The 41,427-nt window shown below is 64.8% G+C and carries 32 protein-coding genes and 6 tRNA genes; 13 read left to right on the top strand and 25 right to left on the bottom strand.

Features of this window, described 5'->3' with window-relative positions; genetic code table 11:
• The 6 genes from tuf to rlmB all read right to left on the bottom strand — a co-directional run.
• The coding region (gene tuf / locus VN634_03380; protein HXC49899.1) for an elongation factor Tu at positions 1-1,151 on the bottom strand (1,151 nt) is incomplete at its 3' end.
• A gap of 164 nt (positions 1,152-1,315) precedes the next feature.
• Positions 1,316-1,391 (bottom strand) — tRNA-Thr (locus tag VN634_03375).
• Between the two features lie 51 nt (positions 1,392-1,442).
• Positions 1,443-1,516: transfer RNA gene (locus tag VN634_03370), tRNA-Gly, on the bottom strand.
• A gap of 78 nt (positions 1,517-1,594) precedes the next feature.
• Positions 1,595-1,681 (bottom strand) — tRNA-Tyr (locus VN634_03365).
• Between the two features lie 39 nt (positions 1,682-1,720).
• Positions 1,721-1,796: transfer RNA gene (locus VN634_03360), tRNA-Thr, on the bottom strand.
• Positions 1,797-2,070: 274 nt separating this feature from the next.
• Positions 2,071-2,961, bottom strand: a complete 891-nt coding sequence (gene rlmB / locus VN634_03355; GenBank protein HXC49898.1) for a 23S rRNA (guanosine(2251)-2'-O)-methyltransferase RlmB — start codon at positions 2,959-2,961, stop codon at positions 2,071-2,073.
• 26 nt (positions 2,962-2,987) lie between these two features.
• Here rlmB and lptF point away from each other — a divergent pair, with 26 nt between their 5' ends.
• Both lptF and lptG read left to right on the top strand, forming a co-directional pair.
• Positions 2,988-4,217 carry an LPS export ABC transporter permease LptF gene (gene lptF / locus VN634_03350; protein HXC49897.1) on the top strand — a complete coding sequence of 410 codons (1,230 nt, stop codon included), beginning with the start codon at positions 2,988-2,990 and terminating at the stop codon, positions 4,215-4,217.
• The gene (gene lptG / locus VN634_03345) at positions 4,214-5,293 is read left to right on the top strand and encodes an LPS export ABC transporter permease LptG (protein HXC49896.1); all 1,080 of its coding nucleotides are present in this window, start codon (positions 4,214-4,216) and stop codon (positions 5,291-5,293) included. Before lptF ends, lptG begins: the two co-directional genes overlap by 4 nt.
• Positions 5,294-5,350: 57 nt before the next feature.
• Here the strand turns inward: lptG and VN634_03340 are convergent, their stop codons facing one another.
• Positions 5,351-6,520, bottom strand: a complete 1,170-nt coding sequence (locus VN634_03340; protein HXC49895.1) for a cytochrome P450 — start codon at positions 6,518-6,520, stop codon at positions 5,351-5,353.
• Entirely contained in the window at positions 6,517-7,254 is a 738-nt protein-coding gene (locus VN634_03335) for a TetR/AcrR family transcriptional regulator (protein HXC49894.1), read from the bottom strand. Before VN634_03335 ends, VN634_03340 begins: the two co-directional genes overlap by 4 nt.
• A 56-nt stretch (positions 7,255-7,310) precedes the next feature.
• Here VN634_03335 and VN634_03330 point away from each other — a divergent pair, with 56 nt between their 5' ends.
• Positions 7,311-7,907, top strand: coding sequence for a pyridoxamine 5'-phosphate oxidase family protein (locus VN634_03330; protein HXC49893.1), 597 nt, complete (start codon positions 7,311-7,313; stop codon positions 7,905-7,907).
• On the opposite strand, the gene VN634_03325 is transcribed toward VN634_03330, so the two are convergent.
• The 5 genes from VN634_03325 to VN634_03305 form a co-directional block, all read right to left on the bottom strand.
• A complete protein-coding gene (locus VN634_03325) occupies positions 7,879-9,252 on the bottom strand; it encodes a CmpA/NrtA family ABC transporter substrate-binding protein (GenBank protein ID HXC49892.1) in 1,374 nt (457 codons plus the stop codon). The genes VN634_03330 and VN634_03325 overlap by 29 nt on opposite strands.
• Before the next feature lie 319 nt (positions 9,253-9,571).
• On the bottom strand, positions 9,572-10,600 hold the full coding sequence (gene argC / locus VN634_03320; GenBank protein ID HXC49891.1) for an N-acetyl-gamma-glutamyl-phosphate reductase: 1,029 nt from the start codon (positions 10,598-10,600) through the stop codon (positions 9,572-9,574).
• Positions 10,601-10,621: 21 nt separating this feature from the next.
• The gene (rpsI, locus tag VN634_03315) at positions 10,622-11,020 is read right to left on the bottom strand and encodes a 30S ribosomal protein S9 (GenBank protein ID HXC49890.1); all 399 of its coding nucleotides are present in this window, start codon (positions 11,018-11,020) and stop codon (positions 10,622-10,624) included.
• Between the two features lie 40 nt (positions 11,021-11,060).
• A complete protein-coding gene (gene rplM, locus VN634_03310) occupies positions 11,061-11,504 on the bottom strand; it encodes a 50S ribosomal protein L13 (GenBank protein HXC49889.1) in 444 nt (147 codons plus the stop codon).
• A 91-nt stretch (positions 11,505-11,595) separates the two neighbouring features.
• Positions 11,596-11,672, bottom strand: a tRNA-Asp gene (locus tag VN634_03305).
• 156 nt (positions 11,673-11,828) lie between these two features.
• Here VN634_03305 and VN634_03300 point away from each other — a divergent pair.
• Positions 11,829-13,451 carry an AMP-binding protein gene (locus VN634_03300; protein ID HXC49888.1) on the top strand — a complete coding sequence of 541 codons (1,623 nt, stop codon included), beginning with the start codon at positions 11,829-11,831 and terminating at the stop codon, positions 13,449-13,451.
• A 3-nt stretch (positions 13,452-13,454) separates the two neighbouring features.
• On the opposite strand, the gene VN634_03295 is transcribed toward VN634_03300, so the two are convergent.
• Positions 13,455-14,981, bottom strand: a complete 1,527-nt coding sequence (locus VN634_03295; protein ID HXC49887.1) for an AcvB/VirJ family lysyl-phosphatidylglycerol hydrolase — start codon at positions 14,979-14,981, stop codon at positions 13,455-13,457.
• Here VN634_03295 and mprF point away from each other — a divergent pair.
• Positions 14,914-17,736, top strand: coding sequence for a bifunctional lysylphosphatidylglycerol flippase/synthetase MprF (gene mprF, locus VN634_03290; GenBank protein ID HXC49886.1), 2,823 nt, complete (start codon positions 14,914-14,916; stop codon positions 17,734-17,736). The two genes, VN634_03295 and mprF, sit on opposite strands and share 68 nt — an antisense overlap.
• A gap of 75 nt (positions 17,737-17,811) precedes the next feature.
• Here mprF and VN634_03285 read toward each other — a convergent pair whose 3' ends face one another.
• From VN634_03285 to VN634_03255, 7 genes are all read right to left on the bottom strand, one after another.
• Positions 17,812-18,027 carry a (2Fe-2S)-binding protein gene (locus VN634_03285; GenBank protein HXC49885.1) on the bottom strand — a complete coding sequence of 72 codons (216 nt, stop codon included), beginning with the start codon at positions 18,025-18,027 and terminating at the stop codon, positions 17,812-17,814.
• A 117-nt stretch (positions 18,028-18,144) separates the two neighbouring features.
• Positions 18,145-19,134 (bottom strand): FAD:protein FMN transferase, encoded by a 990-nt coding sequence (locus VN634_03280; GenBank protein ID HXC49884.1) that lies wholly within the window; start codon positions 19,132-19,134, stop codon positions 18,145-18,147.
• Positions 19,131-19,655 carry a hypothetical protein gene (locus tag VN634_03275; GenBank protein HXC49883.1) on the bottom strand — a complete coding sequence of 175 codons (525 nt, stop codon included), beginning with the start codon at positions 19,653-19,655 and terminating at the stop codon, positions 19,131-19,133. Before VN634_03275 ends, VN634_03280 begins: the two co-directional genes overlap by 4 nt.
• 1 nt (position 19,656) lies before the next feature.
• Positions 19,657-20,220: an FMN-binding protein gene (locus VN634_03270; protein ID HXC49882.1), complete on the bottom strand. Its 564-nt coding sequence runs from the start codon at positions 20,218-20,220 to the stop codon at positions 19,657-19,659.
• Entirely contained in the window at positions 20,210-21,634 is a 1,425-nt protein-coding gene (locus VN634_03265; protein ID HXC49881.1) for a hypothetical protein, read from the bottom strand. Before VN634_03265 ends, VN634_03270 begins: the two co-directional genes overlap by 11 nt.
• Positions 21,635-21,796: 162 nt before the next feature.
• Positions 21,797-23,554 carry an ABC transporter ATP-binding protein/permease gene (locus VN634_03260; protein ID HXC49880.1) on the bottom strand — a complete coding sequence of 586 codons (1,758 nt, stop codon included), beginning with the start codon at positions 23,552-23,554 and terminating at the stop codon, positions 21,797-21,799.
• Between the two features lie 194 nt (positions 23,555-23,748).
• Positions 23,749-27,072, bottom strand: coding sequence for a penicillin acylase family protein (locus tag VN634_03255; GenBank protein HXC49879.1), 3,324 nt, complete (start codon positions 27,070-27,072; stop codon positions 23,749-23,751).
• A 366-nt stretch (positions 27,073-27,438) separates the two neighbouring features.
• Here VN634_03255 and VN634_03250 point away from each other — a divergent pair, with 366 nt between their 5' ends.
• Both VN634_03250 and VN634_03245 read left to right on the top strand, forming a co-directional pair.
• Positions 27,439-28,326 (top strand): glycine betaine ABC transporter substrate-binding protein, encoded by an 888-nt coding sequence (locus tag VN634_03250; GenBank protein ID HXC49878.1) that lies wholly within the window; start codon positions 27,439-27,441, stop codon positions 28,324-28,326.
• A gap of 16 nt (positions 28,327-28,342) precedes the next feature.
• Entirely contained in the window at positions 28,343-29,827 is a 1,485-nt protein-coding gene (locus VN634_03245; protein HXC49877.1) for a helicase HerA-like domain-containing protein, read from the top strand.
• 15 nt (positions 29,828-29,842) lie between these two features.
• Here VN634_03245 and VN634_03240 read toward each other — a convergent pair whose 3' ends face one another.
• Positions 29,843-30,820, bottom strand: a complete 978-nt coding sequence (locus tag VN634_03240) for an alkaline phosphatase family protein (protein HXC49876.1) — start codon at positions 30,818-30,820, stop codon at positions 29,843-29,845.
• A gap of 74 nt (positions 30,821-30,894) precedes the next feature.
• Positions 30,895-32,121, bottom strand: a complete 1,227-nt coding sequence (locus VN634_03235; GenBank protein ID HXC49875.1) for a hypothetical protein — start codon at positions 32,119-32,121, stop codon at positions 30,895-30,897.
• A gap of 575 nt (positions 32,122-32,696) precedes the next feature.
• Here VN634_03235 and VN634_03230 point away from each other — a divergent pair.
• The 6 genes from VN634_03230 (at position 32,697) to VN634_03205 (ending at position 38,729) form a co-directional block, all read left to right on the top strand.
• Entirely contained in the window at positions 32,697-33,893 is a 1,197-nt protein-coding gene (locus VN634_03230) for a sensor histidine kinase (GenBank protein ID HXC49874.1), read from the top strand.
• Between the two features lie 9 nt (positions 33,894-33,902).
• Positions 33,903-34,550 carry a response regulator transcription factor gene (locus VN634_03225; protein HXC49873.1) on the top strand — a complete coding sequence of 216 codons (648 nt, stop codon included), beginning with the start codon at positions 33,903-33,905 and terminating at the stop codon, positions 34,548-34,550.
• Between the two features lie 123 nt (positions 34,551-34,673).
• Entirely contained in the window at positions 34,674-36,077 is a 1,404-nt protein-coding gene (locus tag VN634_03220; GenBank protein ID HXC49872.1) for an FAD-dependent oxidoreductase, read from the top strand.
• Complete coding sequence (locus tag VN634_03215; protein HXC49871.1) at positions 36,058-37,551, top strand: amidohydrolase family protein; 1,494 nt, start codon at positions 36,058-36,060, stop codon at positions 37,549-37,551. Before VN634_03220 ends, VN634_03215 begins: the two co-directional genes overlap by 20 nt.
• Positions 37,552-37,561: 10 nt before the next feature.
• Positions 37,562-38,323, top strand: coding sequence for a glucose 1-dehydrogenase (locus VN634_03210; protein HXC49870.1), 762 nt, complete (start codon positions 37,562-37,564; stop codon positions 38,321-38,323).
• A gap of 28 nt (positions 38,324-38,351) precedes the next feature.
• The gene (locus tag VN634_03205; GenBank protein HXC49869.1) at positions 38,352-38,729 is read left to right on the top strand and encodes a limonene-1,2-epoxide hydrolase family protein; all 378 of its coding nucleotides are present in this window, start codon (positions 38,352-38,354) and stop codon (positions 38,727-38,729) included.
• A 6-nt stretch (positions 38,730-38,735) separates the two neighbouring features.
• On the opposite strand, the gene VN634_03200 is transcribed toward VN634_03205, so the two are convergent.
• Both VN634_03200 and lon read right to left on the bottom strand, forming a co-directional pair.
• Positions 38,736-38,811, bottom strand: a tRNA-Val gene (locus VN634_03200).
• Between the two features lie 68 nt (positions 38,812-38,879).
• Positions 38,880-41,402, bottom strand: a complete 2,523-nt coding sequence (gene lon, locus VN634_03195; protein ID HXC49868.1) for an endopeptidase La — start codon at positions 41,400-41,402, stop codon at positions 38,880-38,882.
• Positions 41,403-41,427 lie beyond the last annotated feature (25 nt).

Here is a 41,427-nt window from a genome sequence, read left to right as displayed (position 1 = left end):
CGGCCGCCTTCGCGGATGGCGAAGCGCAGGCCTTCGTCCATGGCGATCGGCATGATCAGCGTAACCTGGAGCTGAACCGTGTCGCCCGGCATCACCATCTCGGTTCCTTCCGGCAGCGTGCAGACGCCCGTGACGTCGGTCGTGCGGAAGTAGAACTGCGGGCGGTAGCCGTTGAAGAACGGCGTGTGACGGCCGCCTTCTTCCTTGGTCAGCACGTAGGCTTCGGCCTGGAACTTGGTGTGCGGCGTGATCGAACCGGGCTTGGACAGAACCTGCCCGCGCTCGATCTCTTCGCGCTTGGTGCCGCGCAGCAGGCAGCCGACGTTGTCGCCGGCCTCGCCCTCGTCGAGCAGCTTGCGGAACATCTCGACGCCGGTGATCGTCGTCTTGACGGTCGGCTTCATGCCGACGATCTCGATTTCCTCGCCGACTTTGATGCGTCCGCGCTCGATACGACCCGTGGCAACCGTGCCGCGGCCCGAGATCGAGAACACGTCTTCGACCGGCATCAGGAACGGCTTGTCCACTTCGCGAACCGGCTGCGGCACGTACGTGTCGATGGCCGTCATCAGCTCTTCGATGCACTTGATGTGCGCGGCGTCGGTCGGATTGTTCAGTGCCTGCAGCGCCGAGCCCTTGATGATCGGGATCTCGTCACCCGGGAAATCGTACTTGGAAAGGAGCTCGCGAACTTCGAGCTCGACGAGCTCGAGAAGCTCGGCGTCGTCGACCATGTCGGCCTTGTTCAGGAACACCACCATGCGCGGTACGCCGACCTGGCGGGCGAGAAGAATGTGCTCGCGGGTCTGGGGCATCGGGCCGTCGGCGGCGGAAACCACCAGGATCGCGCCGTCCATCTGCGCGGCGCCGGTGATCATGTTTTTCACGTAGTCGGCGTGGCCCGGGCAGTCGACGTGCGCGTAGTGGCGGTTCGGAGTCTCGTACTCGACGTGCGCGGTCGCGATCGTGATGCCGCGCTCGCGCTCTTCAGGGGCCTTGTCGATGTCTTCGAAGTTGACCTGCGAGGCAAGTCCCTTCTTGCTCTGAACCAGCGTGATCGCCGCCGTAAGCGTCGTCTTGCCGTGATCGACGTGACCAATCGTACCCACGTTGACGTGCGGCTTGGTACGTTTGAATGTTTCCTTGGCCATGGCCTGACTCCTTCTGCTACCGCTGCTTTGCCTGAACTCGCTTACTGAACGTTCGGGCTCGCGCCCTCTCTAATTAACGTTCGGGCTCGCGCCCTCTCCATTTAGCGTTCGGGCTCGCGCCCTCTTCATCTGCCGGGCGTTCGCCGTGAACCGGATTCTGTTGCTGGAGCCCACGACCGGACTCGAACCGGTGACCTCGTCCTTACCAAGGACGTGCTCTACCTACTGAGCTACGTGGGCAACCTCCGAACACGTAGCGGCCCTTCGCCGCACGACCTTGTGGAAAAACGAAGCGGGAGACGAGAATCGAACTCGCGACCCTCAGCTTGGAAGGCTGATGCTCTAACCATCTGAGCTACTCCCGCACGAACTCTTTCACCGTGGGTCGCAGCGGCTTGCCAGGCAGAATCCGATCTGTTCGCGGCGCGCGCGCCGAAGGAAAATGGTGGAGAGGGAAGGATTCGAACCTTCGTAGGCAAATTGCCGGCAGATTTACAGTCTGCTCCCTTTGGCCACTCGGGTACCTCTCCGCTTAGCCGTCTCTCCGGTTCCTTCGGACATGCGTGACATGGAGCCGATGGCCAGACTCGAACTGGCAACCTACTGATTACAAATCAGGTGCTCTACCAGTTGAGCTACATCGGCACCGCAAAACATTGATCGGATCCAGCCGGCTTCCTTCCTATTGATGTTCGGGCTCTCGCCCTCGCATTTAACGCTCGGGCTCCCGCCCTCACATTCATATTCCGGAAACCGCTCAACCCTCCCTGGCAACACCCCGCCCACGGCGCTTGACGCCAGAACGAGTGCCCCAGGTTCTGAAATCGAAACCCGGGCTACTATCGACCGACTGCTGAGGTGTCAAATCGGGCCGGAAAAAATCCGTGATTCCGGCATTTCGGCGTGGGTCGCTTCGAGGCTACCGATCCGACCGGCGGGGTGCCGGCGTGTCCTTTCCGAACAGATCGCCGTCGAGAAGGCGATAAATCGCCAGACCGGCGGCGACGGATGCGTTGAGCGACTCGACACGCCCCCGCATGGGCAAGCGGGCGAGCTCATCGCAATGTTCGGCGACCAGGCGATGCATCCCCTCGCCCTCCGCGCCGATCACGAGCCCGATGCGATCGCCGGTACGCGGATCGTCACCGGCCCGCGGCACCACGGCGGTACCCTCGGCGTCCAGGCCGAGGATCCAGAATCCGGCCTCCTTCGCCCGCTGCAGCGAGCGGCCGAGGTTGGTGACCCGCGCGACCGGCAGAAAGACCGCTGCGCCGGCGGAAACCCGCATGACCGTGGCATTGACCTGCGCGGCTCTGCGCTCCGGGATCACGGCGGCGGACGCACCGGCCGCCTCGGCAGTTCGAAGCACCGCGCCGAGGTTGTGGGGATCGGCGATCGAATCGAGGAAGACGACCAGGCCTGGCCGCGCAAGGATGTCGTCGAGATCCGCGTAGGCGTACGCGATTTCCGCTGCGACACCCTGGCAGCGCGCGCCGGCCATCTTGTCGCACTCACCCTTGCCGGTCATCGAGACCGGCACTTTGACCTCGTGAGCACGCGCGGCCAGCCGCTGGCTGCGACCGCCGGCCGTCTCCTCGAGATACACGCGATAAACCGACGCGACGTTCGGGAGGCGATCCGCGTCGGCGAGGCTCGTTGCACCGGCACCGCCCTGATTCCGGCCGCGGCGGGAGATCGCATCGAGCACCGCTTCGACAGCGTTGGGGCCGGCGACCAGAACCCGCTCGGTATCACGGTTGTGCGTCGGCGACTCGGCGCGCGCTTTGGCGACGTAGGATTTGCGGGACACGGCCCGTTCATTACACTCCCGCATTCATGGGTAAAACCCTGCGAAGGTATCTCCTTCGCGAGATCGGCGGTGCCTTCCTCGCAGGGATCGCAATTTTCACGTCGATTCTCTTCCTCGTGAAAGTCGTCGCGCTGATCGAGCTGATCTTCGCGCGGGGCGTGCCGGCGGCCCTCGTGCTGCGACTTCTGGCTGCGATTCTTCCGTCGTTCCTCGAAGCGACGCTTCCGATGGCATTTTTGCTGGGCGTCGTCGTCGCGCTCGGCCGCATGGCGACCGACCACGAAACGGTGGCAATTCGCGCGGCCGGAATCAGCGTCTGGCAGGTGCTGCCTCCGGTTCTCGTGCTCGCGCTCGTCGTCGGCGTCTCGACGCTGGCGCTGTCGATGACGGCGCGACCATGGGGACATCGCGAGATCGAGCGCACCGCATTCGAGATCGCCAAAACGCGCGCGTCGGCCGCGCTTCGGCCGCACTTTTTCAACACCGAGTTCGAACACATGGTCGTCTACGTCGATCGCATCGATGACGACACGGGCGATCTCGTCGGCGTGCTGCTGTCGGACGAGCGCGGACAAGCTGGCAGCCAGACCGTGTTCGCGCGCAGCGGACACGTCGGCGCGCACGAGGATTCCGGCCGGCTTTTCCTGCAGCTGCTCGACGGAACCAGCGTCACGTCGCGCGGCAATCAGGCCGAGTACGACGTGACCAGCTTCCGCTCTCTCGAGGTCAGCCTCGAGCTGCGCACGGCAACCGGTGCGAAGACCGAAAGCGACGAGCCGGCGACGCTGCGCTGGGACGACATGCGTGCCGAGCTGTCGAGCGGTGACGCGGGCCGCGCACGCGAAGCCGCGATCGAGCTGCACCGGCGCTTCAGCCTGTCGGCGGTTGCAATCGCGCTTGCGATGCTCGGCTGCGCGCTCGGACTTTCGTCGACGCCCGCATCGCGCGGACGGGCGGTCGCAATTTCGATCGGCACGATCCTCGCGTTCTACGGGCTCCTGACGATCGCGGTCGCGCTTGCGCGGTCACAGGCGCTCGCACCTGCCGTCGCGCTGTGGCTGCCCGATCTCGTGCTTGCGTCGTTCTCGCTGTGGACGCTCTCGCGGATCGCACGCGACCGGTCGCCACTTCCGCTGCTGCTGCCCGCAAGCGCAAGCGCCGGCGGCACGCGCAGGAACGCCGTTCGTGCGTTTCTCGGATGGCCTGCACGCGCTGCGCAGCCGGAGCCCGCCGGCCGCGTGCGAGGCGGCCCGTGAGCATCATCTGGCGGTATCTTGCGCGCACGTGGACGCTGACGTTCGTTGCGGCGATCCTCGCGGGCGCGTCGCTGTACGTCGTCATCGACGTGTTCGACCGTATCGGTGAGGTCCTGCCGTTCTCGCCGTCGTCGACATCGCTGGTGAGCTACTTCCTCTTCAAGCTGCCGAAGATCCTGTTCGACGTCTTTCCCGCCGCGAGCCTGCTCGCGACCCTCGTGTCGATCGGCGTGCTGTCGCGCAGCCGGGAAATCCTCGCGCTGCGCGCGTGCGGGATCAGCACGCGGCGGATCGCCGCACCGATCATCACGTGTGCGCTGCTGCTCAGCATCGGGGCGCTGTACTGGAGCGAAAACGTCGTGCCGGTGGCGGCGACGCGCTCGCGGTGGCTGTGGGATGTCGAGCTCAAGCAGAAAGTCTATCGCGGCGTCTTCGACGCGGCGTCGATCTGGTACCAGAGCGACCGCGGCTTCGTGCACATCCGCCGCTACGACGCCGGCACGCGCAGGATCAGCGGCCTGACCCTCTACGAAGCCGACCGGCAGTTTCAGCTGCATCGCGTCGACGAAGTCGATTCGGTCACGTGGCAGGACGGCCGCTGGATCGCGTCCGGCGGATTGGTGAAGGAGCTCGACGGCAACGACCTGCGCGTGCGTCCGCTCGCTCCCGGAGAGTTCGTGCTCGACGAGGATCCGGAGAACCTCGCAGCCCGAAAGCGACGGCCCGAAGAATTCAGCTTCGCCCAGCTCCGCGACCAGATCCGTCAGCTCGAGGCGCGCGGTCTTGCCGCCGACGAGCTGCTCGTCGACCTGCATCACAAGCTCGCGTGGCCGTTTGCGGGTTTTGTCGTGGCGTTGCTCGGCGTGCCAGTCGCGCTTCGAGCCGGACGCGGCTCGGGTCTGGCAAGGGGAACGGCCGTCGGGCTCGTGATCGGCTTTGGATACTGGATCCTGACCGGCCTTGCGCTGTCGGCCGGAAGGACCGGCACGCTCTCGCCGATGGTTGCAGCGTGGAGCGCCAACGCGATCGTCGTCCTGCTATCGGCCGGAGCATTTGCGAATCGCGCCGCGCGCTGAAAACCCGGCGGCCCGCGGCGAGCTCGTTCGCCGCCATGTTCGGCGCGATCTTCGGCGCTACGTCCGAAAAGATGCAGGGAAGCTTTCGTACCCGTGCAGCACGTTGTTGTGCAGCACCTTCGGCTCTCCGACTTCGATGGCCTTTACGCGAGGAATCATCGCAAGCAGCAGCGACTCCATTTCCAGCTCGGCGAGAAACGCGCCCGCACAACGATGGGAACCGTACCCGAATCCGACATGGTCCTTCGCGTCGCGCGTGATGTCGAAACGATCAGGATCGGCATAACGCCGTTCATCGCGGTTGGCCGAGCCGAAGATCACGAGCACGCGCTGTCCGGCCGCCAGCGTCGCGTCGCCGAACGCAACGTCCTCTGACGCAAAACGCGTGAAGGCTCGCACCGGCGCATGCATGCGCAAGGTTTCGTCCACGGCTCCCGCGACGAGCCCGGGCGTGCTCCGCAGCAGCTCCCACTGTTCCGGATGAGATCCGAGCTCGAAGAGCAGATGGCCGCTCGCCAGGATGGTCGTGTCCAGACTCGGTGCAATGTAGTCGATGAGCATTCCCGGAACGTCGCCATGTTCGACGAGACCCGCGTCGGCGGCACCGAACAGCCTCGCGGCCCAGCCGTCGGGATTCAGGCGCGCGCGATCCATGCCGGCAGCAAAGGCGGCCATCTCCATCGCCAGCGGAAACGCAGCCATGCCGCGATCGTTCGCAGGGCCCAGGGCATCGAAGATAGCTGCCGCCCAGTCGAGCATTCGCTCGCGGCCGTCGTCGGGAAGCCCGACCAGCCGGGAGACGATGCTGACCGGCAGCAGCCGGGCGAAATCGACGACACCGTCGAAGTGCTCGCGCGAAGTAAGCTCGTCGATCAGCGTTTCGGCGAGGCGTCGCACCTCGTCGTGCACATCGCGCAAGCCGCTGCGGGTCATCGGCTTCATCACGACGCTGCGCAACCGGCGATGAAGATCGCCATCCGTAGTCAGCGTGACACGCGCAGGCTCGGCATTGACGAACGAATTGGCGGCAACGCCGTGGCCGGACAGGAGCACCGAATCGGCAAGCAGGGCCTGCCGCACGTCGACATGGCGGCCGACGGCCCACATGTCGTGCGCACTCAACCACACGAGCGGGCCGAGATCACGGATCGCCCTGTAAACAGGAAACGGATCCCGGATCGCGGAGTCGCTGTAGAGATCGGTGTCGATGCCCGGCTGTGCCGTCATCCGGATTTCCTCGCGGACTTCTTCGCGGCGCGGCCAGGCGCGCGCCGGCCCGTCGGGCGAATGGCGCGTTCGGCGCCCGGCAGGAGAATCGCGACGAGGCCGTCGGCATGTGCCTTTACCCAGCGTGGCAAGGTCGGCTCGACGCCCAGGAGAAGACGCGCCTCGGGCGCGTTCACGAACAGGATCGAAGCAGCACCGACCAGCACGTAATGGAAAAGCCGGTCGTTGATCGGGGCGGCGACACCGTCGCGTTGCAATCGTTTCCACATCGAGCGGCCGGCTTCGTAGAGCGGCCGCACGTGATGTTCGACCATCCAGTCGAGACGCTCACTCGAAACCGTGGCCTCGTGCACCATGATGCGGTTGAGCTCGGGATGCGCAGCCGCGAAGCGCACGAAGTGCCGGATCATTTCTGCGAAGGTCGCGGCACGTACGGCGCGTAAGGAAGGATCGACCGAATCCGTCGCGAACGAAGTGAGGTCGAGTTGCCCCATCTCCTGACCGAGCTTCGCGAACAGGTGGTCGACGGCAGCGCACCACAACGCCTCTTTTGATTCGAAGTGGTAATGGATCTGCGGCTGGTGCGCACCGATGCGTCGCGCGATGGCGCGCGTCGACGCGCCGTCGAACCCCTTCTCGGCGAACTCCGCCAGCGCGGCGTCGAGCAGCTCCTCACGGATCTCGTCGCGGACCACCCGGGTCCGCGGCTGCGCTCTGCTCCTTGCAGTCGGCATCGCATCCGTAGTATGGACTATTATCACTCGATAACAAGGATCGGAGGAACCCTGTCATGAAGCTTCTCCCGCTTGCCGCGAACCCGTTCACCGCCCCGACGGACCGGGACATGCTGCCGTCCGAACGACGCGAGTTCGTCCGCACGCACCGAACCTGCGTCTTCGGATACCCGCGACGCTCGGACGGACCGTCGATGTCTATCGTCTATTACATCCCGACGGACGGCGATGACCTTCTCGTCTCCACGATGCGCGGGCGCGCGAAGACGACGGCCGTTGCGCGCTCCGGCAAAGTCAGCCTCTGCATCCTCGACGAGCGCTGGCCGTTTGCCTACCTGCAGGTGTACTGCAACGCCGGCGTCGAAACGGATCCCGACGTGGTCGTGGACGTGATGATGGCGGTCGCCGGCCGGATGTCAGGCCAGCCGCTTCCGGCCGAGGCGCGTCCCGTGGTGGAAACCATGGCCGCGCAGGAAGACAGAGTCGTGCTGCGCTGCACTCCGTATTCCACGTTCGCGCAGCCTCCGCGTCATCTGCACCGCAACGATCAGGCCGAAAAGGTCACGCACTGGATCGCGGCGAGCATGCCGTGGGACGCGTCCGACAGCGACGCTTCGATCGCGGTCACTTCCGCCCGATCGCAAACTTCCTGAGATATTCGTTCGGATGACGGCCGTCGTAGGCGATGCCGTCGATGAAGTTGCCTGCCGGAAGATCCTTGAAGCCGTCGGTCTGTGGAATTTCCGCTTCGGTCATCTCGCCCTTCGCGACCAGTTCTTTGGCTGCGTCGTTCCAGATGTCCGGACGATAGACCTTCTTTGCGAGGTCGATGTACCACTCGTCGGGTTTGGCCTCGAGCTGCCCCCAGCGCCGCACCTGCGTCAGCCACCAGATCGCGCCCGAGTAGTAAGGGTACGTCGCATGGTCGCGATAGAACACATCCCAGTCCGGTTCGTCGCGCAGATCGTCTTCGCCGTAGCCGAATTTGCCGTCGAGCATTCGCGAGATGATCGCGTAGTCGGCGCCCACATATTCGGGCCGCGAGAGGATCTTTGCGGCTTCGTCGCGATGCTCGGTGCTCGCATCCAGCCATTTGCCGGCCTGAAGGAGCGCGCGAACGATAGCTTTCAACGAATTGGGGTTTTTCTCTCCCCACTCTTTGGTCACGCCGAAGACTTTGTCGGGCAGGCCTCGGTGCGTGAAGTAGCTCGACGTGACCGGCACGCCGAGGCCGCGCACCGAGATCTGCGTGTGCCACGGCTCGTTCACGCACACGCCCTGGACGGTTCCGGCCTGAAGCACCGCCGGCATCTGCGGCGGCGGAGTAACCGAGAGCTGCACATCGGCGTCGGTGACGCCGTCGGAGTCCGTCGGCGTGTAGAAGCCGGGATTGATGCCGCCGGCACCGAGCCAGTACCGCAGCGAATAGTTGTGGACACCCACCGGGTACGTCATCGCCATCTTGAACGGCTTGCCCTGGTTCTTGAAGTCTTCGAGCGCAGCCTTGAGATACTCGGCGCTGATCGGATGTCTGGGTTTGCCGTTCTCGTCGCGCGGCAGCTTCGGTTTCATGAGCTGCCAGACCTCGTTCGAGACCGAAATGCCGGCACCGTTCTGCGACATGACGAACGGAACGATGATGTCCGCTTTGGTCAGCAGACCTTCCGTGTGGCCGAGTGGCGCGGGAGCGAGCATGTGCGAGCCGTCGAGCTCGCCGTCGATCACGCGATCCATCAGCGACTTCCAGTTCGCCTGTGCTTCGAGCGTGACGAACAGGCCTTCCTTCTCGAAAAACCCCTTCTCCTTGGCGATGACGAGCGGAGCGCAATCGGTCAGTTTGATGAAACCGAGCTTGATCTCGTCTTTTTCGAGCGCGGCCGCATGACCGACGGTCGCGGCAACTGCCACGACGAGCGCAGCGGCGAGCATCCGGGCCGCAGTCGCCGCCATTCCTTTCCGTCGCGTGTCGTTCGGATTGCCGTGGTTGCTGTTCGTCATCCTCGTCTTCCTCCATGCGTGCAAAAAAAAAACGCTGCGCGGTTTCGCGATCTTCCGTCTGTACAGGAAGAACGCGGCCGGCAGCGTTGCCACGAGACTCGGCGTCGAGTCGAAACAGACGATACACCGGCGCGTGCCGGCGTCGTCGCGTTGCCCGGATTGAGCACGACTCGTGCCAGAGAGTGAAACGCGGAAAACGCCGCAGGAAGGATGACGGCGCGCAGCAAGTCGGCATCGACCCGCGTCCCGTGCCGCCTGTTTGTGCGTCGTTGCACAACGGTTGCGCACGCCGGCGGCGGCAGAACCTGCGCCGCAGGGCTCAGGGAAGCGCGGGCAGAAGCTCGAGCGCCGTCGTCTCCGGTACGCCGATCATGCAGTTCAAATTCTGCACCGCCTGCCCGGCTGCACCCTTTCCGAGATTGTCGATTGCCGAGATCAGCACGACGCGGCCGGTGGCCGCATCGCGCACCCATGCGATCTCGATCAGGTTCGTGCCGCGCACCGAGCGCGGCTCGGGCAGCGCGCCGCCTTCGAGCAGGCGCACGAACGGCTCGTCGGCATACGCCTCGCGAAGCAGTGCGCCGACATCGACGTCCTCGGCGATGTCCGCATAGATCGTGGTCAGGATCCCGCGCGCGATCGGAAGCAGCTGCGGAGTGAACAGAACCGCTCGCGACTCGCCCGCCGCGCCAGTCAGCTGCTCGGCGATCTCCGGCTGGTGACGGTGCTTTCCGACCGAGTACGGACGGATGTTTTCCGTGACCTCGGCAAACAGCTGATCGACCTTGGCGGCCCTTCCCGCCCCGCTCGTACCCGACTTCGAATCGACGAACACCGGCCCGCGCAGCTGTCCGGCAAGCGGCAGCAGCGGCATCAGCGCACTGGTCGGATAGCAGCCGGGATTGGCAACCAGCCGCGCACCGGCGACCTTGTCGCGCGCGTGCTCGGTCAGGCCATAGACGGCTTCGCTCGCAAGGGCCGGAGCCTGGTGCGCGCCGTACCACTTCTCGTACACGCCGAGGTCGTGGAACCGGAAGTCGGCTCCGATGTCGATCACGCGCACGCCCTGCTCGACGAGCGTGCGCACGACCGGAGTCGACGCGCCGTGCGGCAGCGCCGTCAGCGCGAAATCGACGCGGCCGGCGATCGCATTCGCATCGACAGCTTCGAGCGTGAGGCCGAGGAAATCGAGCGTGCGATGCACGTCGCCGAGCGCACGGCCCGAGGCCTGCTCCGACGTGACGACTTCCAGTTTTACGTTGGGGTGACGCGCGAGAAGGCGAACGGCCTCGGCTCCCGAGTAGCCAGTCGCTCCGACGACGGCCACCCGAACCAGCGAGGTTCCCATCATCTTCTCCAGGCTAATGAATCAGCGCTTCGAGTACTGCGGACGCTTGCGCGCCTTGTGGCGGCCGTACTTCTTGCGTTCGACGACGCGCGAATCGCGAGTCAGGAACCCGGCACGCTTGAGCGCGGGCCGAAGCTCCGGCTCGGCATCGACGAGTGCGCGGCAGATCCCATGACGGATCGCGCCGGCCTGCGCGGCAATGCCGCCGCCGACGACGGTCACTCGCACGTCGTATCCGGTCGGTCTTCCGATCAGCTCGAACGGCTGCGCGATGATCATGCGAAGCGTGGGCCTCGGCAGATACTCTTCGATCTGGCGACCGTTGATCGAGATCGCGCCGCTGCCGGGCCGTACCCACACGCGCGCGATTGCGCACTTGCGCTTGCCGGTTGCCAAAGTCTGATCGGTCAAAGCTGCCATGAGATTTCCGTTTGTCTGGTATTGCCGGCGCCCGCGGTCTTCAGACTGCGAGGTCGTGCGGCTGCTGGGCCGTGTGAGGATGCTCGGCACCGGCGTAAATCTTGAGCTTGGTCGCAAGCTGGCGGCCAAGGCGATTGCGCGGGAGCATGCCCACGACGGCCTGGCGGATCAGCTTTTCCGGATCCTTGGCGAGGATGTCGCCGGCGCTTCGCGCCTTGGTCCCGCCCGGATAACCGGAATGCGTGTAGTGGATCTTGCCCTTGGCCTTGTTGCCGGTCAGGCGGATGCGGTCGGCGTTGACGACCACGACGAAATCGCCGCAGTCGACGTGCGGCGTAAATGCCGGATTGTGCTTGCCGCGCAGGACGCCCGCGACGCGCGTTGCGAGCCTGCCGAGAACCTGGTCGGCCGCGTCCACGACGTACCACTGGCGCGCGGCGAGCGCCTCTTCGACCGAAAGGCTTCTTGTGACCTTCTGCTGCATGATGCCTCTGACTAACGCGATCCGTACCGAACTTTTGCGTCTTCGCGCTCTCGCGCTCAGTTTTCTGGATGTCCGACGACCCGGAAAGAACTGGCGGGGCCGACGAGACTCGAACTCGCGACCTCCGGCGTGACAGGCCGGCGTTCTAACCGACTGAACTACGACCCCGCATCCAATTATGGACCCGGTCGCGAACAACCGAGCCCGCGCTTCTAACAGATACCTTCATGGGAGCAAATCGCCACGCCGTCCCAACTCACGGTCAGACCTCGAACGCGCCCTGCTGTTCCCTTGGGTGGCAGGCTCGCGTAAGGAACGCCCTCCATGAGCCTTCGCGGTACAGGTCAAGGGGGCCCCGTCTCCCGTTTTCTCGAAGTTTTTGACGTCCTCGGCAGCACAGGAATGCTGCGGCCGAGCTTTCTCGGCGCGCTGGTCAAGCAGGGCGTCGGCAAGTACGGCTCGACCGTCGCCGGCGGCTTTGCGGCCTCTGCGGCCCGACGGCCGAAAGACATCGGTCTGATCGACGAGGTCGGCCCGCCGCTGACGTTCGAGGAGATCGAAACTCGAACCAACTCGATGGCACGCGGGCTGGCCGCGGCCGGCGTTCGCTGCGGCGACGGCGTCGGCCTGTACGCGCGCAACCACCGCGGATTCGTCGAAGCGTCGATCGCGCTCAACAAGCTCGGTGCCAACGCGCTGCTGCTCAACACCGGTTTCGCGGCACCGCAGCTCGCCGAAGTGCTCGAGCGCGAAGACTGCGGCGTGGTGCTGTTCGACGAAGAGTTCGCGCCGGTCGTGGAGCGAGGCGGCGGAAACCGCACGCGCATCCTGACGCTGTCGTCGAGCGACGGCATGGGCACGACGCTCGAGGATCTGGTTCGGGCGCACAGCGGATCGCCTGTCGACCCGCCGGCAAAACATGGTCGCATGACCATCCTGACGTCGGGCACGACCGGAGCTCCCAAAGGCGCAAAGCGCGCACCGCGCCGCACCAGCCTCGATACGTTCGTCGGAATGCTCGGACGCATGCCGCTGCGGGTCGGCGAGAAAAGCTTCGTTGCGGCACCGGCCTTTCACTCGTGGGGCGGCGCCCATCTCCTGCTCGGCGCGCTGCTGTCGAATACGATCGTCATGCGCAATCGCTTCGATCCGGAAGACACGCTGCGGACGATCGACGAGCACAAGCCGCAGGTGCTCGCCGTCGTGCCGGTGATGATGCAGCGGATCTGCGCGCTCGACCCGGAAGTGATCGGGCGTTACGACTGCCTCTCGCTGCGCGTGGTCGCGGCGAGCGGATCGGCGCTTCCCGGCGAGCTCGCGCTGCGCTGGATGGATACGTTCGGGGACAACGTCTACAACTTTTATGGTTCGACCGAAGTCGCGCAGGCCAGCATCGCGATGCCGGATGAGCTTCGCGCCGTACCGGGAACGGCCGGACGACCGCCGCGCGGCACCGTCGTCAAGATCCTCGATCCCGAAGGACGCGAAGTCCCGTGCGGCACGATCGGGCGCATCTTCGTCGCCAATGACAACCAGTTCGACGGTTACACCGGCGGCGGCGGCAAGGAGATCATCAACGGGATGATGTCGAGCGGCGACGTCGGGCATTTCGACGAGAACGGACTGCTGTTCGTCGACGGTCGTGACGACGACATGATCATCTCGGGCGGCGAGAACGTCTTTCCGCGCGAGATCGAGGACCTTCTGGCGGATCATCCCGTGGTGCGCGAAGCGGCCGTCATCGGCGTGGTCGACGAAGAGTTCGGCCAGCGGCTGAAGGCATTCGTCGTTCCCGAGCGTCTCGGCGCGATCAGCCAGGATGACCTCAAGAGCTACGTCAAGGAACACCTCGCACGCTACAAGGTGCCGCGCGAGATCGTCTTCCTCGAAGAGCTTCCGCGAAATCCGACCGGCAAGGTCCTGAAGCGCGCGCTGCGCGACCTGTAGCCGTCAGCGGTTCGCCGGCGTGCCGGCGGACGACCGCTGATGCCGCCGGGCGATCCCGTCGAGGATCCGCTTCGCGAGCGCATCGTAATCGCCGTTGAAATGGTGATCGCCGGCCGTGCGGATGATCTCGGCACCGCTCGCTTCGAGGCTCGGGCACAGCGAGTCGTCTTCTTCCTCGCCGTAGAAGCATTGGATCAACCCCGGCGCGATCTGCGCGAGCTCGGGCCCGACCGGACGGGCTTCGTCGCTCGGCGGCGCACCGATCCAGCCGCTGATGTGGATCTCGAAATCGGCATCCGCCGAGAAGCCGAGCAGCGAGAGCTGCGAGACTTTCGCGCGCGTCGCTTCCGGCAACCGGTTGTATGCAAACGGCAGCACGCCCGCGCCGAACGAATATCCGGCGAGGACCACGTCGCTGGCATGCCAGGGTTCCGCATAACGTCGGATCACCGCGTCGAGATCCGCGGCGAGCTCCTCGGGCGTTTTCTCGTGCCAGAAGTATCGAAGGCTGTCCCAGCCGACGACGTTCGCGCCGTGTCCGCGAAGGTATTCGGCAATCGTCTTGTCGAGGTCGCGCCAGCCGCCGTCGCCCGAGATCATGACGACGAGCGGCCTTCCGTCGCTCGCCGCCGCTCCGTCTGCGGCAAGCTCGACGAGCGATGCGGAAAGAGTCCTGCTCGTCGTGCTTGCGTTCGCAGCGCCGCGCGCACCGGCAGCATCGTCCGCGCCACCCGCAGCCGCCGCACCGTTGCCGCCATCGGCGCTGTCCCTGCTGTCTGACAAATGGGCGCGCACGAGCTCGGCGAGCAGAGTTGCCGCCGGTACGTCCGAACCCGCCGCAGGCTCGCGCTCGATCACGGCCGGCTCGCCGCGTGCGATCACACTCGTCGCCTGCGCGCGTCCGGCCGCATCGAAAGCGGACGTGAAGCCGAACGCGAGAAAGCCCGGGAGCGTGCCGACCGGTCCATAGATAAAACCGCCCGCGCTCTTCGACGCCACGTCGCCCGGACACAGCGGGAGGCGCGTTCGAACGGCGGCTGTCGGATCGACGGCGATCGACCCGGCCACAGTGGCCGCCGGTGTCTGCTGGAGCGCGGCTCTCGCAAGCGCACCGCCCTCGCCGATTCCAGCCAGGATCGGCGAAAAATATCCGGGCAGCGCGAGATCGCGCTGAACCTGCTGGCTGAGCGATTCGATCTCGCTCAGCAGGTAAAGACATTCACCGTCGCTCGCATCGAGCGCCGGCCGGTACATCGCAAGGTCGACACCGATGACCACGACGCGATCCGCGGCGAGCAGGCTTGCCGCCGACTCCTCGGTGGCTCCCCACCCCAGAGCGCCGGAGAACAGGAATACGACCCCTCTCGGCGACTCGTCGGGCGTATGCAGCGCAATGCGTCCGAGGCGTCCGGTCTCAAACGACGAGCGAGCACATCCGAGCACCGCGAGCAGCACCAGCGCCATGGCGCGAGCGGTCCGGTGCCCGGCATGCAGACCGGACGCTCCCCGCCCGCGGACACACTCAGCCACCGAGACTTCCAACCCTATCGCCGCGTTGCGGGCAAGCCCTCGCTCGACGAACGTTTCCTCTGCGTGCGTTCCGCTTCATACTCTCCGGGCTCGCGCGTCGCGGTGTTTGACCATCCGCGTGCGCAATCGGTCACATGTCCGGGTCCGCCAATCGCCTTCCGTCGCAATGAACAGTTCGGCTTCTTCGACAGCTCTGCGCTTTCGACTTCGGCACGCCGCTGGCGCGGCTCTTGGCCTCGTCGTGGTGGCAGCCGCCGGCTTCGCCGTCCGCGAGGCGATGCGCGAGTACCACTACGAAGATCTGCGCGCGTCGCTCTCCGGCCTGCCGCCTGCGCGCGTGGCTCTGTGCCTGCTGCTGTCGGCAGCAAGTTACGCGGTGCTGACGCTCTACGACTATCTGGCCGGCATCTATGTCGGCAGCACGCTCGACCGCGCGCGGACCGCGCTCACGTCGTTCGTCGCCTACTCGGTCGGTCACAACGTCGGCCTCGGCAACCTGGCGGGAAGCTCGATCCGCTACCGGCTGTATTCCTCGTGGGGTCTTTCGGCTGCCGACATCGCGCGCATCATCGTCTATTGCGCCGCGGCGTTCTGGATCGGCTATCTGTCGCTCGCTGCAACGGTGTTTCTCATCGAGCCGATCGCCATCCCGGCCGCGTGGCAGGCGGTGCTGCCCGCCCCGCGAACGCTCGGGATCGTGCTCGCGCTGCCCGTCGTCGCGCTTCTCGTCTGGTCGTGGCGCAGCTCGCAGCCGCTTCGATTCCGCGGTCTCGAGCTCGCCATTCCATCGCCTCGCATCATCTCGGCGCAGATCGTCGTCGGAATGGCCGACTGGACGCTCGCCGGAAGCGCGCTCTACGTGGTGCTGCCGCCATCGCTCCACATCGACTGGGCCCCGTTCCTCGCGCTTTACCTTCTGGCCACGCTGGCCGGACTGCTCAGCCATATTCCCGGCGGACTTGGCGTGCTCGAGTCGTCGCTGCTGTTCCTGCTCATGGGAAGAGACGCGTCGAGCGCATCGATTCTCGCAAGCATTCTCGTATTCCGCGCATGCTACTACCTCGTGCCGCTCGGAGCGGGCGCGACCCTGCTGCTGTGGCAGGAAGCCCGGCAGCAGCGGCGCGCGCTCCGCGGAGCGCTCGCTCCGGCCGTACAGGGAATCACGTCGATCGCGGCGCCGCTGCTCGCAATCGGAGTGTTCGCGGCAGGCGTCGCGCTGCTGCTGGCCGGAGCCGAGCCGCCGATCACGTCGCGCTTCCGCACGATCTCCGGACTGGTGCCGCTGCCCATCATCGAAACCGCGCATTTCACGGCAAGCGTTGCGGGCACGCTTCTGCTGCTGGTCGCGCACAGCCTTCAGCGTCGCCTCGATGCGGCGTACCGCGTCGGCGTGTGGGTGCTGGCGGTCGGAGCCGCTGCCGCGCTTCTGGCCGGCTTTCACATCGAGCTGACGATTTTTCTCGCGGTCCTTTTGTCGGCACTCCGGCTCGGCCGCGACCGGTTCTACCGAAGGTCGGCGCTTCTCAACGAGCCGCTGACGGCTCCGTGGGTCGCGGCCGTGCTGGTCGCGGCCTTCACCGCAGTCGCTCTCGGATTCATCGCATTCGAAAGCGTCCACTATCGCCGCGAGCTCTGGTGGGAGTTCGCACTGCATGCTCACGCGCCGCGGTGGATGCGCGCGAGCGTTGGTATGAGCGTCGTGCTGCTGGTGTTCAGTGCGATCCGCCTGCTGCGGCCGGCGCGCGTGCAACCGGAGGAGCCGACCGAGGCCGATCTCGAAGATGCACGCAGGATCGTCGCCGACTCGACCTCCACCGCCGGCAACCTTGCGCTGGTCGGCGACAAAGTGCTGATGTTCAACGCTGCGCGCACCGCGTTCCTGATGTACGGGGTCAACGGCCGCTCGTGGGTCACGATGGGCGATCCCGTCGGACCGGAAGAGGAATGGTCCGATCTCCTGTGGGCGTTTCAAGGCCTGGCAGACGATTTCGATGCGCGCTGCGTGTTCTACGAGATCGGGCCGCGCCGCCTCGACCTGTACCTGGATCTCGGCATGTCGCTCTTCAAGCTCGGCGAAGAAGCGCGCGTCGATCTCGATACGTTTTCACTGGAGCACGGCAAGGATGCGAGCGAGCTTCGCCGCGTGCGTCGCAATCTCGAACGCGACGGATTCAAGTTTCGCGTGCTCAGCATCGACGAGACACGCTCTCGGCTCGGCGAGCTTCGAACGATTTCCGACGAGTGGCTTTCCGAGAAGAACGTCGGCGAAAAGGGCTTTTCCCTCGGCTATTTCGACGAAGGTTACGTTTCGAGCACTCCGTGCGCCGTGCTCGAAAAGGACGGACGCATCTTCGCGTTCGCGAATCTGTGGCTCGGCGGCTCGCACGAAGAGCTTACCGTGGACCTGATGCGCTATGCGACCGGTACGCCGAACGGAGTGATGGACTACCTGTTCACGTCGCTGATGCTGTGGGGAAAAGAGAACGGCTATCGATGGTTCAGTCTCGGCATGGCCCCGCTTGCCGGACTCGAGGACTACGCGCCGGGCTCGCTCTGGGCGGCCGCGGGACGGCTCGTATATCGCTACGGCGAGCACTTCTACAATTTCGAAGGACTGCGCCGCTACAAGAACAAGTTCGGGCCGGTATGGACGCCGCGCTATCTCGCCTGTTCCACCGCATGGCAGTTGCCGCAGGCGCTGGCCGATGTGACGGCGCTCGTCGGACGCGGCCTGCGTCGCGTCATCGCGCGATAGTTCTCGGGCGATCATTTTCGGGCGATCGTATCTCGATCGTTTTTCAGCGATCGTTTTCCGGAAGGAGCCGTTGCGTCAGACGGCCAGTTGATCAGGAGCGGCGACGGTCTCGTTTGCCGACGCTTCGCTGTTCGGTGTAGCGCGCAGGATGCGTGCGATGCGCGGACGGCACGACTGGCAGCAGCTACCGGCTCCGCATCGACGCGCGACTTCGGAGACGCTCGCGACGCCGCTCTTCGCGAGCGCACGTATGGTCGTGTCGGTGGTGCCGGTGCATTCGCAGACGATCATCTCGGTGGCTCCGTGTCGGTGGCTCCGTGCCTTTCGTTCCGCTCGGTCACTTGCCGGCTTCGGGGCCGCTCGACGTGACGCCCACGAATCATGCGGAATCTGACTTTCATTTTCAAATCATTCCCTTCCGGGGGCGCTGGAATGATCAAAAGGGAAACCTGGCGTGGCCGAGGCTCCTCGGGCGCTTTCCAGAAACACCTGCAGATTCGCTGCCCTTGCCTTCTCGATGCCATCCTCGCCGAGCACGACCAGGGCCGTGGACCAGGCGTCCGCCGCCGTCGCCGACCGTGCCAGAACCGTCGCGAGACGGGGCCCGGGGACCGGAAGCTTCGTGCGCGGATCCAGGATCGGTCTGGTGTCGGTCGCACCGGAACGCGACGTCGACAGCGACGAGTCGTTGAGAAGGACCGTTCCGTGCGTCTTGCCGTCGGCAAGTCCGCTGATCAGGACGGGCCAGCCGCGCGAGTTTCCCGGCGGAGCTCCAATGGCGGTCTGGCTCGATCCACCGAAGTCGAGAAACACCGCCGTCGCTCCGCGACCCGAGAGCAACGCCACGATCGCATCCAGCGCCAGGCCCTTGCCGATTCCGCCGGGATCCAGAGCGCAGCCTGCATCGAGCTTCGCGGTCGCGTGCTCCGGTGCAGCGGTGGTTGCCCTACGCGATGCGCTGCGAACGCCGGCCCCGTCATGCGCCGGCGTTACAGCCAGACAATCGCCGACCCGGCGAAGCAGCGCGTGCGCGTCGCCGCGTTCCGGAAGCATCGCAACTGCGGGCTCGAATGCCCCGCCGCTCTGTTTCGAGAGCTCGAGCATCGCGAGCAGGCCGTGCTCGAGCCTCGCGCTGACAGGCGACGCGCCTTTGCCCGCACGGCGATTGAATCGCGCAAGCTCGCCATCGTCTCGCCAGATGGTCAGCGCATCGTCCCAGCGGCGGGCCTCGTCGATTGCTTCGTTGACCAGTCGCTCGGCGGTCGCGCGATCGCCGGCAACCACCGTAACCGTCAGCACAGTGCCCATCACCGGCTGGCCGTCGCGTGCGACGGCGGCATGCGAAGCCGAAGCGCAAACAAGCAGAATCGTGAACGCGAGGGCCGCCGCGAGCTTCACGATTCGAGTTCGTCGGCTTCCGGGTCGCTGTCGGTATAAGCGCTCGGCTGCTCGAAAAGAAGAGCGCGCGCGACGAGGACCATCAGCACCAGCAGCACAGTCTGCAGCAGCACGAAGAATCCGACCTTCACGACGGCAAAGCCCGGATGCACGAAGCGCACCGCCCATCCGGCAAGCTCGTCACCGATTCCGGAGACGAACGCCGTGCAGATTCCCCACGCCTTGGCCCGCATGGAAATTGGAACGAACAGCAGCAGGTGCGTGAGCGTCAGCAGCAGGATTCCCATCGCGAACGCGTGGAAATGCAGGACCTCGAGCATTCCCTGCATGGTGCGCGGCGACAGGAACCGTTCTTCGCTGCCGAGGTAATATTCGACGACCGACTGCGGCGACAGCGACATCTTCGTGAAGTACATCGCAAAGTTGCTGATCCACAGCAGCAGCGTGTACGAGAGAAAGCACCAGACGATCGCCTTGAGCAGGTGATTGCGCGTCCACTCCCCGGTCACGACGAATCGCACGCTACTTGCCCCCGATCACGACGTTCCAGATAGCCAGCGCACGGCGGATTCCCGACGTGACGGCCCGCGTGGAAAGCGTGGACCCCGAAATTCCCGCGACGTGCCGGCCAACCTGCAGATCGTCGTCGAGGGCGGCGCCCTGGAAGGTATCGAGCCAGCGCCGCGTCGGCAGGTATTCCTCCGGCTCGTGAAACGCCAGGACCTGCGTGGCTTTCACCTTTCCATCCGGCGAGATCACGACGAGAAACGTTTCCGGAAACGTGCGCACCGTGTGCGTGTCGAAGATGGCGTAGGCAGCGGGTGCGCTCCCCTTCCAGCCCACGTAGATCGTGATGAGGCTGGTATCGAGCGGCGCCCTGGCCAGCTTCTCGATGCGATCGTGCTGTTCCTGGCTGAGAACGACGTCGCGCGCTTCGACGCGCTCGGCGTCGGGAAACGCGAGCGCGAGAGCTTCATCCCGTGCGTGGTAGACCTTTGCGCGAGCAGCGGCGACGGGCATCGCAAGCGCGATGCCCGTCGCCAGCAGGACAACAGCCAGAACGTGCTGCGGCTTGTCAGTACACAAATCCTGCTCCGATCCGGACTTCGTCGGGCAGCTCGCCCGACTTCGGATCCTGGTTCCGGTAATCGAGCTTGAAGACGATCTGCGGGATCGGCTTGTAGGTCAGGCCGACCTCGAAGACATCGAAGTCATCGATGTGATTCTCGTCGAAACCCGACGGGATGTCGCTCTGCGTATCGACGTGCGAATACCGGAACCACGGCGCCAGGTAGTGGCCGGTTTCGGGATCGATCAGCGGGAGCACGTTGTAGGCGATCTCGCCGTACCAGCCGAACTGGGAGCTGGCGACCGGCTGATCGGGCTCGTCCGGCTCGGTGGTGTGCGGGTTGATGTCCTTGTCGCTGCTGAGCAGAGCCGCGTCGTCGACTTCGACCCACGCTCCGAGCAGCCGCGCTTCGAAGCCGTGCGTTCTCAGCTGCCCGTGCGCTTCGTAGATCTGCGTGAACACGTCGGCTTTGCGGCCGTTGCCGTCGTTGCCGAACGACTCGTGCTGGCCGGAGTCTCCGAGGTACGCCGAGCCGCCGATGGTGAGCATCTCGAGCGGGCTGTAATCGATGCGGCCGACCCACGCGAAATCCTCGGCCTTCTCGATGCTTTCCTGCCGGCCGCCGCGAATGCCGCCGGAATTGAAACCGGAAGCGTCAAGGCCCGTAATCGCGTACGTGCGATAGGTCAGGCCGGGCAGCAGCTCGCCGAATATGCCGACGCCGCCGGCGCTCCATGTGCTCGGAATGATCTTGTCCTCGACGACCGGACGCTGATTGCCGTGGTAGAACGGCGGCTCGTGCATCTCGTTGAGAAAACCCATCGGCACCAGCATCAGACCCGACCGTATGTTCAATCGTTTGTTGAGCAGCACGTCGAGGTTCGCAAACTCCACGTGCACTTCACCGTCGGAGTCGCCGGCAGTGAGGATATGCTCGAATTCGATTTCGGAGTTGAACACGAAGGTGTCGTTGAACTTGTAGCCCGTGTACAGAACCAGCCGTTCGAAATCGAACTCGTCGTCGTCCCCGCCCTTGTCCGAAACCACGTTCTTGTAGTTGAACTCGCCGTAGCTGCCGAGTGACACGCCGCGCGTGACTCCGTAGACCTTCGAGGCCGCCGGACCGAGTCCGTACTCGCTCTTGAGCTCCTTCGTCTCGGGCAGCGCGAGCGCCTCGCGAATCTTGCGGACCTCTTCGGTGATCACGTTCTGCTTGCGCTCGACCTCGACGACCTTGGTTTCGGCCGGCGGTGCGGCTTCGAGCTTCCTGCGAAGCTCCTGCATCTCCGCCTGGAGGGCCTCCTGCTTGCGTTCGAGCTCCTCCATCTGCGCCCGGATCGCCCGGTCCTCTGCCGCCCGCGCGGGCGCCGCAACTACAGCCAGAGCCAGGCCGGTCGCGGCCAGCGCTCCCATAATCCGTCGAGAAACCATTGGGTTGTACTTCCCTCCAAATGTGGCCGTTCGGCCATTTTGAAATCTATATTCATTTTCGTTTGGGGGAGTCAATCCGCCTGCACGAGGCCGGTGACCGGCCAGGCGAGAACAAGGATCGGACGGGATGCAGGGGTTGGGCGGGTTCGCCGGTTCGGACTGTTACGCGACTTTCCGCCGCTTCTCTTTGATCTCCCAGTTCCCCTCGCGATCGAGCTGGAGCACGCGGTCATGAAACTGGATCAACGTCGTGCGATGGCCGGCGCTGATGAAGCCGCAGTGCGAATCCATCACGAGATGGTACATGCGCTCCTCGTTGTCTTCGTCGAGCGCGCTGGTTGCCTCGTCGAGAAACACGTAACGCGGCTTGCGCAGCAGCACGCGGGCAAACGCTACGCGCTGCTGCTCGCCGATCGACAGGATGTTGACCCAGTCGACCTGCCGGTCGAGATCGCCGTCCACGCGGTCAAAAACGTCGGACAGGTTCACCTTGTCGACGATCTCGCGGATCTCCTCGTCGCTGATCTTCTGCTGAGGATACGGGTACAGCAGCTGGTCGCGCAGCGTGCCTTCGACCATGTACGGCCGCTGCGGCAGGAACATCAGCTCGGAAAGCGGCGGACGTTCGAGCATGCCCTTGCCGGTCGGCCACAGGCCCGCGATGGTTCGCAGCAGCGAGCTCTTGCCGGATCCGCTCGGTCCCATGATGAGGATGCTCTGCCCTTTGCGCAGCTCGAGCGACAGGTTCTGCACGAGCTCACGCTCGTCCTTCGGAGTACAGACGGTGAGGTCCTCGAGCCGGATCAAACGGCTGTCCTCTTCGATTTCGAGCTGGGATTCACGCGCGATGCGCTCTTCCTCCGCGTCGAATTCGTCGAGGTTTTCCCACAGCATTCCGAGACGCTGCGCGTTCGCGAGGTAATCGCTCAGCTGCTCGAACTGCGTGATGATGAGCGAGGCCGCCGCAAGCACCTGCGCGAACGCCCCCGCCGCCTGCGTGACCACGCCGAATTCGATCTCCCCGCGCATGTACATCGGTGCGACGATGACCGTCGGCAGCACGAGCGCAGCGTAGTTGTAGCTGTTCGAGAAGAATCCGAGATTCCGGTTCCAGCCGATGATGGCCGCCGTGTTGCGCAGCGCGCGCAGCAGGCGCATGAGCAGATCGGCGTGCTCGCGGCGCTCTCCGCGATAGAATGCGATCGACTCGGCGTTGTCGCGTACGCGCACGAGGCCGTAGCGGAGATCGGCTTCGCGGGCGTACTGGTGATAGTGAAGGCGCACGAGGCGCCGCCCGATCAGGACGCTGCCCACGGTTCCGGCGACGGCGTACAGGAAAAGCACTGTCACGAGCAGCTTGGAGATCGTCCACAGCACGCCGATGAAGGCGATCACGGTGACCGTGGCATTGAGCATGATCAGAAAGAACGTCAGCGACTTTGTCGTGAACAGACGGACGTCTTCGCCGATACGCTGATCCGGGTTGTCGACCGCATCGCCGCCGCGCAACCGGTAGTACGCGCGGTTGTTGAAATAGCGCTCGATCAGATGCTCGGACAATGATTCTCGCCACATCAGCCCGAGGCGCTCTTCCATCCAGCGATAGTAGACCCCGATGGGGACAGCGAGAACGAACGTCCCGAGGTACCAGTACAGCGCTATCCAGTAACCGTCGAAGTTTTTCTGCGAGATCGCGGTCATGAAATCGCGGCCCGCGTAGCTCATCAGTACCTGGACGCCGCCGACGGCCAGTGCGAACGCAAGCGTGATCGCAAGATACGTACAGGCGCGGCGCCTGTGACGGGACTGAATGAAGAATGCGCGGGCAATGCTTACGAAGTGCCGCATCGTCTTCCGAAGCGTCACTCCGGAGGTTGTGGCGGCATCGTCGGCGGTGCTGGTGTTGCTGGAGACAGACATCCCCTACAAAGCTAAGCGCCCATCCGCCGGCCAGCAAGTACGGGTTACGCCACTCGGGCCTGCGTTTCGCACGAAAGACGAAGGGTTTGCGCACAAACGCGGCGAGCCCGCCGTGAGCAGCGGCGGGCTCGCCTTCCTTCCGTTCGACCGGGAGCTGGGAGGGTAGACTCTCGGTCGAGCGGAAGACGGTCCGGTCAGTCGACCTCGACTCGCGCCGGAACGCAGACGAGATCGTCACGTACGAGAGACTGCGTGCTGGCTCCGAGCTCGGTCACGACGTTGACGTCCTGCGCCGTGAAGCGCTCTTCGCCTTTTGCCCTGCGTACGCGGAAGCAGGCCAGGTCCCCGGTCGCATCCACCAGGGCGTGAGCCGGGGTCGAAACGGGCAGACAGACGGAGTCGAGACGCACCAGCCGCATCGACCTGGTTCCGAAATCATCGGTCACCGGAATCTCGATGTCTGGATCCGACGCGTCGGTGAGCGATGCGCGGAAACACTGCCGTGCGCTCGGAGCAGCAGGCGACGCTTCGCCGTCGACTTCTGCCGCGATGCAAAGACTGTTGACACGAGACAGCGCAACCCCGCCGGAGACGAACGGCGAATGCAGGCTCGCCGTGCGCGGCGTCGAAATCTCCTCGGACGACTGCGCACGCGCGCGGTAACAGGCCAGATGCGCACCCTCATTGCGGATCGCCGTCTCGCCGACTTCCGCGGCCTCGCAGACTGCCTTCGGTTTGCCGACCACCAGCGTGCCGTCACCGAAAACGCTCTCGATCGCGAGCGGCTGTTTGGCCGCAGCATCGGACGTTCGCGAGCTTTCGCACGCGAACGCATCGGCCTCGCCGATCTGGACGACCTGCTGGAACGTCGGACGATTGATCCAGTGGATGGCGGGCACGGTCGGGACTCCGGCCGCAACGTGGCGCACATCTTCGTCGGCGATCGCACGTTTCCAGCTCTCTACTGCGGGATCACCAAACTCGGCTTCGAGGTCCGCCGCTGCCTGCGACATTGCCTGCCAGAGCACGTCGCGACATGCCGATAGATCGCCGCCGCCGCAATAGATCCGCGAAAGCGTTCCGCTGACCGGCATCCCGAGGACCTGGCGCATGTCCTTGAGCACGATGCTGTAGCTTCCGTCCTGGAACGCCGAGCCGATGTGCGCACGACGGTTGCCGTCGTCGAAACCGATGCCGAGGTTGTCGAACGCGTGTCCGCTTCCGGCGTCGAAGATCGCGCGCGACAGCCGCGGCCACCACGCATCGATGATCGCGGGCGACTGCGGGTCGTCGTACTCGCCATCGTGGTCGAAGTCGCGACGGTGCGTGCCGTTGTCCGCCCATTCCGCAAGCCGGTCGCGCATGTCCTGCGCGCGTGCATCGGCACCGACCGGCGCCGTCGGGCCGAGCACATCGAGGAGAAGCGGCAGCACGTCCTGGCCGCGCAGATCGCACGTGCCGGCGTCTTCCATCGCATCGACCATGTCGGTCCGTACCGCGCCGCCGGCCGCCACGAGCGGCTCGACGCGAACGTCGAACATGTGGCTTCGATAGGTCGGCCCGTACGAGAAATTGCGGTCGTTGGCGCGAAAACCCGGCGCCTGCTTGTTGTTCCACGACGTCAGGAATCCTTCCGGCGGATTCAGCGCCGACGGCTGTTCGGCGAGCGTCAGGAATCCGTTCCAGTCGAAGCGGCCGTCGCCCCACGCGGGAAGATACGGGTCGACTCCTGGCGCGCGCTTCGGACAGCGGCACGAGTGCTGGTAGCCGATGTTCGCGCCGTCGATGTAGAACCAGTTGAACGTGTAATCGACGTCGCGCCCCATTGCCTGCTGGAAGGCCGGATAGCCGTCAGCCATGAAATCGGGATTGTTGATCTCGGCGAAGCCGATGGCCGACCCGAGCTCGTTCCGGTAGGTCGTGCGCAGCGTTGCGATCGCAACCGGCGTTCCATCGGTCAGCGTCCCTCTGCCAACGAGCGGGCCGTAGTGCGCCGTGCGCTCGACTCGCCACGAGTAGATGATCTGCGGCCCGATCGGAATGCCGCCGGCCGACGGCTTGGTCACCTGCACGTGCTGCCAGGTTTCGATCGGCTCGCAGACGCCGTTGCGGAGGTAGCCCATGGACTGGATGGTGGCCGCGCCGCCTCCGGGCTCGCACAGGCGAAGCACGAACTGATCGACGTTGTCGCCGCCGGCTGACGTCGCCGACCACGCGTAGTTCCGTCCGCGCCCGAGCTGCACATAAAGATCGGTGCCGGCGAATGCGACGCCTCGAGCGTCGATCCCCGGTCCGTGCACGTCCTTCTCGACGAGCAGCTGCGGCATGTAGTAGCCGGTCTGCGGCCCGAACACCGCGATGGGATGCCCGGTCTGCGTGTGCTCTGCCGAGATCAACATCGCGTTGCTCATCGCCCCGGCGCCGATGTTGAGGCCGGTCAATCCGTCTTCGAGATCCTCGAGCAGCTCCTGGACGTCGTCGCCGGTCGGATCGATGGGAACCAGCGAATTGCAATCGACGTCGGGGCTGGATGCCGGATCGAACGGACCGAGATCCTGCATGTACGGCGTATAGGTTCGCGACGTCGTCGGAGCTTCGGGATCGTCGCTGAAGTGGAAATCGTCGAAGACCTGACGGGCCGTGGTCGCGCTTCCGAGCTCGCCGGTCATGCGCGTGAGACCGCAGTGATTCAGCAGCTCGCCTCCGCCGCCTTTTCCGAAAATCCCGCCCACCAGAGACGCGATCGCCACGACGTCTTCGGCTTTGAAATCCTGCAGCACGATCTGCAGCGCGTCGTACTCCGCCGGCCGCTTCGTCGCATCCAGACGCGCCTCGGCCACGTACGCATTGACGCCTTCGATATAGCCGGCGAGATCGTCGGCCAGCGCCGGACCTTGCGGCGTTCCGGTGCGGATGAGCTCGAGCTGCGCCGTCAGGTCCGCTTCGGTGTACGGTGCGACCGCGATCGTCTCGCGGTCCATGTGAAGGTTGGCCTCGGAGGGACCGAGGAACTCGGCCATGCGGCCGCGGCCGACGTGGCGCAGCACGTCCATCAGGAACAGGCGATCTTCGGCGGTCGCATACCCCTGGCCGAACATCGTCGCGTGACGCGTGTCGCCGAAAATGTGAGGTACGCCGAAACCCTTGTCCCGCACGATCGTGACGCCGGCCGCCGGCGAGTACGTGCGTTCCACGTCGTCGTCGCGCACACCGAACGACGCGTCCTTGAAGAATTCCTGGATGCGTTCTTCGGTCAGGCCGGGCGCGTTGTAGACGAGGTCTCCATACATCGAGAGCTGGTCGATGACGTGGGGTGGATAGGTGCCGGCTTCGAACTGAATGGCCTCGGCATCGTTCAGTACGCCGTCCTGCCCGGGCGGAACGATGTTGAGGAAGCCGGACGCGTCGCCGTAACCACGCCAGGTTCCGGTCTGGGCGAACGAAGGCGTGGCCAGGAACGAAGTGGTCGCCAGGAGCGCGACGACCGAGGTCGAGATCACCGGTCGAAAACAGTTCATGTAAGTCCCTCCCGCCCTGGTCCCGCCTCGGGGCGGGCTGCTCGGATCGGCGTTCTTCATGCTGTGGCCGGCTACCAACATCGGTGTCAATATTGCCCGGACAAAAAAATGCCGTGCGCCGGACGGAGCGCCTTCGAATGGCTCTAAGCATGCGATTTTCTTCTATTTCCCGTCGACGCCCGCGGCCCTGTCCGCACCTGAATCTGACAGCATTGTCAGTATCCTGCGCGGCTGCGATGGCCCGTGATGGGGGTAAGGCCGACGTGTGCAGGGACTTTCACCGAAGCCCGGCCGTGGGCGTGGCTGCCGCTGTGTTTGCTCGCCAACCATGCTAACCGCGGCCGAATCTTTGATCCGGGGGAACACATGGGGACCAAACTTGGATGTCTGCTGATCGCTGCGGCGATCGGCATCGGGGGCTGCACGAGCGACGACGAGGTGAAAATTCCTCCGGTCGTCGTCGGCGCCAAGTCGACGACCGAGTCGCGCGTGCTGGCGGAGATCGTCGCGCAGAAACTCGAACGGTCGGGAATCCCTTGTGAACGAAGGCCGGATCTCGGCGGCACGGCCGAGCTCGACGCCGCGATACGCGCCGGCAAGATCGACGTCTATGTGGAATACACGGCAACCGCGTTGACGACGATCCTCCGCTCGCCCAATGCCGCTTCCATTCTTGCACAGGGAAAAGATGCGCTGCTCGCGCGCCTTCGCGCCGAATACCTGGTGGCAGGGTTGATGTGGACCGAACCGATCGGGCTCGACGATCCGTACACCATCATCGTGCGCGGCGGCGCCGGCGCCGTGACGATGAGCGAAGCAGCCGCGGCATCGCGCGGATGGCGCGCCGCTTTCAGTTTGGAGTTCCAGTCGCGCGCCGATGGCTTCCCGGCCGCAAAGCGCGCCTACAGCTTCCAGTTCCCCGAAGTGAAAACGATGGATGCGACCAAGCTGTACCAGGCACTGGCCGATCACAGCGTCGATGCCGTCGAAGGTCACTCGACGGACGCTGCGCTGACGAAGCTCCGTCTTCTTGCACTCGAGGACGACCGCCATGCTTTCGGCGCGAACTTTGCGGTCCCCGTCGTTCGACGTGCGGCGCTGGAGAGATATCCGGGTATCAAGGATTCGCTCGACGGGCTCGTCGATTGGCTCGATCCCCCGAAGATGCGCGGTATGAATGAGAAGGTGGAAAACGGCGGCGTCCCCGTGGGCGACGTCGTCCGGCAGTTCATCGCCGACCAATCGTTCTTCTGACCCGCGGAGGCATTGCGTGAACGAAATCCTGCTCGGAAAGGGCGAGAAACCTGTCTTCCTTTCCGCGCGCTACGGTAACCGCCACGGTCTCGTCGCCGGCGCGACCGGCACGGGCAAGACGGTCTCGCTGCTCGTCGTTGCCGAAGGGTTCTCGCGAATCGGCGTTCCGGTCTTCGTTGCCGACGTCAAAGGCGATATCGCCGGACTCGCGATGCCGGGCGGCGCGGACGAGAACATTCGCAAGCGGGCCGCCGACGTCGGCATGGAAAATTATGCGGGCGAGGCATCGCCGGTGGTTTTCTGGGATATCGCCGGCAGGAACGGGCACCCGGTGCGCACGACCGTCAGCGAGATCGGTCCCGCACTGCTGGCGCGCATGCTCGAGCTGAGCGCTGCGCAGGCCGGCGTCCTCGACGTCGCCTTCAAGCTCGCCGACGACCGTGGTCTTCTGCTGCTCGATCTCGACGACCTGCGCGCGCTGCTTTCGTTCGTCGCCGAGAGCCGGGCCGAGATCTCGAGCGCGTACGGTCTGGTGAGCCCGCAATCGATCGCGGCGATCCAGCGCGGGCTGCTGGGTCTCGAGCGCGACGGCGGCGAGGAAATCTTCGGCGAGCCTGCGCTCGAGCTCGGCGACCTCATGCGCACCGACCTCACCGGTCGCGGCATCATCAGCATCCTTTCCGCCGAACAGCTGGTGCTGAAGCCGCGCCTGTACTCGACGCTGCTGTTGTGGTTGCTGTCGGAGCTGTTCGAGAACCTTCCCGAAGCCGGCGACCTCGAAAAACCGAAGCTGGTCTTTCTGTTCGACGAGGCGCACCTGCTGTTCGATGATGCTCCGCCGGCGCTCCTCGAGCGCATCGAGCAGGTCGTGCGGCTGATTCGCTCGAAGGGCGTCGGCGTTTACTTCTGCTCCCAGTATCCTGACGACATTCCCGACAAGGTGCTCGGCCAGCTCGGCAACCGCATCCAGCATGCCCTGCGGGCGTTCACGCCGCGCGACCAGAAGGCCGTGCGCGTCGCGGCCGAAACGTTCGTTCCGAACCCGAAACTGAACGTCGCTGCGGTGCTCTCCGAGCTCGGCGTCGGAGAGGCGCTGGTCTCGACGCTCGGCGAGAATGCCGTTCCGCTGCCGGTCGAGTGTGCCAGGATCGCTCCTCCGCGCGCGCGAATCGGCACCATCACCGACGACGAGCGGAAGGCCGTGCGCAGCCGCAGCCCGGTGGGCGCGAAGTACGACGCGCGCGTGAACCGCGAGTCCGCATACGAGATCCTGTCGCGCCGCACGGCCGGCGCGACCACCGCAAATGCACCATCGACGCCTGCCAGGCCTGCCGAAGGCCAGGGCGGGATGCTTCACGACATCATCTGGGGAACCAGTCGCCGCCAGGGCATGGTCGAGACGATGGCGAAACAGACGGTGCGAACCGTCGGCAGCCAGATCGGGCGGCAGATCCTGCGCGGCGTGCTTGGCGGAATCCTCGGCGGATCGCGCCGCCGCTGATCTTCTCGCGCGGCGTCAGTGACGCAGGCGGGAATGTCCGCGATACGCAGGCGTAAACTGTGCCGCATCGATTCCAAACGCGTCGAGAACGGTCGGCGTGACGTCCAGCAGCGTCGCCGGACCGTCCATCAGATCGAAGTCGCGCGACGCGAGCCACGTCTGCGCAACCGTGATGTTCTGCAGGTTCACGTGCGAGTTGCCGTCGAATCCGTGGTCCGTCGTCACGAAGACCTTGGTGCCGTCGAGCACTCCAAAATCGTCGAAGAGATCCAGCAGTCGTCCGAGCTGCGTATCGTTCGCGATGATTGCTTCCCGGTAGGAGTCCGATCGATCACTCGCATTATGTGCGACGACATCGGCGGTCTTGTAGTGGATGAAATAGAAGAATGACGTCGAGTTGTTGATGAACTCGAGCCCTTGCGGAACGCGTTCTGTCGTATTGGCGCCGGTGAAGCGCGGGTGATCGTAGCTGCCGCGCTTCAGCGACAGGCCGAGCGCACCCGAATCGAGCGCATTGCCGATCACCGAGCGGCCGATGTACTTGAGGCCGCCGAGATGGACCGTCACGACCTCGGGACGCGCCTCCGCCAGCCGTTCGTAGATCGTCATCCCGGCAGGAACCGCGACCGTTCCGGCGTTCGTGATGTCTCCGGTTTCCCGGGGCCCGTAACCGGTCAGCATCTGCGCGTGCTGCGGCTTGGTCAGCGGCTTTCCTTCGACGTCGCTGCTGTCGACGATCTGGAACCGGCAGAGGTTCGGCATGCACGTGAGCCACTGTCCGCATCGCACCGGCCGCTCGGGCTGACGATTGGCGCTCGGGCACGGCTCGGGCACCGCCGCATCGAACGGCTGCCATTCGATCAGTTCATGGAGGACGTCCCGGCGCACGCCGTCCCAGGAAACCAGGACGACGCGGTCGGCCGCGTCTGCCGAGTTTGCCATCAGGCAGAACACCAGGGTCACGCGGGCCATCGCTCGAATAACCGTGCTCACGGCGCCCCTCTACCATTTCGAGTCATGGAAGTCTCTAGAAAACGCCGTGAAGGGAAGCGGAAATACGCTGGCGCTCACGGCCCGCAGCTGGAGAGCGTCCCGTCTTCCGTGAGCGTTGCCGTGGGTGTGACCGTACCGTTCACCACCGGTGCCGGCGTTCCGGCACGGTATTTAAATTCGTTGGTACCCGCGGAGTTGACGAGCGCGGCGCCCGTCTCCACCAGCAGACTTTCGTGTGCTTTTCCCACAAAGCGTCCGAGCTCGTGGGTCAACGAGATGCTCGAGCCCGAAGCGAGCGTGACATGACAGCCCTCGAACGCTGACGAAGAGGACTTCCCGCCCTCGACCCGTACTGTGCCCGCGAACGAGATATCACCAAGCGAAGCGGTTGCCTGGATATACCCGGCATATGCGTCCGGCGTAGCTGCACGTGCCAGAAATTCCGCATGCGGTCCGATGACAATGTCGCCATCGTCCGATTGCACGTGAAGTCGCCCGCCGTCTCCGTAAGCCGGATATGCACGCCTGGCGCCGTTCGCGGCTATGGTGAGCGGATCTTCCGCCGTTCCGCCTTCGATGGAAATGTCACCGTGAGCCGTGAGATAGACCGTCCCACCTTCACCATTGAGTCCGTGCGCCGAGACGTCGATATCGTTCCGTACGTCGACGTTGCCGCTGGACGAGAAAACGTCAACGTCGTTCGAGCTGTACCCATTTCCCAGAAGCGCGGTCTTCCCGTCGATCCGAATGTCTCCACTCGCTTCGTACAAAACGCCGTCGTCCAGCGACGTAAGCCGAACGTCGCCGGTCACATCCATTGCCCCGCCGTAGGAGTGAACTCCAAGGTAGAAGTACTGCTGACGGCGGGACGTGACGTCGCGACTCAGGACCACATCTCCGGCCGCGTGGAGAGATATCTCGCCACCCAAAGCGCCGCCCGACTGCACGGCTCCGTCCAGATCGATACTGCCGTCGCCGACCGAGCAGGTGCCAGCGGTGCAGTCGGAGTCCTGCAGGCAGGGGAATGCGTCGCCAGAGCAACGGCGGCGTGCTTTGAGTGTGGCGTAACCCTGCGGGCTCTCACCGCGCCGTTGCCTGATGGCGAAGGCGTCTCCTGTACTGGCCACCAGCGAGCCGCAGAGAACCTGGATGTTCCAACCGGCAAGGCGGAACTGACCCTTGCCCGTGATGGTCAGCGTACGCGTTCCAAAGTCGAGCACGGTCTCGTCCGGTACGACGATAAGAGAGCTGACGACACAGGGATCGGAGGCGGCCGGACAAACCTCGTCCGCAGAGTGCACAATTCTCCCGGCTGCCTCCGCCCATGGGACAAAGCCGAGAGCGCTTCCGCAAAAAACAAGTATTCCGAAGCCCTCTCGAATCATAAGGGACGCCCCTCTTCGATATCGTAGCTGCCGCGCTTCAGCGAGAGGCCGAGTGCTCCCGAATCCAGCGCATTGCCGATCACGGAGCGGCCCAAACCAGGACGACGCGGTCGGGCGGCGGTTGCGGCGGCGGCTATCGGCGGGGATGCGAAGGCGAGGACCAATGAAGTAGCCGTCGGAATGAACCTTTTCACGTGGCTCCCATAGCACGACCGATGCACGGATGTCTGCCGAAAATACCACGAAAAGATGTCGCTCGGGCAACCTGTTCGCGGGCCTGAACGTGCTGCGGCCGTATCGTTGTCACTGCATTCTCGACCTGGAGATGGCCGTCGAAGACAGCGCTGCAGCCGAGCTCGCACTCTTCGCTCTGATCGACTCCGGCTCATTGCCTGGCCCCATTCCGATCGATATGGTCCGTCAATGTCGCGGGAGCGGGTTTTCTTCTGCGAGCTCGTGGGGCCGATTGCACCGCTGCCGACATCTGCGGCGTGCCGGTCGGACCACAGGGCGTGATCGAGCGCGACTCCGAACAACTGCGCCGCGCCGAGCGGGCGGTGCTGTACATTCGCTGGGCGGTCATGCTCGCGTGGCTGCCGATCCTTCAGGGAGCGGCCCTCCCCGACCCTTTCCTCGCGCGATCGGTTCACGTCGCCGTCGCTTTCTACACCCTGGTTACCCACGTGCTCGTGGTGCGGTCGAAATCCATTCGCCGCGTGGCCTTCGCGACGATGCTCGGAGACGCGACGGGAGTATTCGCGATGTGCGCCGTCACGGGAGGACTGGCGAGCGACATCTACCCCTACTTTTACCTGCACGTCCTGACCACAGCGATTCGGTTCGACGCCCGCGAAACATTCGCCGCCCTGCTGCTCGACAGCGCGTTCTCGTGCGGGCTGTTCGCCCTGTCGACGAGAACGGATTCTGCCGGGTCGTCGTTGCGCGAGCTCGCGCTCGGCATCTTCTATCTGACGGTGATCGCGGCCATCGCCGGGCGTCTCTCGCGCGACGCGAAGACCCAATACCGGCGTGCGGTCCGTGAGGGTGCGGCGAGGCATCAGCTCGTGTGGCGACTGCTGCGCGCCGAGGAAGACGAGAGACGGCGCATCGCCGGAGAAATCCACGACCGCATGGGCCAGCGCTTCTTCCATTTCCAGTACGTGATCGAACGATGGCGCGAGCGCCTTGGCAAAAGCGATCCTTTCGCAGGAGCCGCCCTCGACGAGCTGGGAGAAGGCATCCGCGGTCTCTCGGACGAGGTCCGGGCCGTCATGACCGAGCTTCGCCCGTCGATTCTCGACGATTTCGGATTCGTGGAAGCGCTGAGGGAATACGTCGCGGCCGCGCAGGGCAGCACGCGCATCACTCTTTTCATCGCAGACGACGGTCTCGCGATCGGCTCGAATGCCGGGGCGGCGCTGTTTCGCATACTGCAGGAAGCGATGCTGAACGTTCGCAAGCATGCCGGCGCGGATCATGTGTGGATCGACCTCGCACGCACCGGCGATGCCATGGTCGAGCTGACGATCCGGGACGACGGAAAAGGATTCGATCCGTCGATACCGGTGCGCGGGCACTTCGGTCTCGCGACGATGCGCGAACGGGCCGAAGCCCTCGGCGGACGCCTTGCGCTGCGCAGCCGCCCCGGCGCCGGTACCGAGCTTCGAATCGTCATTCCGATGGATTAAAGAATCTGCGTGACCGCCTCAGCGATTCGCGTCTTCCTTCTCGACGACCACACGGTGCTTCGTCAGGCTGTGCGCGTGATGCTCGAAGCCGAACACGACATCGAAGTGGCAGGCGAAGCCGGCGACGCCGCCGGCGGCCTGCCGGAAATCGTCCGCACGGACCCGGACGTCGCGCTCGTGGACATCAAGATGCCCGGCGGCAGCGGGCTCTCGGCCATTCGGCGTATCCGCGCAGAGGCACCGCGCACGGGCGTTGTCGTGTTCACGATGTACAAGAATCCCGCGTACGTCTACGAGGCGATGAACACCGGAGCCAGCGGCTACATCCTCAAAAGCGCGACGAAGGACGAGCTCGTGCGCGCGATCCGCGCCGTCCACCAGGGCAGCGGGTTTCTCCAGGCCGAAGTGACCAAGCCGCTCTTGCTGCGTCTCGCCGCCGACGCAAAAGTCGAATCGGACCGCACCAATCTCACGCTTCGTGAGATCGAGATCGTCGAGCTGCTCGCCGAGGGTCACGGCAATCGCGACATCGCACGCCTGCTGTCGATCTCCGAGGAAACGATCAAGACTCACCTTCGCCGCATTTACGAGAAGCTCGGGGCGTCCGACCGCGCGCAGGCGGTTGCGATCGCACTTCGCCAGAATCTCATCGAGTAACGTCCTCGCGCAGCATCGCCGCACCTCGCAAGGAAACACAGCCGACTCCTCGAAAGATTGGCGTGCTTCCCCCGGATCAGGGATTGTCGGCTGGCCGCTCTTGCCTGATGGTGGGCGCCTTCGATGGCAGCCCACCGAATACTCGGAGAACACGCCGTCGTGCTCGGCGGCAGCATGGCCGGCCTGGTCGCCGCGCGAGTGCTCTCCGATCACTACCGTCGCGTCACGTTGGTGGAACGCGACCGTTTCCCCGACGGACCGCTGACGCGCAAAGGCGTCCCGCAGATCCGCCACGTCCATGTTCTGCTCAAGCGCGGCGAGGTCGTCCTGGACGGCCTGTTTCCGGGACTGCTCGACGAGCTGGTCCAGGGCGGTGCCCACTCGATCGACATGGCCGGCGACACCCGCTGGCATCACTACGGCGGATGGAAGGTGCGCTTTCGCAGCGGGATGCAGTTCCACTGCCAGAGCCGGCCGTATCTCGAGTGGAAGGTCCGTGCCCGCGTCGCCGCGACTAGCGGGGTTGAGATTGCCGACGGCTGCGACGCGCTCGGGCTGGTGCTCGATGCCGAAGGCACAAAGATCGCGGGCCTTCGTATCCGCGATGCTGACGGTGACGAGCGCACGCTCGCGGCCGATCTGGTCGTCGACGCGAGCGGTCGCGGATCGCGTACGCCGCACTGGCTCGAGTCGCTCGGGTTCTGTTCTCCTCGCGAATCGCGCGTCGGCGTGGACGTGGGCTACGCGAGCCGCCTGTACCGGCCGCCGGCCGGCACAGGTCGATCGTGGAAAGCGCTGTTCATCTACCACCAGGCTCCCGGCACGCGCCTTGCCGTGATCGTGCCGGTGGAGAACGACCTGTGGATGGTCACCGAAGTCGGCTGGTTTCGCGACTATCCACCCGGCGACGAACAGGGGTTCCTCGACTTCGCACGCAGTCTCCCGGAGCCCGACGTTTACGAAGCCATCCGCAATGCGGAGCCGTGCTCGCCGATCGCCGTGCATCGCTTCCCCTACAATCTTCGCCGTCACTACGAGCGGCTCGGCTCGATGCCGGCCGGCCTGGTCGTGCTCGGCGACGCATTCTGCAGCTTCAACCCGATCTATGGTCAGGGCATGACTTCGGCCGCTCTCGGCGCCGCAACGCTCGGCGACATCCTGAAAGAGACCGGCGGCGACGGTCGCAAGGAATCCCGCCTGGACACGATCGGCCGGCGCTTCCACTCGCGCTTCGGTCGCATTCTCGATGGCGTCTGGATGCAGACGACGAGCGAGGACCTGCGCTTTCCTCAAGCCGAAGGAAAACGTGCATGGTGGCTCGGCCTCGCCAATGCGTACACGGCCAGAGTCTACGAGCTCAGCCGAACCGATCCGGTCGTGTCGCGCGCATTCCTCGAAGTGATGCACCTGATGCAGCCGCCGATCTCGCTGCTGCGGCCGGCGATTGCTCGTCGCGTGCTGTTCGCGGGCCTGGCCCGGAAAACTTCTGAGACAGGTGAGGTACGCTATGTCGATCTGGCTCAATGAACGGCAACGATCGCAGACGGCAGCGGCCGAAAGCGTGCTGCCTCGCCTGCCGATTCCGACCCAGGTCGTTTCAAACGGCGAGCACGTCCCGCCGCGCCAGAGCCGGGACCAGCAGCGCGTCGAACGCGCACTGCTCGAAGCGGCGGCCCTCGGCGGGGCGAAGCTCGGTCTTACCCGCCGCGACTTCCTGCGCACGGGCTGCGGCATGGCGGCCGCGTTTCTCGTGATGAACTCGGTCTATGGTGCACTGTTCGACGTCGGAGTCGCTGAGGCCGCCGACCCCGACGCCGCGGCCGATCGTGCGGCGAAACTCCGCGGACAGTTCGTATTCGACGTGCAGAACCACTTCGTCCGCGACGACTTCACGTGGGACGGCATCCTCGCGCTCGGTGAGTACGCGAAGCGCTGGAATCCGACGCTTGCCGCCGAAGGCGTCACGATGCAGCGCTACAAGTTCGAGAACTACGTCAAGGAAGTCTTCCTCGACAGCGACACGACCATTGCGCTGCTGTCGGCCGCACCGAGTGATTCGGCCGACAACATGATTCTCGACAACGAAGATCTCGCGCGAGCCCGCGCCATCGTCAACGCGATCGCCGGATCGCGGCGGCTGCTGTGTCACGCCGTCATCCGGCCGGGTCAGCCCGGCTGGCTCGACGAGATCGACCGCGCTGTCGCCGTTCTGAAACCCGACAGCTGGAAAGGCTATACGGTCGGCGATCCGCTCGCGCCGTCCGGATACCCGTGGCGGCTCGACGACGAGAAGCTGATGTATCCGGCCTACGAAAAGATGCGCAAGGCCGGCATCCGCAACGTCTGCATTCACAAGGGCCTGCTTCCTGCCGATTACCTCACGTCGTGGAAGAACTGGCGCTACGCAATGGTCGACGATCTGCCCCGCGCCGCGAAAGACTGGCCGGATCTGAATTTCATCATCTACCATTCGGCGCTCAAGCCTTTCCTGACTTCTCCCGAAGAAAGCCTGGCGCAGTTCGAAAGCACCGGCCGCACGGACTGGGTGACCGACCTCGCCGAAATTCCCGCTAAACACGGGGTTTCGAACGTCTACGGCGAGCTCGGCACCAGCTTTGCGAGCTCGGTGATCACGCACCCGCGACACTGCGCTGCGATGCTCGGCACGCTGATCCGCGGACTCGGCAGCGATCGCGTGCTGTGGGGAACCGATGCGGTCTGGTACGGATCGCCGCAGTGGCAGATCGAAGCGTTCCGGCGCATCGAGATTCCGGGCGACCTGCAGAAGCAGCACGGCTTCGCGCCGCTCGGTGATGCCGACGGCCCGGTCAAGCGCGCCATCCTCGGTCGCAATGCCGCCCGCCTCTACAACATCGACGCGAACACGCACGTCGCCGGCGCCGCGACGGGCGACGGCTTTTCGAGACTGCGCGGCGAGTACCTCGCCGCCGGAGCATCGCCGAGTCATGCCGCATACGGCTTCGTTGCGCGGCGATCGTGAGGAGGTTTCGATGAGCGGCTGTCTGGAAGGAAGAGGCATCGTGATCACGGGCGGCGCATCGGGCATCGGCCGCAGCGCAGCGCTCGCCTGCGCGCGTGAAGGAGCCCGCGTCGCAGTCGCCGATGTGGATGCGCGGGGTAGCGAGGATGCCGCATGCGAAATCCGCGATGCCGGCGGCACGGCCGTCGCTGTGATCTGTGACGTAACCTGCAGCGCCGAGGTCGACGCGCTGTTCGCCCGCGCATCGGAAGTGCTCGGCCAAGTGGACGGCGCATTTCTCAACGCCGGCATCGAAGGCCGTGTCGCGTCACTCGACGAATACGACGAGGTGACTTTCCGGCGCGTGCTCGAGGTCAATGTGATTGGCGTGTGGAACTGCCTGCGCGTCATTGTCCCACAGATGACGGGGCGCGGGCGCGGCTCGATCGTATGCACGTCGTCGATCGCGGGCCTCGTCGGCGCCGGGGCGTTCTCCGCTTATGTGGCGAGCAAGCATGCCGTGCTGGGACTCATGAAAACGGCTGCGATCGAATCCGCAAGGTCCGGGGTCCGCGTGAACGCGATCTGTCCCGGAGTGATTGAAACTCCGATGCTCGACCGGCTGGCGCAGGCCCGGGAAGGCCTCGTCGATGCGCTCGTCGGGATGAAACCGATGGGCCGACTCGGAACAGCGGCCGAAGTAGCGGAGGCCGCCGTGTGGCTCTTGTCGGATCGCGCGTCGTTCGTCACCGGGCATGCGCTCGTGGTCGACGGCGGCTACGTGGCGCAATGACCGCATGGAATGACGCGAAGGAGCAGCAATGAATCCGACGAAAGTTGTCCTCGATTTTCTCGACGCGTGGCCTCGCGGCGACATCGACGTGCTGATGGGTTTCTTCGCCGACGATGCGGTTTACCACAACATCCCGGTGCCGGCGGCGGTCGGCGCACCGGCCATTCGCGCGGCCTTCCTTGGATTCGCCAAGCTCATGGACTCGATCGAGATCGTGAACCTGAACGTCGCGTCCGACGGCCCGGTGGTGTTCACCGAACGCATCGACCGGTTTCGCTGGGGAAAGAACGTGCTCGATCTGCCCGTCGCCGGGGTCTTCGAAGTGCGCGGCGGAAAGATCAGCGCGCATCGCGATTACTTCGATTATCGCACGTGGCTGGACGCGACGGGAATCCCGCTGGGTTGAGAGATTTGGTGGGCGGTGCTGGGCTCGAACCAGCGACCCTCGGCGTGTAAAACCGATGCTCTTCCGACTGAGCTAACCGCCCGGGACGGCTTGAAACGAAAAGGCGCCTTCTTTCGAAGACGCCTTTTCGATTTCAGCCGGGAAACAGAATCAGTGCGTGATGACCTCGGTGACGTCGCCCGGCGTTGCCGCCGGCGTTGCCGCGGCAACCGGGTTCGAAAGCTCCATCTCCAGAGGCAGCGCACCGAGATCACGTGGACGAGACCGGAGGAACACCGACTTGCGGCCTTCCGGCAGCATCAGCGCTGCATCCAGTACTTCGTCCATGTGATCAACCGTTCGGATCGTCAGCGCCCGCATGACGGACGCCGGCAGGTCCTGGATGTCCTTCTCGTTCTCCGCGGGAATGATCACGCGCTTGATGCCCGCACGGTGCGCGGCCATCAGCTTTTCCTTGAGGCCGCCGATCGGAAGCACTCGCCCGCGCAGCGTGATCTCGCCGGTCATCGCAGTGTCGTGACGCACCGGCATGCGCGTGAGCGCCGAGACCAGCGACGTCGCCATCGTGATGCCTGCCGACGGACCGTCCTTCGGGATCGCACCTTCGGGAACGTGCAGATGCACGTCGATGGTCTGGTAGAAGTCGTTGCGGAAACCGAACTCCTGCGCGCGCGATCGCACGTAGCTCATCGCGGCTTCGGCCGATTCCTTCATCACGTCGCCGAGCTGGCCGGTGATCGTGAGCTTGCCCTTGCCCGGAAGCACGGTGACTTCCGTGTTGAGCAGCTCGCCGCCCATTTCGGTCCACGCGAGGCCGGTCGTGATGCCGACCATCGAGTCCTCTTCGGCACGTCCGTAGCGGAACTTGGTCGGACCGAGGTACTTCTCGATCGACTTGGCCGAGATGACGATCGGCTTCGGATTCTCGGTGGCCGCGACCTTGACGGCCACCTTGCGGCAGACGGCAGCAACTTCGCGCTCGAGGTTACGGACGCCGGCTTCCTTGGTGTAGTGCCGGATGATCGACAGCAGCGCCGCATCCGCGAACAGCACCTGCTTGTCGGGCAGCCCGTTGGTCTCGCGCTGTTTCGGAACCAGAAAGTTCTTCGCGATGTTGAGCTTCTCGAGCTCGGTGTAGCCGGGGATCCGGATGATCTCCATGCGGTCCTGCAGAGGACGCGGGATGCGGTCGAGCGTGTTCGCGGTCGTCACGAACATCACCTTCGACAGGTCGTAGTCGACGTCGAGGTAATGGTCGTTGAACGTCGTGTTCTGCTCGGGGTCCAGCACTTCGAGCATGGCCGAGGCCGGGTCGCCCCGGAAGTCGGTCGACATCTTGTCGATCTCGTCGAGCAGGAAGACCGGATTGCCCTTCCCCGCCTTCTTCAGGCCCTGGATGATCTTGCCGGGCAGCGCGCCGATGTACGTGCGCCGGTGGCCGCGGATCTCGGCTTCGTCGCGAACGCCGCCGAGCGACACGCGCACGAACTCGCGTCCGGTCGCACGCGCGATCGAACGGCCGAGCGAAGTCTTGCCGACGCCCGGAGGTCCGACCAGGCACAGGATCGGGCCCTTGATCTGTCCGACCAGCTTCGTCACGGCGAGGTATTCGACGATGCGTTCCTTGACCTTGTCGAGACCGTAGTGGTCTTCGTCGAGAACCTTGCGCGCAGCGGCGATCTCGATGTGGTCTTCGGTATAGTCGCCCCACGGCAGCGCGAGCATCCAGTCGATGTAGTTGCGCACGACCGTCGCCTCGGCCGACATCGGCGACATCATCTTGAGCTTCTTGATCTCTTTCTCGGCTTTCTCGCGCGCGTCCTCGGGCATCTGGAGCTTGGCGAGGCGCTCCTCGAGCTCCTGAATCTCGTTCTTGAACTCGTCCTTCTCGCCGAGCTCCTTCTGGATCGCCCGCATCTGCTCGTTGAGGTAGTACTCCTTCTGCGTCTTCTCCATCTGCTTCTTGACGCGCGAGCGGATGCGCTTCTCGACTTCGAGAATCTCCATCTCCGAACGCATGAAGCCGAGCACCTTCTCCAGGCGCTCGCCGATGTCGAAAGTTTCGAGCAGGTCCTGCTTGTCTTCGAGCTTGACGGTCAGGTGCGAAACGACGGTATCGCCGAGTCGCGACGGGTCGTCGATCGACGCGACCGTCATGACCATCTCGGGCGGAATCTTCTTGTTGGCGCGAACGTACGCTTCGAAGGTCGAGTTGACGCTTCGCACCAGCGCTTCCATCTCGGCGCCGGCTTCGACGTGCTCCTCGATGGGCTCGACCTCGACGGCGAAGTAGTTCTCTTCCGGCGTGAAGCTGGTGATGCGGGCCCGGCGCTTGCCTTCGACGAGGACCTTGACGGTGCCGTCCGGGAGGCGAAGCAGCTGAACGACCTGGCCGAGCGTGCCGACCTCGTGGATGTCCTCGCGCGTCGGATCGTTGGTCTTGGCGTCTTTCTGGGCGGCCAGCAGGATCGAGTGATCACCGGCCATTGCGGCTTCGAGCGCCGCGATCGACTTCTGGCGGCCTACGAAAAGCGGAACCACCATGTGCGGGAAAACAATGATGTCACGAAGCGGGAGAAGCGGGATGGCGGTCCGGCCGGTCTGCCCCTGTTCGCCTTCGGGTTCCCCGGCCCGTGGGTTTCGAAAGATCATCGGCTCGCGTTCCTTGGTCATCGCTATCTTCTCCTTCCAGCCCTGC

It is taken from the genome of Candidatus Limnocylindrales bacterium (assembly GCA_035571835.1).
Classification (GTDB): Bacteria; Desulfobacterota; Binatia; order UBA1149; family CAITLU01; genus DATNBU01.
Note: the sequence above shows the minus strand (reverse complement) of the source record. Positions and strands in the feature narration are given on the sequence as shown.

What these genes read in the sequence shown, in the direction of transcription:
- lptF (HXC49897.1), top strand. Translation starts at nt 2,988, where the DNA reads ATGGGTAAAACCCTGCGAAGGTATCTCCTTCGCGAGATCGGCGGTGCC.
- VN634_03255 (HXC49879.1), bottom strand. Translation starts at nt 27,072, where the DNA reads ATGAACTGTTTTCGACCGGTGATCTCGACCTCGGTCGTCGCGCTCCTG.
- VN634_03325 (HXC49892.1), bottom strand. Translation starts at nt 9,252, where the DNA reads ATGACGAACAGCAACCACGGCAATCCGAACGACACGCGACGGAAAGGA.
- VN634_03250 (HXC49878.1), top strand. Translation starts at nt 27,439, where the DNA reads ATGGGGACCAAACTTGGATGTCTGCTGATCGCTGCGGCGATCGGCATC.
- VN634_03285 (HXC49885.1), bottom strand. Translation starts at nt 18,027, where the DNA reads ATGATCGTCTGCGAATGCACCGGCACCACCGACACGACCATACGTGCG.
- VN634_03205 (HXC49869.1), top strand. Translation starts at nt 38,352, where the DNA reads ATGAATCCGACGAAAGTTGTCCTCGATTTTCTCGACGCGTGGCCTCGC.
- rpsI (HXC49890.1), bottom strand. Translation starts at nt 11,020, where the DNA reads ATGGCAGCTTTGACCGATCAGACTTTGGCAACCGGCAAGCGCAAGTGC.
- lon (HXC49868.1), bottom strand. Translation starts at nt 41,402, where the DNA reads ATGACCAAGGAACGCGAGCCGATGATCTTTCGAAACCCACGGGCCGGG.
- VN634_03330 (HXC49893.1), top strand. Translation starts at nt 7,311, where the DNA reads ATGAAGCTTCTCCCGCTTGCCGCGAACCCGTTCACCGCCCCGACGGAC.
- VN634_03220 (HXC49872.1), top strand. Translation starts at nt 34,674, where the DNA reads ATGGCAGCCCACCGAATACTCGGAGAACACGCCGTCGTGCTCGGCGGC.
- VN634_03210 (HXC49870.1), top strand. Translation starts at nt 37,562, where the DNA reads ATGAGCGGCTGTCTGGAAGGAAGAGGCATCGTGATCACGGGCGGCGCA.
- argC (HXC49891.1), bottom strand. Translation starts at nt 10,600, where the DNA reads ATGGGAACCTCGCTGGTTCGGGTGGCCGTCGTCGGAGCGACTGGCTAC.
- VN634_03300 (HXC49888.1), top strand. Translation starts at nt 11,829, where the DNA reads ATGAGCCTTCGCGGTACAGGTCAAGGGGGCCCCGTCTCCCGTTTTCTC.
- VN634_03260 (HXC49880.1), bottom strand. Translation starts at nt 23,554, where the DNA reads ATGTCTGTCTCCAGCAACACCAGCACCGCCGACGATGCCGCCACAACC.
- rplM (HXC49889.1), bottom strand. Translation starts at nt 11,504, where the DNA reads ATGCAGCAGAAGGTCACAAGAAGCCTTTCGGTCGAAGAGGCGCTCGCC.
- VN634_03265 (HXC49881.1), bottom strand. Translation starts at nt 21,634, where the DNA reads ATGGTTTCTCGACGGATTATGGGAGCGCTGGCCGCGACCGGCCTGGCT.
- mprF (HXC49886.1), top strand. Translation starts at nt 14,914, where the DNA reads ATGGCGCGAGCGGTCCGGTGCCCGGCATGCAGACCGGACGCTCCCCGC.
- VN634_03340 (HXC49895.1), bottom strand. Translation starts at nt 6,520, where the DNA reads ATGACGGCACAGCCGGGCATCGACACCGATCTCTACAGCGACTCCGCG.
- VN634_03335 (HXC49894.1), bottom strand. Translation starts at nt 7,254, where the DNA reads ATGCCGACTGCAAGGAGCAGAGCGCAGCCGCGGACCCGGGTGGTCCGC.
- VN634_03215 (HXC49871.1), top strand. Translation starts at nt 36,058, where the DNA reads ATGTCGATCTGGCTCAATGAACGGCAACGATCGCAGACGGCAGCGGCC.